At 66.3% G+C, this 56,555-nt stretch carries 54 protein-coding genes; 45 read left to right on the top strand and 9 right to left on the bottom strand.

Features of this window, described 5'->3' with window-relative positions; all coding sequences use genetic code 11:
• Positions 1-25 precede the first annotated feature (25 nt).
• The 7 genes from E4J89_RS00260 to E4J89_RS00230 all read left to right on the top strand — a co-directional run bounded on the left by E4J89_RS00260 (position 26) and on the right by E4J89_RS00230 (position 8,417).
• On the top strand, positions 26-829 hold the full coding sequence (locus E4J89_RS00260; protein ID WP_136784108.1) for an alpha/beta hydrolase: 804 nt from the start codon (positions 26-28) through the stop codon (positions 827-829).
• 260 nt (positions 830-1,089) lie between these two features.
• Positions 1,090-2,013, top strand: coding sequence for a 4-hydroxy-tetrahydrodipicolinate synthase (gene dapA / locus E4J89_RS00255; protein ID WP_136784107.1), 924 nt, complete (start codon positions 1,090-1,092; stop codon positions 2,011-2,013).
• Positions 2,010-3,701 (top strand): ribonuclease J, encoded by a 1,692-nt coding sequence (locus E4J89_RS00250; protein ID WP_136784106.1) that lies wholly within the window; start codon positions 2,010-2,012, stop codon positions 3,699-3,701. The genes dapA and E4J89_RS00250 overlap by 4 nt, the downstream gene beginning before the upstream one ends.
• 73 nt (positions 3,702-3,774) lie before the next feature.
• On the top strand, positions 3,775-6,630 hold the full coding sequence (locus E4J89_RS00245; RefSeq protein ID WP_136784105.1) for a DNA translocase FtsK: 2,856 nt from the start codon (positions 3,775-3,777) through the stop codon (positions 6,628-6,630).
• 120 nt (positions 6,631-6,750) lie between these two features.
• The gene (gene pgsA / locus E4J89_RS00240) at positions 6,751-7,356 is read left to right on the top strand and encodes a CDP-diacylglycerol--glycerol-3-phosphate 3-phosphatidyltransferase (RefSeq protein ID WP_136784104.1); all 606 of its coding nucleotides are present in this window, start codon (positions 6,751-6,753) and stop codon (positions 7,354-7,356) included.
• On the top strand, positions 7,353-7,850 hold the full coding sequence (locus E4J89_RS00235; protein WP_136784103.1) for a CinA family protein: 498 nt from the start codon (positions 7,353-7,355) through the stop codon (positions 7,848-7,850). Before pgsA ends, E4J89_RS00235 begins: the two co-directional genes overlap by 4 nt.
• A 129-nt stretch (positions 7,851-7,979) precedes the next feature.
• Positions 7,980-8,417 carry a helix-turn-helix transcriptional regulator gene (locus tag E4J89_RS00230; protein WP_136784102.1) on the top strand — a complete coding sequence of 146 codons (438 nt, stop codon included), beginning with the start codon at positions 7,980-7,982 and terminating at the stop codon, positions 8,415-8,417.
• Positions 8,418-8,502: 85 nt separating this feature from the next.
• On the opposite strand, the gene E4J89_RS00225 is transcribed toward E4J89_RS00230, so the two are convergent.
• Positions 8,503-8,985 carry a MarR family transcriptional regulator gene (locus tag E4J89_RS00225; RefSeq protein ID WP_136784101.1) on the bottom strand — a complete coding sequence of 161 codons (483 nt, stop codon included), beginning with the start codon at positions 8,983-8,985 and terminating at the stop codon, positions 8,503-8,505.
• Positions 8,986-9,114: 129 nt separating this feature from the next.
• On the opposite strand from E4J89_RS00225, the gene E4J89_RS00220 reads away from it, so the two are divergent.
• From E4J89_RS00220 to dapF, 7 genes are all read left to right on the top strand, one after another.
• The gene (locus E4J89_RS00220) at positions 9,115-9,336 is read left to right on the top strand and encodes a DUF3046 domain-containing protein (protein WP_136784100.1); all 222 of its coding nucleotides are present in this window, start codon (positions 9,115-9,117) and stop codon (positions 9,334-9,336) included.
• Between the two features lie 193 nt (positions 9,337-9,529).
• Positions 9,530-10,582 carry a recombinase RecA gene (recA, locus tag E4J89_RS00215; protein WP_136784099.1) on the top strand — a complete coding sequence of 351 codons (1,053 nt, stop codon included), beginning with the start codon at positions 9,530-9,532 and terminating at the stop codon, positions 10,580-10,582.
• On the top strand, positions 10,583-11,140 hold the full coding sequence (locus tag E4J89_RS00210; RefSeq protein WP_136784098.1) for a regulatory protein RecX: 558 nt from the start codon (positions 10,583-10,585) through the stop codon (positions 11,138-11,140). It begins immediately after the preceding gene.
• A gap of 400 nt (positions 11,141-11,540) precedes the next feature.
• Positions 11,541-12,185 (top strand): hypothetical protein, encoded by a 645-nt coding sequence (locus E4J89_RS19320; RefSeq protein WP_169303873.1) that lies wholly within the window; start codon positions 11,541-11,543, stop codon positions 12,183-12,185.
• A gap of 54 nt (positions 12,186-12,239) precedes the next feature.
• Positions 12,240-13,760 (top strand): tRNA (N6-isopentenyl adenosine(37)-C2)-methylthiotransferase MiaB, encoded by a 1,521-nt coding sequence (gene miaB / locus E4J89_RS00200; RefSeq protein ID WP_136784096.1) that lies wholly within the window; start codon positions 12,240-12,242, stop codon positions 13,758-13,760.
• 5 nt (positions 13,761-13,765) lie between these two features.
• Positions 13,766-14,698, top strand: a complete 933-nt coding sequence (gene miaA / locus E4J89_RS00195; RefSeq protein WP_136784095.1) for a tRNA (adenosine(37)-N6)-dimethylallyltransferase MiaA — start codon at positions 13,766-13,768, stop codon at positions 14,696-14,698.
• Positions 14,695-15,627 (top strand): diaminopimelate epimerase, encoded by a 933-nt coding sequence (gene dapF / locus E4J89_RS00190; RefSeq protein ID WP_240691596.1) that lies wholly within the window; start codon positions 14,695-14,697, stop codon positions 15,625-15,627. The genes miaA and dapF overlap by 4 nt, the downstream gene beginning before the upstream one ends.
• Positions 15,628-15,636: 9 nt before the next feature.
• On the opposite strand, the gene E4J89_RS00185 is transcribed toward dapF, so the two are convergent.
• A complete protein-coding gene (locus E4J89_RS00185) occupies positions 15,637-16,248 on the bottom strand; it encodes a methyltransferase (RefSeq protein ID WP_136784094.1) in 612 nt (203 codons plus the stop codon).
• 428 nt (positions 16,249-16,676) lie between these two features.
• On the opposite strand from E4J89_RS00185, the gene hflX reads away from it, so the two are divergent.
• Entirely contained in the window at positions 16,677-18,218 is a 1,542-nt protein-coding gene (hflX, locus tag E4J89_RS00180) for a GTPase HflX (RefSeq protein ID WP_136784093.1), read from the top strand.
• Positions 18,211-20,250, top strand: coding sequence for an ATP-dependent DNA helicase (locus E4J89_RS00175; protein ID WP_136784092.1), 2,040 nt, complete (start codon positions 18,211-18,213; stop codon positions 20,248-20,250). Before hflX ends, E4J89_RS00175 begins: the two co-directional genes overlap by 8 nt.
• Before the next feature lie 69 nt (positions 20,251-20,319).
• On the opposite strand, the gene lexA is transcribed toward E4J89_RS00175, so the two are convergent.
• Positions 20,320-21,090, bottom strand: a complete 771-nt coding sequence (lexA, locus tag E4J89_RS00170) for a transcriptional repressor LexA (RefSeq protein ID WP_346763362.1) — start codon at positions 21,088-21,090, stop codon at positions 20,320-20,322.
• A 219-nt stretch (positions 21,091-21,309) separates the two neighbouring features.
• Between lexA and E4J89_RS00165 the strand changes: the two genes are divergently transcribed.
• The 7 genes from E4J89_RS00165 to E4J89_RS00140 all read left to right on the top strand — a co-directional run bounded on the left by E4J89_RS00165 (position 21,310) and on the right by E4J89_RS00140 (position 26,023).
• Positions 21,310-21,723, top strand: coding sequence for a LysM peptidoglycan-binding domain-containing protein (locus E4J89_RS00165; protein WP_240691595.1), 414 nt, complete (start codon positions 21,310-21,312; stop codon positions 21,721-21,723).
• 72 nt (positions 21,724-21,795) lie between these two features.
• Positions 21,796-22,905 (top strand): histidinol-phosphate transaminase, encoded by a 1,110-nt coding sequence (locus E4J89_RS00160; RefSeq protein ID WP_136784090.1) that lies wholly within the window; start codon positions 21,796-21,798, stop codon positions 22,903-22,905.
• A 54-nt stretch (positions 22,906-22,959) separates the two neighbouring features.
• Positions 22,960-23,577, top strand: coding sequence for an imidazoleglycerol-phosphate dehydratase HisB (hisB, locus tag E4J89_RS00155; protein ID WP_136784089.1), 618 nt, complete (start codon positions 22,960-22,962; stop codon positions 23,575-23,577).
• Complete coding sequence (gene hisH, locus E4J89_RS00150) at positions 23,574-24,215, top strand: imidazole glycerol phosphate synthase subunit HisH (RefSeq protein WP_136784088.1); 642 nt, start codon at positions 23,574-23,576, stop codon at positions 24,213-24,215. The genes hisB and hisH overlap by 4 nt, the downstream gene beginning before the upstream one ends.
• Before the next feature lie 20 nt (positions 24,216-24,235).
• Positions 24,236-24,379 (top strand): hypothetical protein, encoded by a 144-nt coding sequence (locus tag E4J89_RS19315; RefSeq protein WP_205754383.1) that lies wholly within the window; start codon positions 24,236-24,238, stop codon positions 24,377-24,379.
• A 45-nt stretch (positions 24,380-24,424) separates the two neighbouring features.
• Positions 24,425-25,165, top strand: coding sequence for a bifunctional 1-(5-phosphoribosyl)-5-((5-phosphoribosylamino)methylideneamino)imidazole-4-carboxamide isomerase/phosphoribosylanthranilate isomerase PriA (gene priA, locus E4J89_RS00145; protein ID WP_136784087.1), 741 nt, complete (start codon positions 24,425-24,427; stop codon positions 25,163-25,165).
• 9 nt (positions 25,166-25,174) lie between these two features.
• The gene (locus E4J89_RS00140; RefSeq protein WP_136784086.1) at positions 25,175-26,023 is read left to right on the top strand and encodes an SseB family protein; all 849 of its coding nucleotides are present in this window, start codon (positions 25,175-25,177) and stop codon (positions 26,021-26,023) included.
• A 99-nt stretch (positions 26,024-26,122) separates the two neighbouring features.
• Here E4J89_RS00140 and E4J89_RS00135 read toward each other — a convergent pair whose 3' ends face one another.
• The gene (locus tag E4J89_RS00135) at positions 26,123-26,542 is read right to left on the bottom strand and encodes a DUF1844 domain-containing protein (protein ID WP_136784085.1); all 420 of its coding nucleotides are present in this window, start codon (positions 26,540-26,542) and stop codon (positions 26,123-26,125) included.
• Between the two features lie 299 nt (positions 26,543-26,841).
• Between E4J89_RS00135 and infC the strand changes: the two genes are divergently transcribed.
• The 5 genes from infC to E4J89_RS00110 all read left to right on the top strand — a co-directional run bounded on the left by infC (position 26,842) and on the right by E4J89_RS00110 (position 30,956).
• Positions 26,842-27,852, top strand: coding sequence for a translation initiation factor IF-3 (gene infC, locus E4J89_RS00130; RefSeq protein ID WP_136784084.1), 1,011 nt, complete (start codon positions 26,842-26,844; stop codon positions 27,850-27,852).
• A 145-nt stretch (positions 27,853-27,997) separates the two neighbouring features.
• Positions 27,998-28,192, top strand: coding sequence for a 50S ribosomal protein L35 (gene rpmI, locus E4J89_RS00125; protein WP_127511693.1), 195 nt, complete (start codon positions 27,998-28,000; stop codon positions 28,190-28,192).
• Between the two features lie 117 nt (positions 28,193-28,309).
• Positions 28,310-28,960, top strand: a complete 651-nt coding sequence (gene rplT / locus E4J89_RS00120; RefSeq protein WP_136784083.1) for a 50S ribosomal protein L20 — start codon at positions 28,310-28,312, stop codon at positions 28,958-28,960.
• Positions 28,961-29,005: 45 nt separating this feature from the next.
• Positions 29,006-29,926 carry an RNA methyltransferase gene (locus E4J89_RS00115; RefSeq protein WP_136784082.1) on the top strand — a complete coding sequence of 307 codons (921 nt, stop codon included), beginning with the start codon at positions 29,006-29,008 and terminating at the stop codon, positions 29,924-29,926.
• An 85-nt stretch (positions 29,927-30,011) separates the two neighbouring features.
• Positions 30,012-30,956 (top strand): cation diffusion facilitator family transporter, encoded by a 945-nt coding sequence (locus E4J89_RS00110; RefSeq protein WP_136784081.1) that lies wholly within the window; start codon positions 30,012-30,014, stop codon positions 30,954-30,956.
• Here the strand turns inward: E4J89_RS00110 and E4J89_RS00105 are convergent.
• Positions 30,953-32,227 (bottom strand): MFS transporter, encoded by a 1,275-nt coding sequence (locus tag E4J89_RS00105; protein WP_136784080.1) that lies wholly within the window; start codon positions 32,225-32,227, stop codon positions 30,953-30,955. The genes E4J89_RS00110 and E4J89_RS00105 overlap by 4 nt on opposite strands.
• Before the next feature lie 217 nt (positions 32,228-32,444).
• Here E4J89_RS00105 and E4J89_RS00100 point away from each other — a divergent pair, with 217 nt between their 5' ends.
• Complete coding sequence (locus E4J89_RS00100; protein ID WP_276606320.1) at positions 32,445-32,888, top strand: NUDIX domain-containing protein; 444 nt, start codon at positions 32,445-32,447, stop codon at positions 32,886-32,888.
• 42 nt (positions 32,889-32,930) lie between these two features.
• Here E4J89_RS00100 and E4J89_RS00095 read toward each other — a convergent pair whose 3' ends face one another.
• Positions 32,931-35,039, bottom strand: coding sequence for an intein-containing Rv2578c family radical SAM protein (locus tag E4J89_RS00095; protein ID WP_136784078.1), 2,109 nt, complete (start codon positions 35,037-35,039; stop codon positions 32,931-32,933).
• A 95-nt stretch (positions 35,040-35,134) separates the two neighbouring features.
• Here E4J89_RS00095 and E4J89_RS00090 point away from each other — a divergent pair, with 95 nt between their 5' ends.
• A complete protein-coding gene (locus E4J89_RS00090) occupies positions 35,135-36,244 on the top strand; it encodes a DNA polymerase IV (protein WP_136784077.1) in 1,110 nt (369 codons plus the stop codon).
• 148 nt (positions 36,245-36,392) lie between these two features.
• Here the strand turns inward: E4J89_RS00090 and E4J89_RS00085 are convergent, their stop codons facing one another.
• Positions 36,393-36,845 (bottom strand): DUF4157 domain-containing protein, encoded by a 453-nt coding sequence (locus tag E4J89_RS00085; protein WP_136784076.1) that lies wholly within the window; start codon positions 36,843-36,845, stop codon positions 36,393-36,395.
• 108 nt (positions 36,846-36,953) lie between these two features.
• Between E4J89_RS00085 and pheS the strand changes: the two genes are divergently transcribed.
• The 3 genes from pheS to E4J89_RS00070 all read left to right on the top strand — a co-directional run bounded on the left by pheS (position 36,954) and on the right by E4J89_RS00070 (position 41,367).
• Positions 36,954-38,024, top strand: a complete 1,071-nt coding sequence (gene pheS / locus E4J89_RS00080; protein WP_136784075.1) for a phenylalanine--tRNA ligase subunit alpha — start codon at positions 36,954-36,956, stop codon at positions 38,022-38,024.
• A gap of 4 nt (positions 38,025-38,028) precedes the next feature.
• A complete protein-coding gene (gene pheT, locus E4J89_RS00075) occupies positions 38,029-40,572 on the top strand; it encodes a phenylalanine--tRNA ligase subunit beta (protein WP_136784074.1) in 2,544 nt (847 codons plus the stop codon).
• Between the two features lie 84 nt (positions 40,573-40,656).
• Complete coding sequence (locus tag E4J89_RS00070) at positions 40,657-41,367, top strand: 4'-phosphopantetheinyl transferase superfamily protein (RefSeq protein ID WP_136784073.1); 711 nt, start codon at positions 40,657-40,659, stop codon at positions 41,365-41,367.
• Positions 41,368-41,473: 106 nt separating this feature from the next.
• Here the strand turns inward: E4J89_RS00070 and E4J89_RS00065 are convergent, their stop codons facing one another.
• Entirely contained in the window at positions 41,474-42,439 is a 966-nt protein-coding gene (locus E4J89_RS00065) for a quinone oxidoreductase (RefSeq protein ID WP_136784072.1), read from the bottom strand.
• Between the two features lie 186 nt (positions 42,440-42,625).
• Between E4J89_RS00065 and argC the strand changes: the two genes are divergently transcribed.
• The 12 genes from argC (at position 42,626) to tyrS (ending at position 56,038) form a co-directional block, all read left to right on the top strand.
• Positions 42,626-43,657, top strand: a complete 1,032-nt coding sequence (argC, locus tag E4J89_RS00060) for an N-acetyl-gamma-glutamyl-phosphate reductase (protein WP_136784071.1) — start codon at positions 42,626-42,628, stop codon at positions 43,655-43,657.
• A complete protein-coding gene (gene argJ, locus E4J89_RS00055; RefSeq protein WP_136784070.1) occupies positions 43,654-44,805 on the top strand; it encodes a bifunctional glutamate N-acetyltransferase/amino-acid acetyltransferase ArgJ in 1,152 nt (383 codons plus the stop codon). The genes argC and argJ overlap by 4 nt, the downstream gene beginning before the upstream one ends.
• Positions 44,806-44,811: 6 nt before the next feature.
• The gene (gene argB / locus E4J89_RS00050; protein WP_136784069.1) at positions 44,812-45,723 is read left to right on the top strand and encodes an acetylglutamate kinase; all 912 of its coding nucleotides are present in this window, start codon (positions 44,812-44,814) and stop codon (positions 45,721-45,723) included.
• Positions 45,720-47,006 carry an acetylornithine transaminase gene (locus E4J89_RS00045; RefSeq protein WP_136784068.1) on the top strand — a complete coding sequence of 429 codons (1,287 nt, stop codon included), beginning with the start codon at positions 45,720-45,722 and terminating at the stop codon, positions 47,004-47,006. The genes argB and E4J89_RS00045 overlap by 4 nt, the downstream gene beginning before the upstream one ends.
• The gene (gene argF / locus E4J89_RS00040; protein WP_136784067.1) at positions 47,003-47,962 is read left to right on the top strand and encodes an ornithine carbamoyltransferase; all 960 of its coding nucleotides are present in this window, start codon (positions 47,003-47,005) and stop codon (positions 47,960-47,962) included. The genes E4J89_RS00045 and argF overlap by 4 nt, the downstream gene beginning before the upstream one ends.
• The gene (locus tag E4J89_RS00035) at positions 47,962-48,492 is read left to right on the top strand and encodes an arginine repressor (protein WP_136784066.1); all 531 of its coding nucleotides are present in this window, start codon (positions 47,962-47,964) and stop codon (positions 48,490-48,492) included. The genes argF and E4J89_RS00035 overlap by 1 nt, the downstream gene beginning before the upstream one ends.
• A gap of 119 nt (positions 48,493-48,611) precedes the next feature.
• Positions 48,612-50,063, top strand: a complete 1,452-nt coding sequence (argH, locus tag E4J89_RS00030) for an argininosuccinate lyase (RefSeq protein ID WP_205754353.1) — start codon at positions 48,612-48,614, stop codon at positions 50,061-50,063.
• Positions 50,064-50,166: 103 nt separating this feature from the next.
• Positions 50,167-51,156, top strand: coding sequence for an SRPBCC domain-containing protein (locus tag E4J89_RS00025; protein WP_136784064.1), 990 nt, complete (start codon positions 50,167-50,169; stop codon positions 51,154-51,156).
• Entirely contained in the window at positions 51,156-51,785 is a 630-nt protein-coding gene (locus E4J89_RS00020) for a DNA-3-methyladenine glycosylase (RefSeq protein ID WP_240691594.1), read from the top strand. Before E4J89_RS00025 ends, E4J89_RS00020 begins: the two co-directional genes overlap by 1 nt.
• Positions 51,786-51,794: 9 nt before the next feature.
• On the top strand, positions 51,795-52,334 hold the full coding sequence (locus E4J89_RS00015; RefSeq protein WP_136784063.1) for an adenine phosphoribosyltransferase: 540 nt from the start codon (positions 51,795-51,797) through the stop codon (positions 52,332-52,334).
• Between the two features lie 124 nt (positions 52,335-52,458).
• Positions 52,459-54,717, top strand: coding sequence for an AAA family ATPase (locus E4J89_RS00010; RefSeq protein WP_136784062.1), 2,259 nt, complete (start codon positions 52,459-52,461; stop codon positions 54,715-54,717).
• A gap of 4 nt (positions 54,718-54,721) precedes the next feature.
• A complete protein-coding gene (tyrS, locus tag E4J89_RS00005; RefSeq protein WP_136784061.1) occupies positions 54,722-56,038 on the top strand; it encodes a tyrosine--tRNA ligase in 1,317 nt (438 codons plus the stop codon).
• Positions 56,039-56,301: 263 nt separating this feature from the next.
• Here the strand turns inward: tyrS and E4J89_RS19510 are convergent.
• On the bottom strand, positions 56,302-56,555 hold a 254-nt coding region (locus tag E4J89_RS19510; protein ID WP_205754352.1), incomplete at its 5' end, for a hypothetical protein.

The raw sequence follows: 56,555 nt of genomic DNA, 5'->3' as shown, positions 1-56,555 counted from the left end.
GTTTTTCGGCGGCCGGGGAGCGGCCATGATGGGATTCGCTGTCAACGAGGACGACGGCGTCCGGCTGGCTTACGAGGACACCGGCACCGGCGAACCGCTGCTGTTGGTGCACGGAACAGCATTGTCCAAAGCAGCCTGGCGCGGGCTGGGCTACCAGCGCGCCCTCAAACCGCGGTACCGGGTGGTCTCGCTCGACATGCGCGGTCATGGCCGCAGTGACAAACCGCACAACGATGACGCTTATACGATGGAGCGCTTTATCGGCGACGTCGAAGCGGTGCTGGACGCCTGCGGGCTGCAGAGCGTGCACTACTTCGGCTACTCCTTCGGCGCACGGGTCGGGCTCGCGATGGCTGCAGCCCGGCGGCACCGCCTGCGCACACTCACCACGCTCGGCGGGACCCACCGGAGCCTGGCCGGCCAGGTCGGCAAGCTCTTCTTTCCCGACTATCTGGAAGCGCTGGAGACGGGCGGCATGGAGGAATTCATCCGCCGCTGGAACGATCGACGCACGGTGGCGGTAGACCCGGCCACCCGGCAGGCGTTCCTGGCCAACGACCCGGCAGCGCTGGCAGCCTACTTCCGCGCCGGCGAGGAGTTGCCCGGCCTGGATCCGCGCGACGTCCAGCAGATCCAGCTGCCGGTCCTGCTGATCGCCGGCAGCAAGGACCATCCGCGGGCGGAGGAATCGCGCCAGGCCGCCGCTTTGCTGCCGGACGGACACTTTGCCGAACTGCCCGGTTTGGACCACGCCGGGTGCCTCTCCGCTCAGGAAGACGTGACCGCCTTGTTGACCGGTTTCCTGGACCGGGTCCACTCACCCCGCTGAGCCGCCCGGCCCTGGCCGGGTCTAAGGCGCCCGCGCGGACCGGGTCCATGGCGCCCCGCGCGGCCCGGGTCCATGGCGCCCCGCGCGGCCCGGGCCTAGGCACCCGCCCGCCCTTGGCCGGGCCCAGGCGCCCCGCCCTTGGCCGCGCCTAAGGCGCCCGCGCCACGCGGCCTGGCGCCTCCGCCCGTGACGGACCACTCTGTGGCGCCGCCGTTACGCCGTGGCCTCAGACCGCCGCAGGACACGGTAACGTTTTCCTTATGGCTGAGTCTGACGTTCGTGAGTATCCCTTCGGCACCCTGGTCACCGCGATGGTTACCCCCTTCACCGAGGAGGGTGAAGTGGACTACCTCAAGGCCGCCGAATTAGCCGACAAGCTGGTCCAGGATGGCTGCGACGGACTCGTCGTCACCGGCACCACCGGTGAAACATCCACGCTGACCGACGACGAGAACGAAGCGATGTTCCGCACGGTCGTTGAGGCAGTCGGAGGCCGTGCCAAGGTCATTGCCGGGTCCACCACCAACGACACGCGCCACTCCATCAACTTGTCCCGGCGCGCTGCCGCCGTCGGCGTGGACGGGCTGTTGATCACCGCCCCGTATTACAACAAGCCGAGCCAGGCCGGCGTCCAGGCCCACATTGAAACCATTGCGTCCGCCATCGGGCTGCCGGTCATGGTCTACGACATCCCCGGCCGCGCCGGCATCTCGATCGCGACGGACACCCTGATCCGGTTGGCAGAGCACCCGCTGATCATCGCCCTTAAGGATGCGAAGGCGGACTACGGCGAGACCACCCGCGTCCTGGCCAACACCGACCTGGATGTCTACTCCGGCGACGACGGACTGACCCTGCCGCTGATGGCGGCGGGCGCGGTCGGCGTCGTGAGCGTGACCGCCCACGTGGCCACCCGGCAATTCCGCGAACTGGTCGATGCGGCGCTGGCGGGGGACTTCGCCACGGCACGCCGGCTCCACTTCGAACTGGACCCCGTTATCCGCGCCGTGATGACCCATGTGCAGGGCGCAGTCGCCGCCAAGCAGGTCCTGAAGTGGCAGGGTGTGCTGCCCAACTCGGTGGTCCGGCTGCCGCTCGTGGAACCGTCGGAGGCCGAACTCGCGCCCGTCCGCGCCGACCTGGCCGAGGCCGGCTGGTCGCTGGACGCCCTGAACGCCCGATGAGCGAGTCGACGCTGACCCAACTGCGCACCCCGCCCAGCCTTGAACCGGGCACGCTCCGGATTGTTCCGCTCGGCGGGCTCGGGGAGATCGGCCGCAATATGGCGGTCTTCGAAATCGACTCGAAACTGCTGGTGGTCGACTGCGGCGTGCTGTTCCCGGAAGAGTACCAGCCGGGGGTGGATCTGATCCTGCCGGACTTTTCCTACATTGAGGACCGGCTCGACGACGTCGTGGGCGTTGTGCTCACCCACGGGCACGAGGACCACATCGGCGCCGTCCCGTATCTGTTGCGGATGCGGCAGGACATTCCGCTGATCGGGTCGCAGCTGACCCTGGCCCTGGTCGAGGCCAAGCTGGCCGAACACCGGATCACGCCCTACACCCTCACCGTCGCCGAAGGCCAAATCGAGCAGTTCGGGCCGTTCGAGTGCGAATTCGTGGCGGTCAACCACTCGATCCCGGACGCGCTTGCGGTCTTCCTCCGAACGTCCGCCGGCACGGTACTGCACACCGGCGACTTCAAAATGGACCAGCTGCCGCTGGACGGCCGGATCACCGACCTGCGGGCCTTCGCCCGCCTCGGCGAGGAGGGCGTGGACCTGTTCATGTCCGACTCCACCAACGCCGACGTTCCTGGCTTCACCACCGCGGAGAAGGAAATCGGGCCGGTGCTGGAGCGCCTCTTCGGCCAAGTGCAGAAGCGCATCATCGTCGCCTCGTTTTCCTCCCACATTCACCGCGTCCAGCAGGTGCTCGACGCCGCTGCCGCCCACGGCCGGCATGTGGCGTTCGTCGGGCGGTCCATGGTGCGGAACATGGGCATTGCCGCCAAGCTCGGCTTCCTGAAGGTTCCCGAGGGCATCCTGGTGGACCTGAAGAACGTGGAGGACTTCCCGGACGACCGGATAGTGCTGATGTCCACCGGATCACAGGGCGAGCCGATGGCGGCACTGTCCCGGATGGCCAATGGAGACCACCGGATCCAGGTCGGCAAGGGAGACACGGTGATCCTGGCGTCCTCGCTGATTCCGGGCAACGAAAACGCCGTCTTCCGGGTGATCAACGGCCTGTTGAAGCTCGGCGCCGAGGTCATCCACAAGGGCAATGCCAAAGTCCACGTGTCCGGGCACGCGGCCGCCGGCGAGCTGCTGTACTGCTACAACATCCTGCGGCCCAAAAATGCCCTGCCGGTGCACGGCGAGACCCGCCACTTGATTGCCAATGGCAGGCTGGCCGAACAGACCGGCGTACCGGCGGACAACGTGTTGCTGGCGGACGACGGGTCGGTTATCGACCTGAAGGACGGCACCGCGCGGATTGTCGGCCAGATCGAATGCGGCTACGTGTATGTGGACGGATCCAGCATCGGCGAGATCACCGACGCCGACCTCAAGGACCGCCGGATCCTGGGCGAGGAGGGGTTCATCTCCGTGATCACGGTAGTCAACCGCAGCACCGGCCAGATTGTCTCCGGGCCGGAAATCCATGCCCGCGGGTTCGCCGAGGATGATTCGGTCTTCGACGACATCAAACCGAAGATCATCAGCGCGCTCGAAGAGGCAGTGGTCAACAACAAGGACCACACGACCTACCAGTTGCAGCAAGTGGTGCGCCGGGTCATCGGCACGTGGGTGAACAAGCGGCACCGCCGCCGGCCCATGATCGTCCCGGTGGTCCTGGAGGCCTGACCCCGGTCCGGCGCAGTCGGCCCCGCGGGCGAAATCCCGCGGATGGTCAGCTTCAGCCGGTAACCTTGCGACTATGGCGACTCGTACTTCCCCTGCCCGAAAAGGCACCCAGCAGTCGCGCGGTAAGGGTACAGGCACTGCTGCGCGCTCCTCATCGGGGCGTTCCAGCAAGACCAAAGTGCTCGATGTGCAGCCGGCGGAGGAGCAGCTGCCGCTGCTGGCGCGGATGGTCCACGGACTGTGGATGAGCCTGGCCCGTCCGGTGGCAGCCGGCGTTCGGAAACTGGGACCCGACGTGCGGCCGGACCACGAATTGCGCCGCGACGGCACCGGTTTCTTCCTGCTGCTCCTGGCCGCCTGCGTGGCCACCGTGGAGTGGTGGGCACTGGGCGGTTGGTTCGGAGACGTGGTGCATGCCGTGGCCGGCGGAACGTTCGGCTGGATGGCACTGGTGCTGCCGGTGCTGCTGCTGATCATGGCCGTGCGCCTGATGCGCCATCCGGAGGACTCTCCGGCCAACAGCCGTATCTCCATTGGCCTGGTCCTGGCCCTTGCGTCCGGCTCCGGACTCGCCCATGTGATAGGCGGCCAGCCGGCCCTGGCCGATGGCTTCGATGCGTTGTGGGCGGCTGGCGGGATGGCCGGCTTCCTGCTCGCGGCCCCGCTGGCCGCAGTCAGCCTGTGGCTGCCGGTGGCCGTCTACGGCCTGCTGGCCTTCACCAGCATCCTGATCATCACGGCGACTCCGTTCCGCCATATCCCCATGCGCCTCCGGATGCTGTACGAGCGGCTGATGGGCCAGGACCCGTCCGCCGCGGCAGCGCCGTACCAGCCGGACGATGCGCACGACCAGAGCTACCTCTACGCGGACGAGGCTCCGGTCAAGGAGCGCAAACCGCGGCGCAAGCTCTTCGGCAAGCGCAAGGCCGAAGAAGCAGCAGCCGAGGACGAGGGATTTTACTTCGACGAAGCGTTCGAAACCGCGGTCATCGAGGACAAGGAGCCGGAGGACCCGGCCCCGGCCGAGGAAGCGGCACCGGCCGTACCTCCGGGAGTTCGCCGGCCGACGCAGGCAGAACTGGCCGTCGAGAAGATCAAGCGTGACCAGGGACTGGTCCCCGAGGGGGCCACCGAAGCGCTGCCGGTCCTGCCCTCCGCCCCGCCGGCATCCGCCGCACCGACAGTGCCGTCCAACCCGGTGCAGCCGCAGCCGCCGGCCACCCCGATCCCGCAGCGCACCGAGCAGTTGCAGCTGGCCGGCGACGTGGCGTACACGCTGCCGCCGTCCGATTTCCTGCCGCCCGGACCGCCGTCGAAGGAGCGCTCGGAGGCGAACGACGCCGTCGTCAATGCCCTGACCGAGACGCTGGACCAGTTCAAGGTCGATGCAAAGGTGACCGGGTTCTCCCGCGGCCCGACCGTGACACGGTACGAAATCGAGCTCTCGCCGGGGACCAAGGTGGAGCGCGTCACGGCACTGTCCAAGAACATTTCCTACGCTGTGGCCAGCTCCGACGTCCGCATCCTCTCGCCGATCCCTGGCAAGTCGGCCATCGGCATCGAGATCCCCAATACCGACCGCGAGACGGTGTCCCTGGGCGACGTGCTGCGCTCGAACAACGCCCGCAAGACCGACCACCCGATGGTGATGGGCGTGGGCAAGGACGTGGAGGGCGGCTTCGTGCTGGCCAACCTGGCCAAGATGCCGCACCTGCTCGTCGCTGGCGCCACCGGTGCGGGCAAATCCTCGTTCGTGAACTCGATGATCACCTCCATCCTGATGCGATCGACGCCGGACGAGGTGCGGATGGTCATGGTGGACCCCAAACGGGTGGAATTGACCGCCTATGAGGGCGTGCCGCACCTGATCACACCGATCATCACCAACCCGAAGAAGGCCGCCGAGGCGCTGCAGTGGGTGGTCCGCGAGATGGACACGCGCTACGACGACCTGGCCAACTTCGGTTTCAAGCACATCGACGATTTCAACAAGGCCGTGCGCAATGGCAAGGTGGTCCCGCCGGCGGGCTCCAAACGAGTGGTCAAACCATACCCGTATCTGCTGGTGATCGTCGACGAGCTCGCGGACCTGATGATGGTCGCCCCGCGGGACGTCGAAGACTCGATTGTCCGCATCACCCAGTTGGCCCGCGCCGCCGGTATCCACCTGGTGCTGGCCACCCAGCGGCCCTCGGTGGATGTGGTCACCGGCCTGATCAAGGCCAACGTCCCGTCGCGGATGGCCTTCGCCACCTCATCGGTGACCGACTCACGCGTGGTGCTGGACCAGCCCGGCGCGGAGAAGCTGATCGGTCAGGGCGACGCGTTGTTCCTGCCGATGGGGGCCAGCAAGCCGATGCGTGTGCAGGGCGCCTGGGTATCCGAGTCGGAAATCCACAAGGTCGTTGAACACGTCAAGGGCCAGCTGCAGGCGGTCTACCGCGACGACGTCGCCGTTGAGGCGCCGAAGAAGCAGATCGACGACGACATCGGCGATGATCTGGACGTGCTGCTGCAGGCGACCGAACTGGTGGTCACCACCCAGTTCGGTTCCACCTCGATGCTGCAGCGCAAACTGCGCGTCGGGTTTGCCAAGGCCGGCCGGCTGATGGACCTGCTGGAATCCAGGGGAGTAGTGGGTCCGTCCGAAGGCTCCAAGGCACGCGACGTGCTGGTCAAGCCGGACGACCTCGCCGCCACCCTGGCCGCGATCCGGGGCGACGAGCCGGCGGCCGCTGCCCCCGGGGAGACCGGGACTGCGGACGCGTTGACCGAGGCGCTGGCGGACAATGCCAACGTCAACCACGGGTTCGACGGTCCACGCGACCTGGTCGCCGAGGACCTCGACGCCCGGCCGCAGGCGGTGGACTATTACGACGACGAGGACGATTCCGGATCCGAGGACGCTTGGAACCTGACCGGGAGGTGACGTCCGCCCTCCGGCGGTCGACCAAGGGCCGTCAGGCCCGGGAGGTGGCGTCCGCCCTCCGGTGGTCGACCAAGGGCCGCCAGGCCCGCGTGGAGACCCGCTACGGGTAGCCTTGAACGCGTGACTGATTCAGTGTCCCGGCCTGTGCCCCTCCTCAACATCGCCAACGTCCTCACCACGGTGCGGATCCTGCTGGTTCCGTTTTTCATCTGGTTCCTGCTGGCTGACAACGGCGCTGGGGGAGTGTTCCGTTGGCTGGCGGTGTTGGTTTTCGCCGTCGCGATTTACACGGACAAGCTGGATGGCGATCTGGCCCGCAGCCGTGGCCTGATCACCAACTTCGGCAAGATCGCCGATCCGATCGCCGACAAGCTGCTGATCGGTTCGGCCTTGATCCTGCTGTCGGTATTGGGAGACCTGCCGTGGTGGATCACCATCGTCATCCTGGTGCGCGAGCTGGGCATCACCCTGCTGCGTTTCGTGGTGATCCGTTATGGGGTCATGCCGGCCTCGCGCGGCGGCAAGCTGAAGACCGTGCTCCAGACGCTGGCCATCTTCCTCTACCTGCTGCCGCTGGAATCCTGGCTCGGCCCGTGGGCCGTCTGGGTGGCCTTCGCCGTCATGATGCTTGCCGTCGTCGTCACGGTGGTCACCGGCGTCGACTACGTGGTGAAAGCCATGAAGCTGCGCCGCGCTTCGCTCGCGGGGACCGAGGGCCAGCGATGAATACCACCCAGGCTGCGGCCGTCGTCGCCGCAGCCATCGCCCGGAGCCTCACGGTGGCCACGGCCGAGTCCTTGACTGCCGGAATGGTGGCGGCCGAACTGGCCACGATTCCCGGGGCGTCGGGCACGCTCCAAGGCGGAATCGTGTCCTACCAGAGCCAGGTCAAGGCAGCGGTGCTCGGCGTCGACGCGGATCTGTTGGCGCGCGAGGGCGCGGTCACCGAGGGCGTGGCGTGCCAAATGGCAGAAGGCGCCAGGCGCGTGCTCCAGGCGGACATCGCGGTGTCCACCACCGGGGTTGCCGGACCGGAACCGCACGGCGGCCGGGACGTGGGAACCGTGTGGATCGGTGTCGCAGCCCCGCACGGAACGTGGGCCAGTGAGTACCACTTCGACGGCGACCGGGCCAGTATCCGGCAGCAGGCCTGCGAAGCCGCCATCATAGAACTGGGCCGGGCAGTCGGCGATGAGGCGGCAGTTTTGTCCGGATCGTAGATTTAAGTCCGGGGAACAAAAATATTGATCCAGTAGTTATCAAGGGTGTCAGCAGATGTTAGGTTGTTGGCCTAGGCTTGAAAACAGCGGCGGATGCCGCCCAGCTTAAGAGGGAGCAAGGCGATACAGATGGTAAAGCAGCCCGTGTCCGTAAACGGTGTTGTCCGTTGGCGTGATGTGGGATTGGCCGAAGAACCCCGCAGGGAGCAGAAGGAGCGCAAAATGGTAGTGTTGCGACACGAAATTGGCGATGTCCTCCGTGATGTCCGGCAGCGGCAGGGACGAACCCTGCGTGAAGTGTCGCACAGCGCCCGCGTTTCCCTTGGCTACCTGAGCGAAGTCGAGCGCGGCCAGAAGGAAGCATCGTCTGAGCTATTGTCCTCGATTTGCTCGGCCTTGGACGTCCCCCTGTCGCACATGCTGCGGGAAGTGAGCGACCGGGTCGCAGAGGCCGAGGGCGTGGTCATTCCCGATACCGTCCCGCAGGAACTCTCGCGTGAGTTTGTCGGCGACATTCCGGACGAGCTGCCCGAGGATCTCCGCGGTTTGGCTTCTGCCCGATACTGACCACCAGACCCCAACGGGCCGGTTCCGCCACAGCGGCGGAACCGGCCCGTTTCTTTGTGTCCGGCGCCCGGCTGGATCCTGCGGTTCAGTGGATGGGCGGCTCATTGGCATAGGAAGCGTTCAGCCGGTCCAGCAGATGTCCCAGTGTCGACAAGTCTTCGACGGACCAATCGCCCAGGCGCTCGTGAAAGGCGATTTTGCGGGCCGCCTGTGCCTCGGCCAGTTTTTCCAGCCCAGCGGGAGTCAGGGTGATTGACTGCGCCCGCCCGTCCAGTGGATCCGCCTGCTTGCCTACCAACCCCAGTTGCTCGAGCATGGCAATTTGGCGGCTGACCGACGGTTTGCCGACCCCGATGGCGGCGGCCAGTTCCGTAAGCCGCAGGGAACGCTCCCGCTGAAGGATCAGCAGGAGTCCGTACGCGGCCGGCTCCATGTCCGGGTGCACGCTCCGTGCCACCCGGTGGGAGTTCGCCCTGGCCCGGCGCCAGAGCAAGCTCAACTGCCGCTCTAGAGCTTCGATCGCCGAATCGAACCCTGCATCTGCGCTGCCCGTGGCATGGTCTGTCATGGCCTTATTCTAATGAGCGCTGGTGCCGGCGCAGAGAATCTTGCGCGACGCGTCGCAGGCCGCCGGCAGCTACGAGGGAATCTTGCTGCCGGCCGCTCGGGCCAGACAGACACGTGAGAAGATGTACCCGTGCGACTCAGTGACTTCTGGCGGTTGATGGACGACGAGTTCGGTTCTGCCTATTCACACGTCCTGGCCGCGGATTTGGTACTGGGACAACTCGGCGGCAGGACCGCCACAGAAGCGTTGGCTGCGGGAATTCCCCCGAAATCGGTGTGGCTCGCGGTTTGCGATATCCAAGATGTTCCGCAGGAGCGGCGCTGGGGCAAGGACCGCGAGCCGCGTCGCTGAGCGGACACGCCCGGCAAAAACTACCGATATGTTCGAAAGTGTGTTCGGATCCCGCTAAGCTTCTACACAGACCGCCGAGAGGCCGGATTATCCACATGCTCCGCTGCCGATCCGATTTTGTCCGAGCCGGACGTTACGGTCGGAAGAGTCAAGACAGACAAGGCCCGAGGGCCGCAAGAGACTGAGGTGAACAATGGCCGCACCAGCTGACCGCGAGAAGGCACTGGAAGCTGCGCTGGCGCAGATCGACAAGCAGTTCGGTAAGGGCTCGGTGATGCGGCTCGGCGACGACACCCGCGCCCCCATCGAAACGATCTCCACCAGTTCGATCTCCTTGGATGCTGCCTTGGGCATCGGCGGCCTGCCGCGTGGCCGCGTGGTCGAGATTTACGGTCCGGAATCTTCGGGTAAGACCACTGTGGCGCTGCATGCCGTTGCCAGCGCCCAGCGCAACGGCGGAATCGCCGCCTTCATCGACGCCGAACACGCGCTGGACCCGGAATATGCCAAGAAGCTGGGCGTTGACACTGACGCCCTGCTGGTGTCGCAGCCGGATACTGGCGAGCAGGCACTGGAAATCATGGACATGTTGATCGGCTCCGGCTCCCTCGACATCATCGTGATCGACTCCGTCGCAGCCCTCGTGCCGCGTGCCGAAATCGAAGGCGAAATGGGCGACAGCCACGTTGGCCTCCAGGCGCGCTTGATGAGCCAGGCCCTGCGAAAGATCACCGGTCGACTCAACCAGTCGAAGACCACGGCCATTTTCATCAACCAGCTGCGCGAAAAGATCGGTGTGTTCTTCGGCAGCCCGGAGACCACCACCGGCGGTAAGGCGCTGAAGTTCTACGCCTCGGTGCGCATCGATGTGCGCCGCATTGAGACGTTGAAGGACGGAGCCAACCCGGTGGGCAACCGGACGCGCGCCAAGATCGTCAAGAACAAGATGGCGCCGCCGTTCAAGCAGGCAGAATTCGACATTCTGTATGGCCACGGTATTTCCCGCGAGGGCGGCCTGATCGACATGGGAGTGGAGCATTCACTCGTCAAGAAGTCGGGGGCCTGGTTCACGTATGACGGAGACCAGCTCGGCCAAGGCAAGGAAAATGCCCGCAAGTTCCTGATCGACAACCCGGACCTGGCGGATGAGCTGGAGCGCAAGATCCGCCAGAAGCTCGGCATCGACGCAGTCCCGGACAACGGGGAAGAGGGCGAGCCGAAGCTCAAGGCCGTCGACGGGTTCTAAATGTCGCCCAGGAACGGACAGGGCGCCGGCCCGACGCCGGGCAGCCCGGCGGACCTGGGGCCGGACGCGGATCCTTACGCAGTGGCGCGCGCTATTGTGCTGCGCGCGCTGACCCAGTCCCCGAAGAGCCGCGCACAGCTGGCTGCGAAGCTGGCTGAGCGCGGCGTCCCGGACGACGTCGCCGAGGCAGTGCTCGAGCGGTTTGAAGAGGTCAACCTCATTGACGACGCCGAGTTCGCCAGAATGTGGGTGCGGAGCCGGTCCCAGACCCGTTCCTTGGCCCGGGCAGCACTCAAACGGGAGCTTGCTGACAAGGGGATCGTCGGTGATCTGGCCGAGCAGGCGCTGGACCAACTGTCGGCGGACGACGAGGTTGAAGCGGCCCGCAGCCTGGTTCGCCGCAAGATCCGTCCTGATTGGCAACTGCATGAGCGGTCGGAAAGGGACAAGCACTTGCGCCGGCTGGTCTCCATGCTGGCCCGGAAGGGCTATTCCGCCTCAATCGCGTTCCGGGTCGCCGATGAGGAACTCGACGCGGCCGGCACCCCGGAAGTCTGACTCGGCAACGCTGCTCGCCGGCGGCTTGACTCGTTCACGCCGTCGCGTCGGAGGTCTGACTCAGCAAGGCTGTTCTCCGGCGGCTTGGCTCGGTCCCGCCGTCACATCGGAAGTTTGACTCGGCAAGGCTGCATTCTTCGAACCGGCCCGTCATCACCGCTGTTATCGTTTTGAGACTTTTCCCAGATTCGGTCGTTACCGTAGTGCGACTGTGAGTGCACCGCAGAATGAACGTCGACAGAAAACCCAGCAACGCAGGCGCAGCCGCAGGCAGCGCCGCCTCAGGATCGCCGCAGGCCTAACACTTTGTTCCGTTGCCGCCGTGGGCGCAACGGGAGCCGCCAGCGCGGTTCGGAACGGCCATAGCGCCTCAGAGGCCGTGGGATCGATCACATCTCCGGTGCTCGAATTAGTGGGCCTGGTTGAGCCCGCCGAGGGCCGGACAGTGGATGCCCAGCAGCAAGCAGCTGAAGCAGCAGCAGCGGAGGCGGCCGCGAAGAAGGCCGCGCAGGCGGATGAGGCGCGCCAAGAAGCTGCCGATCAGAAGGCAGCCGCGAAGAAGGCGGCCGCCAAGAAGGCAGCTGAGCGGAAGGCCGCTGCGGCGAAGGCTGCAGCGGAGAAAAAGACGAGCGAAAAACGTGCCGCTGCGGAGGCGGCTAAGAAACGTGCTGCCCAAAAGGCTGCTGAGGCGAAGGCTGCCGAAGAGAAGGCTGCTGCGCAGGCGCAGGCGTCGCGAAACGATCCGGCCGCTGCCAAGGCCTACGCTGAAGGCGCGCTGGCATCCTTCGGCTGGGGCGCCGGAGAAATCGGCTGCCTGGAAACGCTCTGGCACAAGGAGTCGGAATGGAGCCTGGACGCCACGAATCCATCCAGCGGGGCGTATGGCATTCCGCAGGCCCTGCCCGGTGACAAGATGGCTGCCGCCGGCGCTGACTGGCAGACGAACTTCCAGACCCAGGTCGACTGGGGGCTGGGCTACATCGAGTCCCGCTACGGTTCCCCGTGCTCGGCCTTGAATTTCCATCTGGCCAACAACTGGTACTGATCCCGGGCGGTTGCAGATTGTGGCCCGCCCGGCCGCAGGCCGTACCCTTGTAAGGTGAGTTTGACTGTCCCCGCCCCCGCCATCGAGAAGCAGCCGGAAGCGCGCACCTACCAGGTGCGGACGTTCGGCTGCCAGATGAACGTGCACGATTCCGAGCGCCTTGCCGGGCTCCTCGAAGCCGCCGGGATGGTCGAAGCCCAAGCCGGCCAGGCCGACGTCGTGGTGTTCAATACGTGTGCGGTGCGGGAGAACGCGGACAACAAGTTGTACGGCAACCTGGGCCAACTGGCCCCGGTCAAGGAACGCCACCCCGGGATGCAGATCGCCGTCGGCGGCTGCCTGGCCCAGAAGGACCGCGAGACGATCCTCAAGAAGGCGCCCTGGGTGGACGTGGTGTTCGGCACCCACAACGTCGGGTCGCTTCCCGCATTGCTGGAGCGCGCGCGGCACAACAACGAAGCACAGCTGGAAATCCTGGAATCGCTCGATGTGTTTCCCTCGACGTTGCCCACCAAACGGGACGCGGTGTACTCCGGCTGGGTCTCCATCTCCGTAGGCTGCAACAACACCTGCACGTTCTGCATTGTGCCCTCGCTGCGCGGTAAGGAACGCGACCGCCGGCCAGGCGAGATTCTGGCCGAGGTCCAGGCACTGGTCGACGACGGGGCCATCGAAGTCACGCTGCTGGGGCAGAACGTGAACTCCTACGGGGTGGAGTTCGGCGACCGCGGGGCCTTCGCGAAGTTGCTGCGCGCCTGCGGCAGCATTGAGGGCCTGGAACGGGTACGGTTCACCAGCCCTCACCCGGCAGCCTTCACCGATGACGTTATTGACGCCATGGCCGAGACGCCCAATGCCATGCCGCAGCTGCACATGCCCCTGCAGTCCGGATCGGACAAGGTCCTGAAGGACATGCGCCGGTCCTACCGGTCCAAGAAGTTCCTGGGCATCTTGGACAAGGTCCGCGAACGGATTCCGCATGCGGCCATTTCGACGGACATCATCGTCGGTTTTCCCGGGGAGACCGAAGAGGACTTCCAGGCAACGCTGGCGGTGGTGGAACAGGCCCGCTTCGCCAGCGCCTTCACGTTCCAGTACTCCAAGCGGCCCGGAACCCCGGCCGCAGACTTGCCGGACCAGCTGCCCAAGTCCGTCGTGCAAGAACGCTACGAGCGCCTGATCGCCTTGCAGGACAGGATTGCCGCGGAAGAAAACGCCAAGCAGCTGGGCAGCCGGGTGGAGGTCATGGTGACCGCGCAGCAAGGGCGCAAAGCAGGGGAGACGCACCGGCTCTCGGGCCGGGCCCGCGACCAGCGGCTGGTGCACTTCTCCGTGCCCGACGGCACGCAGGCACCTCGTCCCGGTGACCTGGTGACGGTGACGGTCACCGAAGCTGCGCCCTTCCACCTGATCGCCGATCCGGCGTCCGCATCGGACTACCAACTGCGCCGCTCACGCGCCGGGGACGCCTGGGACCGTTCTCAGGCTGACTCCTGCGGAGTACCCGCGACCCCGGGCAGCAAACCTGCCCAGGTGTCGCTGGGCATGCCCGCGCTGCCGGTCCGGCCCGCCTGAGCGCGATGCCGGCCGACCCACAGCGCCAGCAGGACAGCCCGGCGGTCATCGCCGTCGTCGGGCCCACCGGATCCGGAAAATCCGATCTCGCCGTTCAGCTGGCCCAGCGGCTGGACGGAGAAGTGATCAACGCCGATTCCATGCAGTTCTACCGCGGCATGGACATCGGTACGGCCAAAATGACGCTGGCCGAACGGCAAGGAGTGGCCCACCACCTGCTGGACATCCTCGATGTCACCGAGGAAGCGAGCGTCTCGGCATACCAGCAGCAGGCCCGCGACGCGATCGATGCCATTCACGGCAGGGGCCGCCGTGCCATCCTTGCCGGCGGTTCCGGACTCTATCTCCGGGCGGCCCTCGACGCGATCGAGTTTCCGGGTACCGATCCTGCGCTGCGCCGCTCTCTGGAGGAAGAACTGGCCGGCCGCGGCCTGGAAGCGATGAGGGACCGGCTCCGGGAGGTCGATCCGGTCTCGGCCAGCCGGCTGGGCGACGCCCGGCGGGTGGTGCGTGCGCTGGAAGTGCAGCAGCTGACCGGGCGCCCCTTCAGCTCCTACATGCCGGAGCGGCAATACGTCCGCCCCACGGTCCAGATTGGCCTCCGCGTGGACCGCGAACAGCTCAAGCAGCGCCTGGCCGGCCGCGTTCATGTGATGGTCGAGCGCGGTCTGTTGGACGAAGTCGCCACACTGGACCGAGAAGGACTCCGCCGGGGCCGGACTGCCCCTCGCGCGCTCGGTTACGCCCAGTTCCTGAGGGTGCTCGACGGCGGGTGGAGCCAGGACCACGCCGTCGAGGACACCATCACCGCCACCCGCAAATTTGCGCGGCGCCAGCTGACCTGGTTCCGGGCCGACCCCCGGATCCACTGGCTCGACTGGCAGGATCCGCTGGTGGCGGACAAGGCCGCTGGCCACCTCGCTAAGCTTGATGCGTGAACAAACCCCTTCCTGACCATTTGTCCGCCTTGTCCGGGCTGTCCTTCGCCAAAGGGCATGGAACCGGCAACGACTTTGTGCTGATCGCCGATCCGGATGGCGTCAAGGACATCGAACCCCAAGCGGTCGCTGCGCTGTGCCACCGCCATCTGGGGATCGGCGCGGATGGGCTGATCCGTGCGGTCCGTTCCGCGCATCTGCCTGAGGGCCGGGAGCTGCTGGCGGCGGCGCCGGAGGCCGAGTGGTTCATGGACTACCGCAATGGCGATGGCTCAGTGTCAGAGATGTGCGGCAATGGCGTCCGGGTCTTCGTGCATTTCCTGCTGGACGAAGGACTGGTAGAGCTGGCGCCGGGGGAGTCCCTGACCATCGGGACCAGGGCCGGGATCAAAGTCATCCGCCGGTCCGCCAATGGCTACGCGGTGGACATGGGGCCGTGGGAATTCATCTTCCCGGCGGAGGCTGCCGCCAGGGCCATGGATTCCACCGTCAGTGCCGGAGGCTTGGAGGTGCCGCGGCCGGCGTTGTCCGTGAGCATGGGCAACCCGCACACTGTCGTGGCCCTTGCCGGACTCGAAGAACTTGCCGCCACCGAACTGTTCGCAGCCCCGGCGGTGGATCCGGTTCCGGCACGCGGAACCAACGTTGAATTTGTGGTGCCGGCCGAACCTCTGGTTGCCGACGGAGCCGGACACATCAGCATGCGCGTGCACGAGCGGGGAGTGGGGGAGACACAGTCCTGCGGGACAGGTGCCTGCGCCGCCGCCGTCGCCATCCGCTACTGGGCCGGGAAGGGAGCTCCCGACGACTGGCAGGTCGGCGTCCCCGGTGGAACAGTTCGTGTTCGGTTTCTTCCGGCAGCGGACGGGCGCGAACATGTGGAGCTGAGCGGTCCCGCGGTGCTGGTGTCCCGCGGCACGGTGGCCTGAGCCGGGCGGTCAGTCCGCGCGCCGGACGCAGAGCACGCGGAAGGCCTTGGCCGTGCTTTCACGCGTGACGGAGTAATCCGGCGGCAACTCGCCCGAGAGCCAGCGCTGCAGCGAGTCCGAGCCCAGGTTCTTCTGGACTACCAGCCAGGCTGTGCCTCCCGGGGCGAGCCTGGGCAGCCAGAGCAGCAACAGTTCGTGAAGTTCACTCTTGCCGATCCGGATCGGCGGATTGGACCAGATGGTGTTGAACTGCAGCGACGGGTCGACATCTTCCGGCCGACAGGCACGGACGTTCTTCAGGCCCAGCGATGCGGCGTTGTCGTTGGTCAAGGCGATGCTGCGCTCGTTGACGTCCACGGCCCACACTGCGGCCGCTGGAGACTTCAGGCCCAGGGTCAGGGCGATCGGGCCCCACCCGCAGCCTATGTCCAGCAGGTTGCCGGCCGCAGCCGGCGGCGGCACTTCGGCCAACAGCACCGCTGTGCCCTTGTCGACGCCGTCCGGGCTGAAGATTCCGCCCGCCGTCTGCAGTTGGCGGGTGCGGCCGTCCAGCTCGACCTCCAAGGTGCGGCGGACCTCGGGTTTTCCTGGTTGCGGGCTGAAGTAGTGCTCTGTTCCCATAATCGGCCAGATTAGTGCGCGCTCAGCGGAATCGGTATCTAGGCGCACCTAAGCTGCGCCCGCTCTGGTAGCGTGAACCCCATGAAGAAGTAATGATTGCGCCGCCACCATGCTGTCCCGTTCGCTACGGCACAGCGCGTGCCGTTGGTTGAGAATCCATTCTCCCCGGCCGCCGGGCAATCAACGTTCCCCGAATACTTCTGGAACACTCCACCTCCGCAGCCGCTTGATGCCGGCTGTTTATGGTCCCCGGTGCCGGTTGTTCCGGCCGCACCAGCAGGCGCCAGCAGCCACACATTTCCTGCCCCGCACCGACGGGGCCCATGCCAGGAGGACTTTTGGCCAATCATCCACAAACCACATCTTCGGACTCCGCCGGACGCAGCCCGGAGGACTACGATAAGACCACGGACATTTCGAAGGAGAGCATGACCACCAACAGCCCCCAGCCGTCGCCGGAACCGGAAATGACGCCGGATGAGATCCAAGCCGTCATTGACCGTATCTTGGCCCGAGATACTGCGCCACGCAGCAAGCCGGGCGTCGGCGGACGAGCGCAGGCCCTGTCCGACCTTAATTCCGAACATTCCGAATTCGACGGTGACCAGCAGGACTTGGCCGAACGTCGTGCCCTCCGCCGCGTCGCAGGCCTCTCCACCGAACTGGAGGACGTCACCGAGGTCGAGTACCGGCAGTTGCGCCTGGAACGCGTGGTCCTGGCAGGCCTCTGGACCGAAGGCACCGCCGACGACGCCGACAACTCCTTGCGGGAACTGGCCGCGCTGGCGGAGACTGCCGGCTCCGAAGTGTTGGACGGTATCGTGCAGCGCCGGATGAAGCCGGACCCGGGTACCTTCCTCGGTTCCGGCAAGGCCCAGGAACTGCGGGACATCGTGATGTCCACCGGTGCGGACACGGTCATTGTCGACGGCGAACTCTCGCCTTCGCAGCGCCGCGGGCTGGAGGACATCGTCAAGGTCAAGGTCATCGACCGCACCGCGCTGATCCTGGACATCTTCGCGCAGCACGCCAAGAGCCGCGAAGGCAAGGCACAAGTCGAACTGGCCCAGTTGGAATACTTGCTGCCGAGGCTGCGTGGCTGGGGCGAGTCGATGTCACGCCAGGCCGGCGGCCGGGTAGGCGCTGCCGGTGGCGGCATCGGTTCGCGCGGACCCGGTGAGACGAAGATCGAACTGGACCGCCGTCGTATTAGGACGCGGATGGCGAAACTGCGCCGCGAGATCGCGGCCATGAAGCCGGCACGGGAAACCAAGCGTGCCAACCGCCGACGCAATGCCGTGCCCTCAGTGGCCATCGCCGGGTACACCAACGCCGGCAAATCGTCGCTGCTCAACCGGCTGACCGATGCCGGCGTGCTGGTGGAGAATGCGCTTTTTGCCACCTTGGACCCCACCGTCCGCCGCGCGGAGACGCCCGACGGTATAGGCTACACGCTCGCCGACACTGTCGGATTTGTCCGTTCGCTGCCCACCCAACTGGTGGAAGCCTTCCGCTCCACGCTGGAAGAAGTTGCCGACGCCGATGTGATCCTGCATGTGGTCGACGTCTCCCACCCCGACCCGGAGGGGCAGATCGCGGCGGTGCGCGAAGTGCTTTCCGAGGTGGACGCGCGGCACATTCCCGAAATCGTGGTGCTGAACAAAGCCGATGTCGCCGATCCCTTTGTGGTCGAGCGCCTGCGCCAGCGCGAACCGAACCACGTCGTGGTGTCGGCGCGCACCGGCCAGGGCATGGACACGCTGCTTCGACGGATCAGCGAGACCATTCCCCGGCCCAGTGTGAAGCTGCGGCTGCTGGTGCCCTACGACCGCGGCGAAGTCATCAGCCGGTTGCACAGCGAGGACGCCGAAATTCTCGCCATGGAGCACGGAGAAGACGGCACTCGGCTCGATGTGCTCGTTCGTGAGGGGCTGGCAGCGGAGCTGGAACGATTCCTGCGGCATGACTGATACCCGGGTTCCGGCCGGCGAGGCGTTGCGGCTGCTGGATGTCGCAGTCCAGGGAATGGGCGGCCAGCATCGCGCCGGCCAGCATGAAATGGCTGCCAAGGTGGCCGAGGCCTTCGACCGCCGACGGCATCTGCTGGTGCAGGCGGGCACCGGCACTGGAAAGTCGTTGGCCTATCTGGTCCCGCTCATGGTGCAAGCGTTGGAAGGTGAGAAGCCCGCTATCGTTTCCACGGCGACGCTGGCCCTGCAATCGCAGATCGTCAAACGGGATCTGCCGCGGCTGATGGAAGCCGTCGCCGATGAGCTTCCGCGGCCGCTGGACGTCGCGTTGCTCAAAGGGCGGAACAATTACGTCTGCCTGCATAAGCTGGCCGGCGGCTTTCCGGACGAAGACGCGCCAGCCGCGCTGTTCAGCCTGGGCGAGGACGCCGTCCCGCATCCGGCGCCCGCCGGCGGAGGGGCATCCGGCGGGGCGTCGAGTGCGTTGGGCAAGGAGGTGGTGCGCCTGCGCGAATGGGCGCAGGAGACCGAGACCGGCGACCGCGATGAACTGGTGCCGGGTGTCAGTGACCGGGCATGGCGCCAGGTTTCCGTGGGATCGATGGAATGCCTCGGCGCGCAAAAGTGCCCCCTCGCGGCGGAATGCTTCAGCGAACTGGCACGCGGACATGCGGCCGAAGCGGACATCGTGATCACCAACCATGCCATGCTCGCCATCAACGCCTTCGAGGGCGTCGCAGTCCTTCCGGACTACGACGTGGTGGTCATTGACGAGGCCCACGAACTGCAGGACCGAGTGACCAGCGCGGTGGCCGGGCAGCTGTCCGCGGCCATGGTACGCACCGCGGCCTCTACCGCGCGCAAGCACACCGGAATCAGCGTGGAACCCCTCAATTCGGCGGCCGGCGCGCTGGAGGATGTCTTGGAAGCCGTGCCGAGCGGATTGCAGGCCTCCGGTCTGCGCCAGGAGCAAGAACTGGTGCTCATGCAGGTGCGGGAGGCCGCCCGCGTGGCGCTATCCGATTCCAAGCCCGACGGATCCGGAGCGGCGGACGGCGGCCGGCAGATGGCCCGTTCGCGTCTCGCCGCGGTGTTGGAGATGGCAGAACGGCTGCTGTCCGCGGCGGATTCCCGCGAGGTCATTTGGGCAACCCGTCCCAGCACCTACGGCGAGGCCGGGGACTACGTCGCCAACGACGACCAACCGGCTACCCTCAACATTGCTCCGTTGTCTGTCGCGTCCAGACTGCGTGAAGGGCTCTTCGACGAACATACGGTGGTGCTGACGTCTGCCACGCTGTCGGTGGGCGGAACCTTCGACGCCGTCGCCGGTTCGCTCGGGTTGCTGGGGGCCGGCGCTCCGGCTTACTCGAGTGCCGATGTGGGCAGCCCCTTCGACTACCCGCGCCAGGGCGTGCTGTATGTGGCATCGCATCTGCCCAAGCCGGGCCGCGGCACCAGTCCGGAGCAGCTCGACGAACTCGAGGAACTGCTGCAGGCCTCTCGCGGCGGTGCCCTCGGACTGTTCTCCTCGCGGCGTGCGGCAGAAGAGGCTGCGGCTGAAATGCGCAAGCGCACCGACCTGACCATCCTGTGCCAGGGCGAATCCTCAATGGCGGCGTTGGTCCGCCAATTCGCGGATGAACCGGACACCTGCCTGTTCGGCACCATGACGCTGTGGCAGGGCGTCGATGTGCCCGGCGAGGCATGCCGGCTGGTAGTGATCGACCGCATTCCGTTCCCGCGGCCGGACGACCCCCTTACCACCGCCCGGACCCGGTCGGTGGCCCAAGCGGGAGGCAACGGTTTCATGACCGTCTCAGCCACCCACGCCGCCGTGCGGCTGGCGCAGGGAGCCGGCCGCTTGATCCGAGCAGCCAATGACAAGGGAGTGGTAGCCGTCTTGGATTCCAGGCTGGCCACGGCGCGCTATGGAAACTTCCTGCGCAGCGCCCTGCCGCCGTTCTGGAGCACGAAGGATGGTGCGACCGCCCGCCAGATTCTGGAGCGGCTGGCGGCCGCCGCAGCCTGAAACGGCGGCGGCAGGAGCGCCGCCGCCGTGGGCAGGTCCAACCGGCCCGGGTGATGGGTGACCGAGCGGTCAGAGCGCGCGCATCACGGAGACAACCTTGCCCATGATGGTGGCGTGGTCGCCCAAGATCGGTTCATAGCGCGTGTTCTGCGGCAGCAGCCAGGTGTGCCCGTCGCGCTGCCGGAAGGTTTTAACCGTTGCCTCGTCGTCGAGCAGCGCAGCAACGATATCTCCGTTCTCGGCGGTGTGCTGCTGCCGGACCACCACCCAATCGCCGTCGCAAATGGCAGCGTCGATCATCGAATCGCCGGAAACCTTGAGCATGAACAACTCGCCGTGTCCCACCAACTGACGGGGCAGCGGCATGACGTCCTCGACCGCCTGATCTGCAAGGATCGGCCCGCCGGCGGCGATCCGCCCCACCAGCGGCACCATGGCGGTATCGGATGAGGTGGTGAGTTCGGAGACCGCGACGCCGCTGGAGCTGCGCAACTGCTGCGGCTCGTCGACGCCCACGATTTCCACGCCGCCGTTGTCGAGCGTCAGCGGGGTGAGGATCTCCATCGCCCGGGGGCGCTTGGGATCCCGCCGGATGTAGCCCATCTTCTCCAGTTGAGCCAACTGGTGGGTGACGCTGGACAAGCTCGCCAGACCGACGATATCGCCGATCTCGCGCATCGACGGGGGATACCCGTGGGCAATCACGGAGCGCTGGATGGTTTCCAGGATCTTTTTCTGCCGCGGGGTCAGGCTGCGTCCGACCTTGACAGGGCGGCCGCGCCGCCGTGCTCCGGCAGTGGTGGTGGTCTCTTCGGACATATCCGGCCCCGGTCTTCCCATGATGGTCCATGCGCCGGCCTGGCTAATGCGCAACCGGCACGCGGATTGCTGTCTCGACTGTTTTGTCAGTGGCGGCTGATGCACTTCATGTCATAGCCGCCTCTGCCATCAACGCTAGGCGAGGCGGTGAGGAATTTCAAACATTTGTTCGACTGAGTCTCGACAATAGTCGATCACCAGTGCTAGAACTGTAGAAGACGCATTCGAAGATACGTTCGAATGCGGTGGTTCGATGATCGAAACCAGTCGAAACAGATCGAAAATCGGAAAGGTGGCACCATGTCCGCCCAGCTCGCACCGCAGCCCGCAGACTTTCACGCCAATGCCCGCCTCCGGCTCACTCGCCGGGGCCGCTTGCTGCTGATTGGCCTGCCGCTCATGCTTGCCGCGGCCGCTGCGCTCACCTTGATCGGCTTCTTCACTGCACCGGCAATGGCTGCAGCCGGCGGCTTGGGTCCTGGGCCCGCCGTGACCGTCACGGTCGGCAGCGGCCAGACGCTCTGGGATGTGGCGGTGCATTCCGCGCCTGATCGCAACCCGCACGATGTCATCTTCGAGATTGCCCAGCTGAACGGCCTGGACGGGGACATCGTCCATTCCGGTCAGCAGCTTCTCGTGCCTTCAGCGAAGTGAGCCAACCGTAATATGAGCTGCTTCGGTCCGCCCGATTCCTGCCCCGGGCGGACCGAAGCTTAAGCTGGATCGGTGAGTGAGCAGCTAGAACGCCTGAACCGCCTGCCGTTACGGGAAAATCTCCGGGGCCTGGAGCCGTATGGCGCCCCCCAGTTGGAGGTGCCCATCCTGCTGAACGTCAATGAAAACACCCACGGCCTGCCCGAGTCGGTGCATCAAGCCATCGTTTCGTCCGTCAGCGCCGCCGCGGTTGGGCTGAACCGGTATCCGGACCGCGAGTTTACCGAGCTTCGGCAGGCGTTGTCCGGCTACCTGGGCCATGGCCTCACTGCCGAGAACATCTGGGCAGCCAACGGATCGAACGAAGTGCTGCAGCAAATCCTTCAGGCCTTCGGCGGGCCGGGCCGGACGTTGCTGAGCTTCCCGCCGACGTACTCCATGTACCCGCTGCTGGCCAGCGGGACCGACACCGAGTATGTGGCGGTGCCGCGGGGGGCAGACTTTACGCTCACTCCGGAGGCGGCTGCCGCTGCGGTCGCAAAAACCGCCGCAAACGTCGTCGTCTTATGCTCCCCGAACAACCCGACGGGCACCGCGCTTGGGCTTGATGTTGTCGAGGCAGCCTACGAAGCGGGGGAGGCATCCAATGCCATCGTGATCGTGGACGAGGCCTATGCCGAATTCGCCCACGCCGGAACGCCGAGCGCGCTGACGCTGCTGCCCGGGCGGGAACGGCTCATCGTTTCCCGCACCATGAGCAAGGCCTTCGCCCTGGCCGGAGCCCGGGTGGGATACCTCGCCGCCGCACCACAGATTGCCGATGCCTTGCGCTTGGTCCGGCTGCCGTACCATTTGTCCGCCATCACGCAGGCAACGGCGTTGGCCGCGCTGGAACATGCAGACGCGTTGCTGGCCAATGTTGAGGACATCAAGACCCAGCGGGACCGCATTGTCGAGGGACTGGCCGAACTGGGGTTGAAGCCGGCGCCGTCGGATTCTAACTTCGTGTTCTTCGGCGGCCTGGAGGATCCGCATGCTGTGTGGCAGGGGCTCCTGGATGACGGCGTGCTGATCCGCGACGTCGGGATTCCCGGACACTTGCGGGTGACCGCGGGCACTGAGGCCGAGACCACAGCCTTCCTCGAAGGCATCAGGGCTCTGATGTCGAGCCCAGTCTCCTAAACTGTTAAGAGCGAACCGGCTTGGGCCGGTCAACCATTTCGTCAAAGGATTCCCATGACCGTGGATATCACCACCGGACGTACCGCACGCCTCGAACGCACCACCAGTGAGTCGTCCGTGCTGGTTGAACTGGATCTCGACGGCACCGGCCGTTCCGAGATCAGCACCACCGTGCCGTTCTACGACCACATGCTCACGGCACTCGCGAAGCACTCGCTGATCGATCTGACCGTGAAGGCCACCGGCGACACGCATATTGACGCCCACCACACCGTCGAAGATGTGGCGATCACGATCGGCGAGAGCTTGAAGCAGGCGTTGGGCAACAAAGCCGGGATCCGCCGGTTCGGCGAAGCAACGGTACCGCTGGATGAAGCGCTGGCCCACGCCGTCGTCGACATCTCCGGGCGCCCCTACCTGGTGCACTCGGGAGAACCTGCTGGGCAGGAATACCACCTGATCGGCGGACACTTCACCGGGTCGCTGACCCGCCACGTATTTGAAGCCATCACGCTGCATGGCCAGATCTGCCTGCACATGCGGGTGCTTGGCGGCCGCGACCCGCACCACATCGTCGAGGCCCAGTTCAAGGCTTTCGCCCGGGCGCTGCGCGCGGCCGTAGAGCCCGATCCCCGGGTCGAGGGCATTCCCTCAACGAAGGGCGCCCTGTGACGGCTGGGCCCAAAGTCACTGTCCTGGACTACGGGTCCGGGAACGTGCGCTCGGCGGTCCGGGCGCTGGAACACGTCGGTGCCAATGTCACGCTCAGCCATGCTTCCGAGGATGTGCTCAACGCGGACGGGCTGTTGGTCCCCGGTGTCGGCGCCTTCGCCACGGTCATGGAAGGGCTGAAGTCCGTGGATGCGCTGCGTTGGATCGGACGACGGGTAGCCGGCGGCCGCCCGGTGCTGGGCATTTGCGTGGGCCTGCAGGTCATGTTCGAAGAAGGTGTTGAACACGGCGTACGCACCCAGGGGATCGGGGAGTGGCCCGGAGTCGTGGAAGCGCTGCCGGCGGAGGTGGTGCCGCACATGGGGTGGAACACCGTTGACGCCGCGGAAGGCAGCCGGTTGTTCGCCGGCATTGAAGACGAACGGTTCTACTTTGTCCACTCCTATGGTGTGCAGCACTGGAACTTTGATGTCACCCAGCCGGCGATGACGCCGCCGCGGGTCACCTGGTCCACGCACGGGGAGCCCTTCATCGCGGCCGTTGAGAACGGTCCACTGAGTGCTACCCAATTCCACCCGGAGAAGTCCGGGGACGCCGGCGCGGAGTTGCTCCGCAACTGGCTGAAGACGCTGAGGTAGCCGTGGGCAGCCTACTCCTCATGGCCCTGGCCGGCCTGCTGGCCGGCGGAGCCATCTCGTTCCGGCAACAGCGGCTGCCCAAATGGTCGGCCATCGTTTTCTGGATTTTGGCCGGTATGTCCCTGCTCGCGGCCTACCTGCTCACCCTCGGTCCAACCGAGTAACCACCTACAGCCCGCGCAGCTGACGGCGCAGAAAGCGGAACCACAATGACGAACCCAACGCCCATCCTTGAGCTCCTGCCCGCAGTCGATGTAGCGGACGGCCAGGCAGTCCGGCTGGTCCAAGGTGAAGCCGGCAGCGAAACCAGTTACGGAGATCCGCTGGACGCTGCACTGGCATGGCAGAACGACGGAGCGGAGTGGGTGCACCTGGTGGATCTCGATGCCGCATTCGGCCGTGGCAACAACACGGAAGTGCTGCGCCGCGTCGCCGACGAGCTGAAGATCAAGGTGGAGCTGTCTGGCGGCATTCGGGACGACGAATCCCTGGAGCGGGCCCTCGAATTCGGTGCAACCCGCGTCAACCTGGGCACCGCCGCCCTGGAAAACCCGGAGTGGACCGCGCGCGCCATCGCCCGGCACGGCGACGCCATCGCGGTGGGTCTTGATGTCCGCGGCACCACGCTGGCAGCCCGGGGCTGGACCGAGGAAGGTGGCGACCTCTGGGAGGTCCTGTCCCGCCTTGAAGACGCCGGTTGCGCCAGGTACGTGGTGACCGACGTGACCAAAGACGGAACACTGCGCGGGCCGAACATCGACCTTCTGCGGCAGATGTGCGAGCGGACCGAGAAGCCCGTGGTGGCCTCCGGCGGCATTTCGAGCCTGGATGACTTGCGGGCCCTGCGGGAACTGGTTCCGACCGGAGTCGAAGGGGCGATTGTCGGCAAGGCCCTCTACGCGGGCAAGTTCACCCTGCCCGAAGCCCTCGACGTAGCCGGACGGCGCTGAGGGTCCAGCGTGGGAAAGAAGGAGCTGCCGGCCCACATTGCTGCGGCCTTGGCGGGCGCCGGCGGCGCAGGGGACTCGGCGGGCCAAAGCTGGACCGGGCGCGACCTGAGTGGCGCAGGAAATCCGCTGCACCAGTTCGATCACGACGACGGCAGCACCGATCCGGCCTATGAAGCAGCTCTTCAGTGGCTGGCCGCCGGCACCGGCGGGGAAGCGGAAGTAGTGGCCGCACTGGCCAACGCCCGCGTCTTCGTCCCCATCGTCGCCACCCTCGGTGAAGAAGCCGAGGGTAGCGGCGGCTTGACGGCCGATAAGCAGGCGGACATGGCCTTGGTGACGCTGCAAGCCCCGGACGGGCGCCGTGCGCTCCCCGCGTTCAGCAATACCGCCGCCCTCGAAGCCTGGCATCCCGAGGCCCGTCCGGTTGCCGTTTACGCGCCGCGGGCGGCGTTGGCGGCAGTGTCCGAAGACGCGGAACTGTTGGTCATCGACCCGGGTGCCGCGCTGACCTTCGTGGTCCGGCGGCCGGCCGTGTGGGCGTTGGCCAAGCAACAGGAATGGCTGCCCTCCTACCGTGATCCGGCGCTGCTGGACTGGGTGGCCGACGCCACCAGTACGGAGGAAGCCGTCTTGGCAGCATCCGTCGAGCCGGGGGCCGGGATCGCGGTCCGGACGGCCGATGGTTCGGTGGTGGCAGGAGGCGGCCACGGACCGGAGCTTCGCCTGGTGCTGCAGGTACGTGACGGTCTGGGCCGCGAGCAGTTGGCTGCTTTGGCCGGGCGAATCCAGGAGAGGCTGCAGGCACGGCAGGAGTTTGCCGAGCGCGTGGATTCGCTGGAGCTGAAGTTCACCCGCTGAGCGGTCGGGGGATCCGCACGCCCTGCCTGCTGTAAAGACAAGAACGACGCCGGTGCGTGCACCGGCGTCGTTCTTTTTTGTTGTGGAGTTCTTGCCAGATTAGTTGACCGGGCCGGTGAACTTCTCACCCGGTCCCTTGCCCGGCTCGTCCTGGATCACGGACGCCTCGCGGAAGGCCAGTTGCAGGGAGCGGAGGCCATCGCGTAACGGGCCGGCATGCTGGCTGCCGATTTCCGGCGCGGCAGCTGTCACAAAGCCAGCCAGCGCCGTGATCAGCTTGCGGGCTTCGTCCAGATCTTTGAGCTCTTCAGCATCGTCGCCGGCGGCCAATCCGCATTTAACGGCGGCGGCACTCATCAGGTGGACGGCCGCGGTGGTGATGACTTCCACAGCGGGCACTTCGGCGATGTCGCGCATCTGGCCCAGGACTTCCTGTTCCTGGGTAGAAGCAGAACCGGCATCCGGCGCGAAGCTGTGTCGGTGGCCGTCGTTCTGCGGATTGTTATCTGAGCTGCTCATACTGGTAAGCTTGTCACAGACCAATTGGATCCGGTTACTTATGTGCCTGAAAGCACTTAGTGAAAACGGGGTCCAATCTGCAAGCGGAGACCTCTCCCACCCGTCGGTATGGCTAGCCAGAGCTGCCGGGTTTTGGTCGGCAGGATGTGTTCGGTTCCTTTCACGGAAGGAGTCCGTGCCCAGTCCGCGGAACCTGTGCGGTTCCGGCTGCCGCTACCTTCGAGGCCTTCGATTGCGCTTGCAATGGGAGGCCTTCTTTCATTGCATGGGCAGCCAAATATCAGTGACAGGAGCCACACATTAGCGAGCCAAGAATCAACGATCGTATCCGCGTTCCGGAGGTCCGGTTAGTCGGACCGAACGGTGAGCAGGTCGGCATCGTCCGCATTGAGGACGCCCTCCGCCTGGCCACGGAATCGGATCTTGACCTGGTTGAGGTCGCACCGCAGGCAAAGCCTCCGGTGTGCAAGCTTATGGACTATGGCAAGTACAAGTATGAGGCTGCGGTCAAGGCCCGCGAGGCGCGCAAGAACCAGACGAACACTGTGCTCAAGGAAATCCGGTTCCGGCTGAAGATCGATAAGCACGACTACGAGACGAAGCGCGGCCATGCGCTTCGGTTCCTCGCGGCCGGCGACAAGGTCAAGGCCATGATCCAGTTCCGCGGCCGTGAGCAACAGCGCCCGGAAATGGGCATTCGCCTGCTGCACAAGTTTGCCGAGGACGTCGCCGAAGTCGGCGTCATCGAGTCGACTCCGCGGATTGACGGCAGGAACATGGTCATGGTGATCGGCCCGACCAAGAACAAGGCCGAAGCCAAGGCAGAAGCCCGGCGCGCCGCGCAGAAGGCGGATGCCAAGGCTGCGAACGAGGCCAAGAAGCAGCGGGTGGAGACCTCCGCCGACCAGGAACCGTTCACCCAGAGCCTGGGCGACCTGATCCCGGAAGGCCTTGCCGCCATGGCAAGCCAGCCGGAGGAAACCACCGAAGCGCCCGCCGAGCCGGCCGCACCGGCTGTTTCCGAACCGGACGTTCAGGCCACGGAGCAGGCCACGGAGCAGCCCGAAGAGGCCAAGCCGGCGGAACAGCCCAAGGCGAAGCCCGCGGCTGATGCCGAGGCGAAGCCTGCAGCGGAGGCCAAGCCTGCGGCCAAGGCGAAGCCTGCAGCGGAGGCCAAGCCTGCCGCTCCGGCGAAGCCCGCAGCACCTGCCGAGGCCAAGCCCGCGGCACCCAAGCCCGCAGCCCGGCCCAAGCCGACAGCGCGGCCTGCGGCTCCCAAACCTGCTGGCCGGTCCGGCTCCAAGAGCTAAGACCGTCCAGAGAGCATCCGGCATCTCGCCGGGCACATCCTCGTGCCCGGTGCCGGTACACAAGTAAACCGCCGGTGCCCGCAGCGGCACCGCACGAGCCGAAGGTCAGCAACGGCCTGAGGAAGACGTAAGGAGAACGGCAGCCATGCCGAAGCAGAAGACCCACAGCGGCGCCAAGAAGCGCTTCAAGCTCACCGGCAGCGGCAAGCTCAAGCGCCAGCAGGCCAACCGCCGCCACTACCTGGAGCACAAGCCTTCCACGCTGACCCGCCGCCTCGCAGGTGACAAGATCGTTGCTCCGGCAGACGTGCGCAACATCAAGAAGATGCTCGGCATCTAACTTCTCCCCTCCGGTCCGCACGGCGTCAGCCGTCAGTACCATCCCAGCAAGTTTTGCCCCGACCGCTGATCGTGGCGGTCGAACCACCGGGCACCAATCATCAAAAGGAGTACGCACGTGGCACGTGTGAAGCGGGCGGTCAACGCCCACAAGAAGCGCCGGGTTATCCTGGACCGGGCTGCCGGATACCGCGGACAGCGGTCCCGCCTGTACCGCAAGGCCAAGGAACAGCTGCTGCACTCGTTCGTGTACAGCTACGGCGACCGCCGCAAGCGTAAGGGCGACTTCCGCCGCCTGTGGATCCAGCGCATCAACGCTGCTTCCCGCGCCAACGGCCTGACCTACAACCGCCTCATCCAGGGCCTGAAGGCCGCCGAGGTTCAGGTTGACCGCCGCATGCTGGCCGAACTGGCCGTCTCCGACGCCGGCGCCTTCGCTGCTCTGGTGAAGATTGCCAAGGATGCGCTGCCCGCCGACACCTCGGCTCCCGCCGAGCGCCCGGCCGCCGCTGCCAAGCCGGCTGCCAAGGCCAAGGCCGCTCCGGCCGCTGAAGCCGGCGAAGTTGCCGGCGCCGTGAAGGCTGTTGACGGCGAGGATGCACCTGCCGGCTACACCATCAAGGGCAACCAGTCCAAGAAGTACCACGTTCCGGGTTCCACCTGGTACGAGAACACCACTCCGGTGTACTGGTTCGAGTCCGTCGAGGCCGCCAAGGCTGCCGGTTTCGAGCCCGCCGGCGGCGAAGCCCGCCAGAAGGTTGCCGAGTAAGCACCGGATGCAGGAACCGCCATACGGCGACGTTATAGTCGCTGTATGAGCATTACCGGGCGCCCGCAAGCTACGATCATGTCCAACCCCCGAGCCGATCGGGTGAAGGATGTGGCCAAGCTTGCCGGGCGCTCGGTGCGCTTAAAGCGCCGGCAGTTCCTCGCCGAAGGCCCGCAGGCTGTCCGCGAGGCCTTGTCCGCCCACCGCGCGAACATCGACTCCGGGGGCGACGGGATCGTGGCCGAGGTCTTTGCCACCGACGCCTGCCTGGACCGGTTGCCTGAACTGGCGGACCTGGCCGACGGTGTGCCGCTGCGGCTGGCCACCGACGCCGTGCTCGCGGCCATGGCCGACACTGTCAACCCGCAGGGAATCGTGGCAGTCTGCCACTACCTGGACCGGCCGCTGAATGAAGTGCTGCAGGCCAAACCGCTGCTGCTGGCCATCATGGTCCGGGTGCAGGATCCCGGCAATGCCGGCACCATTTTGCGGGCAGCCGACTCGGCCGGCGCGGACGCCGTCATACTGACCAGCTCCAGCGTGGATATCTACAACCCCAAGGCCGTGCGTTCCACCGCTGGATCGCTTTTCCACCTGCCGGTGGTCACGGGACATGATTTTGATGAGTTGGCTGCCGCCCTGCGGGCGGCCGGGCTGACCATGCTCGCTGCCGACGGCTACGGCACGATCGATTTGGACGATTTGCAGGACCGCAGTGCGCTTCGGCGGCTGGGGAGCGGTTCCGCTTCCGACGACGGCGGAGGACTTCCCGATCTGGCGGCGCCGACCGCCTGGCTCTTTGGGAACGAGGCCCAGGGGCTCTCATCGGAGGAGCTCGCCTCGGCGGCCCACCGGGTGGCGGTGCCGGTCTACGGCCAAGCCGAGAGCCTCAACGTCGGTACGGCCGCCACGGTCTGCTTGTATGCCTCGGCCAGATCCCAGCGGCGGGGTGGCCAGCCGGTCTAGCCCCTGCCGATCGGCCCGGGCCGAAGGTACGGTAAGAACCGAAGCCGCATCATTGCGGAGGTCGGGTTGAACCGGGAGGCGCAGGATGGCTGGAAGCGGAGGGACCAAGGCTGTCGTCGCGGCGTTAGCCGCCAACCTGACCATTGCCGCGCTGAAGTTCGTCGCATATCTCCTGACCCTATCGTCGTCGATGCTGGCAGAAGCCATCCACTCGGTGGCCGATTCCGGCAACCAGGTCCTGCTCTTGGTGGGCGGCAAACGAGCCGCACGGCAGGCGAGCCCCAGCCACCCGTTCGGTTACGGCCGGGACCGGTACATCTACGCGTTCATCGTCTCGATCGTGCTGTTCAGCGTCGGTGGACTGTTCGCGTTGTACGAGGCTTACCACAAGTGGCAAGACCCGCACCCCATCGAAGGCTTCTGGTGGTGGGTCCCCTTGGCTGTACTGGCCGGCGCGATCATCGCCGAATCCTTCTCGCTGCGGACCGCCGTCAGGGAGTCCAACCCAATGCGCGGCACCACCGGCTGGGTGGACTTTATCCGCCGCTCGAAGGCGCCGGAACTGCCCGTAATCCTGCTTGAGGACTTTGCTGCCCTCCTGGGCCTGGTGTTCGCGTTGTTTGGTGTCAGCCTCACCCTGCTGACCGGCAACGGGCTGTGGGACGCCGCCGGCACGGCCATGATCGGTCTGCTGCTGGTGGCCATCGCTGCCGTGCTTGCCATTGAGACCAAGTCGTTGCTGCTGGGCGAATCAGCCTCGCGGGAGCACCTGCTGCTGATCGAGCAAGCCATCGCCGCCGACGATGAGACCCGAGTTATTCACCTGAAGACCATGCACCTGGGGCCGGAGGAACTCCTGGTCGCAGCCAAGATCAGCGTGGGACGGAGTGACTCGGGCCAGGAGATCGCGCGGTTGATCGACGGTGCAGAACGGCGCATCCGCGACGCGGTGCCGATTGCCACCCTCATCTATTTGGAACCGGACATCTTCCGTTCGGAATCCGTTGGCCGCCCAGCGGGCCCGGCCTAATCCTGGCCGGTGCGCCCCGATGCGGACATGGCTGATCCCGGGGCCTGTGCTGGTGCCGCCTGCGGCGATGCCGGGTTGGGCCGCTTCTCGACGGCGCCGCTGATCCCGGCGATGCCCAGTCCCAGGGCGGCCAGGCCGGCACCAACCAGCGCCGGTGCAGCGAAGCCCCAGCCCCAGGAGATCACCACACCGCCCAGGAACGCGCCCAGCGCGTTGGCCATGTTCAGGGCCGAATGGTTGAGCGATGCCGCAAGGGTCTGGGCATCCGGCGACGCGTCCATCAGCCGGGTCTGCAGGGCGGGGATCAGGCTGGATCCGGCGACGCCGAGGAGGAAGACCAGCGGGATGGCCAGCATCGCCACCGAGGAAGCTGCCCAGAAAAGCACCAGGACGACGATGATGGCCGTCATGACCTGATAGATGGTGCCCATCACGGACCGGTCCGCCAGCCGTCCGCCGATGAAGGTGCCAACGACCATGCCCAGGCCGTAGAGGCCGACGATCAAGGGCAGGGCGGCGGGGGCCAGCCCGGTCACCTCCGTCATGGTGGGGCTGATGTAGGAATACACGGCAAAGAACCCGCCGAAACCAACCACGCCAACGAGGAGCGCCAGCCAGACCTGGATCCGTTTCAGCGCGCGGAGTTCGCGGCGGACGCCGGCTTCTTCATGCGCCGGGCTGAAGGGGACAAGGCGTTGGATCATCAGCACAGTGACCGCCCCGACCGCGCCGACGGCCACAAACATCAGCCGCCAGCCGTACTGCTGGCCCAGCCACGTGACGAGCGGGACGCCAACCACGTTGGCCACTGACAGCCCCAGCATCACCATGGCAACGGCCTGTGCCCGGCGGCCAGGCGATACCAGCGAGGCTGCCAGGACGGCGGCCACGCCAAAGTAGGCGCCGTGCGGCAGGCCGGAAATGAATCGGGTCACCAGCATGGTGGCATAGTCGGGAGCCAGCACCGACGAAAGATTCCCCAGCGTGAACAGGACCATCAGCCCCAGCACCATGTACTTGTGCGGCAGTTTGGCTCCGAGCGCCGCCAGCAGCGGGGCTCCGATCACCACGCCCAACGCATAAGCGGAGATCAGGTGCCCGCTCTCCGGGATACTGATGTTCAAGCCTTCCGCCACGTTCTGCAGCAGCCCCATAATGGCGAATTCCGTGGTTCCAATGGCGAACCCGCCCATAGCCAGTGCAACGATGGCCCACACCGTCCGGCGTTTGGCAGTGGGCGTCCGTGTGGTGGCGGGGACAGGGTGGCTCATCTGGTGGCTTTCGTTTGGCGGCAGGGGATGCAGAGGAAAGAAGTGGCCGCGCCAGTGCGGCGGAAGCGGTGGGCCCTGGGGAGCACGCTCCGGCAATTACAGTATGGCAACACCTCAGCGCAGCGTCGCATTCCGGGATCGCCGGGCCTGTGGTGAGCGACATAATCCTGCTCCTGAGCAAAAGTCAGGAGCCAAACCTCCCCGTAGACTGAGCGGCGTGCAACAGAGTCTGAAACAAATCGTTGGCGCGGCCATCCTCGATGCCCGTGAAGCGCCGCGCACCCTGCTTGCTGCGCGCCGCACAGCACCCGAGGCCTTGGCCGGCCTGTGGGAGTTTCCCGGCGGCAAGGTGGAGCCGGGGGAGAGCTGCGAGGACGCCCTCCGGCGCGAAATCCGCGAGGAGCTTGGGGTGGGGATTGAGCTTGGCGCGGAGGTAGCCGGTCCGCACGAGCAGGGCTGGCCGCTCAACGAAACGGCGGCCATGCGGGTGTGGTGTGCGTACATTACGGACGGGCGGCCGGAGCCGCTTGAAGACCATGACGAACTGCGCTGGGTCCGGCTGGACGAGGGCGAAGCCACGTCATTGCCCTGGATTCCGGCCGACTTCCCGATCGTTGCCGCTGTCCTCAAGGCGGCCGCGGCGATTGGCCACCCCTCCTGACACCCAGGCACGTCCAACCGGTTCGAGCCCGACGCCGCGCGGTCAGAACAGCGTCGCCTGCCCAACCTCAGGCAGTGCGGCGGCCTTCGGTCCTCCCATCGGCCGTCCGCGAGCAGTGTCTGGCTGCTGCGTGTTGATGTCGCGCAGCCGGGCTCCGCTCTGCAAACCGTGCCGGCGTTTGGCCGCGCCCACCCGTGCGGCCAGCCAGCGCCGGTAATCCTTGGAGGCGTAGGTTCCGCCGTTGTAGAGGCGGCGGTAGCTGTCGACCAGCTGCGGATATTCCTTGGCCAGCCACTGCATGTACCACTCTCGCGCACCGGGACGAAGGTGCAGCGCGCCAGCCGTCATGCTGGTGGCACCGGCGGCAGCTACCGAGGCACACAGGTCGTCGAGCGCCTCTTCGGAATCCGTCAGCCAGGGCAGGATCGGCATCGCCATCACCGAACACTCCAGGCCGGCGTCGCTGAGCTTGGCGATCAGGTCCAGCCGCGCCCGCGGCGTCGGTGTTCCCGGCTCCACCCGGTGCGCCAAGCCGGCGTCGGTCATGGCCAGCGAGATGCCCATGCCGACCTCGACGTCCTTGGCCACATCATGCAACAGGGGCAGATCGCGGGCCAGCAAGGTCCCCTTGGTCAGGATCGAAAACGGCGTTCCGGAATCGGCCAGGGCCCTGATGATCTCGGGCATGAGCTTGTACCGGCCTTCTGCCCGCTGGTAAGGATCCGTGTTCGTGCCCATGGCCACCTGTTCGTGCTTCCATGATGGTTTGGCGAGCTCCCGGCGCAGCACCTCGCCGGCATTGATTTTCACTACCAGCTGGCTGTCGAAGTCCAAGCCGGTGTCCAGGCCAAGATAGCTGTGGGTCTTGCGAGCGAAGCAGTTGTGGCTGACGACTCCATTGGCAATGAAGTCGCCCGTTCCCGTTGTGATGTCGAACATTTCTTGTTCTTGGCGGAGATCTTCGATCAAGACGATTCGGAGGTCGGCTTTCGATTTCACCGCCAGCCCCTCGATCTTCAACTTGCGGGAGATAGCTGGAGCTGTGGCGCCAAAAAGGCGTGAACGCATCGGAAGTCCTCCGACTACGCGGATATTGGCGACGCCGTTTGCGCGGGCTCGTTCCCTAACATAGGTGATTCCGAGAGCCGACATAGCGGTTTCGATGTGCCTGAGTATCTCCTGATTGGAGTTGCTGATCCGCAGCACTCCTCGGGAGCAACTGCCCTCGGCATCGAAGACTCCAGCCAGAAAGCCGGCGCTCCATGTGTCGCTGGGGTTAACGGGCCATTCAATGAGGCCTTGGATGGCATCATAGTGGGCCGCACGGGAGGTATGAATCGCCGTCATTTGTTTCCGGGTATCGGTTTTCGTTCCGAAGGGGCGCTGGGTGGTCGATATCCCCGCCTTCGCCAGATATCCTCGCGTCCGCTCCAATGCCTGTGAATCCGTGAGCGCTAAACGGAACATGCTGACGTTGTTCGGCGTGCCGCTGGCCCGTGTATAGGTGCGCCGCAATAACATCGCATCGCCACGAATCATTCCGGTGAGATATCCACGGCGGTAGGCTTCGTCGTGCTCTGGCCCATAGGCCTCTTGCGCCAGTCCGTGGAGGCCGAAACCCATGAGCTTGTTATTTGGCGTCAGATAGGGCCGTTGTTCTGCTCCCCACATCGTGCCTTGTACAAATTTCCAGCCGCGATCGCTAAGGAAGCGGTGGTCGCCGCTGGCCACAATTTGAGTACCATCTCCCAGTGTGAGCCGATAGGCGTGCTTGCGAGTGGGCCATTTAGCCCTCACATGCGTCCTCGTATAGCGACGATAGCTGCCACGGACTTCTGTCCCCATGACCTCATCGCCAACCATTACCTTGCGGAGCGCCTTTTGCCTGCCGTCCGCCATCAGGATCAGCGTGTCTGGATGCAGGCAGTATGTGCAGGCATGCGAGCAGCCCCGGTACGGGTTGATGGTCCACTCGAAAGGCATCGCAGACTGGCTGGGCACCCGGCTGAGGGCGGATTTCGCCAGCACTTCGTGAAAGGTGATTCCCGCGAACTCCGGCGTCTGCACACTGCGTACAAGGTTGCTCGTTTTGGCCAGCCCGGGCAACGCAGCGGGAGACTCGGCGGTGACTAACTGTCCATCCCAGCGCATTCATTTATTAGAACACATCTTCGAATTGCTGCCCAGCTCTGGGGTGAGGTGTTGGCCGCTCTGCCGCGCGGGTTGAAAAGCTGGGTGGGGACCCAATGTCGGGCGCCGGAGGTATAGGGCAGACTAGTGGCGTGAGCGGAATCCCGTGGGTACTGCATGTCGATCTCGACCAGTTCATCGCGGCCGTTGAAGTGCTCCGGCGCCCGGAGCTCAAGGGCAAGCCGATCATTGTCGGCGGTCGGGGCGACCCTACGGAACGAGCAGTGGTATCGACCGCATCCTACGAGGCCCGGGCGTTCGGTGTGGGTTCCGGAATGCCCTTGCGCATAGCCGCACGGAAAGTGCCGGACGCGGTGATTCTGCCCGTCGATCAAGAGACTTACCTCGCAGTATCTGAAACCGTGATGGCTGCCCTGCGCGCCCAGCCCGGCGCCACCGTCCAGGTGCTGGGGTGGGATGAAGCTTTTGTGGGGACGGAGACCGAGAATCCGGAAGCCTATGCCCGGCAGGTGCAGGCCGCTGTGTTGGAACGGACCCAGCTGCATTGCAGTGTGGGCATCGGTGACACCCTGGTCCGAGCCAAGGTCGCCACCGGTTTCGGTAAGCCGGCCGGCGTTTTCCGTCTCACGGCCGGGAATTGGCTCGATGTCATGGGCGCTCGGCCTACCAAGGACCTGTGGGGCGTCGGGACCAAGGTGTCAGGCCGGCTAGCCAAGCTCGGCATCAATACGGTAGCAGAGCTCGCCGCGACCGACCCTCAAGACTTGGTGCCCGAGTTCGGCCCCAGGATGGGCCCTTGGTACGCGGAGCTCGGGCGTGGGGATGGCACCAGCGTGGTGGACGACACTCCGTGGGTTGCCCGCGGGCACAGCCGGGAGACCACCTTTCAACGCGACCTGACCGAGCCCGCCCAAGTTGAAGGCGCCGTGCGGGAGCTGACGGCGCGGGTCCTTGAGGACGTCGTGGCCGAGGGGCGGCCCGTGATCGGGCTCACCCTTAAGGTCCGGTATGCGCCCTTCATCACCAAGACCCACGCGCGGAAGATTCCCGAGACCTTCGACCGAAACGACATCCTCGCGCGGGCCTTGGACCTCGCGGCTGCACTGGAAGCGGGCCGGCCGATCCGCCTCTTGGGCCTGCGGGCCGAGATGGCCATGCCGGAGGATGCGCGAAAGGGGCACACCCCGACGCGTGGCGGTTGGTGACGGCATCGTGCCGCTGGATTGATAAAGGCTGGTCCGGCACGCCGGGTCGGCCCACGTCGGTCCGGCACACGCCGGGGCCGGTACACCCTGGCCGGCACGGGCCATTCCGGTACAGGCTGGACCGCCCGCAGGCCGGGTGGGCCGTGGGTCAGGCCACCGGAGCGGACGGAGCCCTGCGCCGGCCCGGTCCCCGCCGGACTGCCCGCTCGGTGTAGCCGCCGGCGCGAAGCCCGGCGTTCCGTTCGAAAACGTTCCGCGATGCCGGATCGCCGGTCCGCCATACGGACCACAGCGCGGCACCAGCGTAGAGCGGCAGGAACGGTAGGCCGAGGCACAGGGCATATTGCGTGCTGTGGCGCGACTCATGGCTTAGCAATTGGGGGTTGTCGGCCAAGCCGGCCGCACTCCGGTGGAAGAGCACCACATTGCCCACCGTGAACGCGGCTGCCTTCGGCAGCCCAAGCCCATAACCGTGCGCCAGGATCAGGCCCTGGGGGCCGGGGGCCAGGCTGCAGCGCACCGCCGCGGCCAGGCCCAGCCCGACCAGCGTGGAGCCATTCACCAGGTTCCACCCGGCACGCAGCTTTTCAAACGGCGTCATGGGCCCATCGTAGATGTTTCGAGCCGGAGCCTGCCCGTGAACTAGACTGGTGTGGTTGCCCGTGCGCGGGCAGAAACCCTTTAACCTATTCCGAGGTCCCAACAGCACATGTCTGACGTGACACCCCCAGCCCAGGAGCAGCTCGTGCCGAGCCCGCTCGATGAAGCGGCGGTTGCCGCCGCCGTCGAGCAGGCGATGATGGCCTTCAAGGCCGCTTCAGACCTGGACGAGCTCAAAACGGCCAGGCTCGCCCATTCCGGCGAGAAGTCCCCGCTGAGCCTTGCCAACCGTGAAATCGGCAAGCTGGCCAAAGAAGACAAAGCCGCCGCCGGCAAGATCATTGGCCCGGCCCGCGGACGGATCAACCAGGCGCTCGCTGCCCGCACCGCGGAGCTGGAAGCCGAGCGGGAGGCGCAGATCCTCGTCGAGGAAGCGGTGGATGTCACCGCGGCTCCGCGGCGCCGTCGTGCCGGAGCCCGGCATCCGCTCTCCACGCTGCAGGAGCGGGTCAGCGACATCTTCGTGGGCATGGGCTGGGAGATCGCCGAAGGACCGGAAGTTGAATCCGAGTGGTTCAACTTCGACGCCCTGAACTTCAAGCCGGACCACCCGGCACGCGAGATGCAGGACACGTTCTTCGTGGAGCCGCCGGAGGCCCACCTGGTCCTGCGCACCCACACCTCTCCGGTGCAGGTCCGCTCCATGCTGGAACGCGACCTTCCCGTGTACGTGCTGTGCCCGGGCCGGACCTTCCGCACCGATGAACTGGACGCCACCCACACACCGGTGTTCCACCAGTTCGAGGGCCTGGCCGTGGACAAGGGCCTGACCATGGCCGACCTGCGCGGCACGTTGGAGCACTTCTCCCGGCAGATGTTCGGCGCCGAGGCGAAGATCCGGCTGCGTCCGGCCTACTTCCCGTTCACCGAGCCCTCCGCCGAGATGGACATCTGGCACCCCGGAGCCAAGGGCGGGCCGCGCTGGATCGAGTGGGGCGGCTGCGGCATGGTCAACCCGAACGTGCTGCGCGCCGCCGGCATCGACCCGGAGGTCTACTCCGGCTTCGCCTTCGGGATGGGCATTGAACGCACCCTCATGTTCCGCAACGACGTCCCGGACATGCACGACATGATCGAAGGCGACGTCCGCTTCAGCCAGCACTTCGGGATGGAGATCTAGAACTATGCGTATTCCCCTTTCCTGGCTGCGCGAATACGCGCAGGTTCCGGTTGACGCCACCGCCGAGGACGTCATGGCCGACCTCGTCAAGGTCGGCCTTGAAGAAGAGGACGTGCACCGTCCGTCCGACTCGATTTCCGGACCGATCGTGGTGGGTCAGGTCCTCGATGTGGTCAAGGAACCGCAGACCAACGGCAAGACCATCAACTGGTGCCACGTCCGCGTGGTGCCGGAGGGCGCCGCACAGCCGCTCACCGGCGACGGAATCGACCCGTCCGGCGTGCAGGGCATTGTCTGCGGCGCCCACAACTTCGAGGCCGGTGACAAAGTCGTGGTGACACTGCCCGGCGCCGTCCTGCCCGGAGACTTCCGGATCACCCCGCGCAAGACCTACGGGCACACCTCCGCCGGGATGATCGCTTCAGCCCGTGAGCTCGGCATCGGCGACGACCACGACGGCATCATCGTGCTCTCGCGGCTTGGACTCAACCCGGAAATCGGCACCGACGCGATGGAACTGCTTGGCCTGACCGACGAGGCCGCCGAGATCAACGTGACCCCCGACCGCGGCTACTGCTTCTCCATCCGGGGCGTGGCCCGCGAATACGCGCTCGCCACCGGTACCTCCTTCACCGATCCGGCTGCCCAGATCGAGGTTGCGGACGCGAGCGGCGAGGGCTACCCCGTCCGGCTCGAAGACCAGGCCCCGGTCTACGGCAAGCCCGGCTGCGACCGGTTCGTGGCCCGCGCGGTGCGGGGCGTCGATCCCTCGCGCCCGACCCCGCAGTGGATGGCCTCGCGGCTGCGCCTGGCGGGCATGCGCTCCATCTCGCTGGTGGTGGACATCTCCAACTACGTAATGCTGGAGCTGGGCCAGCCCCTGCACTTCTACGACGTGGACAAGCTTCAGGGGCCCATTGTGGTCCGCCGGGCGAACCCGGGGGAGACCCTGGTGACGCTGGACGGCAAGGAGCGCAAGCTCTCCACCGAGGACCTGCTGATCACCGATGACCGCGGGGCCATCGGTCTGGCCGGCGTGATGGGCGGCGCCGAAACAGAGGTCGGGGACGGCACCACCAACGTGCTCATCGAATCCGCGCACTTCGACGACGTCTCCATGGGACGCACCCGCCGCCGGCACAAGCTGCCGTCGGAAGCATCCAAGCGCAATGAGCGCGGCGTGGACTGGGAAGTGGCCGATGAAGCGGCGCAGCGCGCCGTGGACCTGCTGGTGCAACTCGCCGGCGGCACCGCCGACACCACCGCTACGGATACCGGGTCCCGTCCGTCGCCGGTCGTGATCGACCTGCCCGAGGGCTTCGCCTCTCGGCTGATCGGCGTGGAATACAGCACCGAGCAGATCGAAACGACCCTGACCGGAATCGGAGCGTCGTTCGAACAGTACGACGGCGGCCTGCGCGTCACGGCGCCGAGCTGGCGCCCCGACCTGGCCATCAAGGAAGACCTGGTCGAAGAGATCGCCCGGCTGGTGGGCTACGACAGGATTCCGGCCACCCTGCCGGTGGCCCCGCCCGGCCGCGGACTGACCCGCGGCCAGCAGCAGCGCCGCCGCGTGCTGCAGTCGCTGGCCGACGCGGGCCTGACCGAGGTTCTCAGCTACCCGTTCGTCTCCACGGAGCAGAACAGCACCTTCGGCGCACCCCGGGGCGGGTCCGAGGTCGCGGCGCTGAAGCTGGCGAACCCGATCTCTGCCGAATTCGGCTACCTGCGCACCAGCCTGCTCCCCGGGCTGCTGGAGACCGCCCGCCGCAACCACTCCCGCGGTTTCCGCGATCTGGCGTTGTACGAAGGCGGGCTGGTCTTCCTGCCCGGCGACCAGCTCGGATCTGAAGTGCTGCCGCCGCTGGGCGTCAAGCCCGCGGAGGAAGTGCTGGAGGAGCTGTACGCCGGCATCCCTGACCAGCCGTGGCACGTGGGCGCGGTCCTGACCGGACATGAGGCTGCACCCGGCGCCGGGTTCACCCCGCGCGCCTGGGAGTGGTCGGATGCGGTGGATGCGGCGCTGACCGTCGGCGACATCCTCGGCATTGAACTCGTCGTCGCGCAGGGCGAACACCAGGCCTTCCACCCTGGCCGCACCGCCCAGCTCTCGCTGCGCACCGGTGAGGTGGTCGGCTACGCCGGCGAGCTGCATCCGAAGCTGCTGGCAGACCTGGACCTGCCGGCGCGTACCGCCGCCATGGAACTGAACGGCGAGGCTCTCTTCGAGGCTGCCGCGGACGTGATCGTGGCCAAGCCGCTGTCCACCTTCCCGCTCTCCACCCAGGACGTGGCGCTGGTGGTGGACTCGTCCGTTCCGGCCGAAGCGGTCCGCGAGGCGCTGCGCGAAGGCGCCGGTGAACTGCTGGAGGACATCGCGCTGTTCGACGTGTACTCCGGCAGCGGTATCGAACCCGGCAAAAAATCGCTGGCCTTCGGGCTGCGGTTCCGCGCCGACGACCGCACGCTGACCGCTGACGAGGCGTCCGCAGCGCGGGCACAGGCCGTGGAACTGGCCGCCGCCCGCTGCGGCGCCGTCCAGCGGTGACCGGCTGACTGAAGTGAATAACGACGGCGGGGCCCACCGACCCAGGTGGGCCCCGCCGTCGTGGGGGAAAGGGAAAAGGAACGCATGAAGGCCCAGGTGATACTGCAGTTGGTGCAGCTGCAGAACGGGTTAGCGGCTGCCGGCGAGCCGGACCGGCGTCCCAGCATCCGCACGCGCACCCGCGAAGCCGTCCGCCTGCTGGCGGCACAGGAACTGAACGTCGACGCCGACCGGATGAGGCTGACGTTTGACTGCCGCAACTGCCAGCGGGGCAATGATGGCCGGCATGGCCAGCCGCAACTGCTGCTGGACGGCGCTCCGGCGGCGGCCCGCCTGAGCTACGCACGGTCGGGGCAGTGGCTGCTGGCCGCGCTGTCCTTCCGCCCGGTGCTGCTCGGGGTGGACATCGAGGATGCAGGGGATGACGCGTTCCGGCCCGAGGACAATATCGACGCCGTCATGCTCACCGCCTCCGAGCGGCCGCTGGTAGAACAGGCTGCCGATCCGCGCCGGCTGAGGGCCCAACTGTGGACCAGGAAAGAAGCCGTGCTGAAGTCCACCGGACACGGGCTGCGGCTGGCACCGGACACGATCGGCGTCGCCGGCGCGGACGGCGAACCACAGCTGTCCAGCTGGCCCGGCGAAGCAGGGGACCGCCCCGGCCTGCAACTGCTGGACCTATCCCTGACTGACGCTGGCGCAGCAGTCCCGCCGGGACTTGCCGCGGCACTGGCCGTCGGCGGTTCCGCCGACCCGAAGATCACCTACCGGGACATCGCCGTAGTCCAAGGCTGAACAGCCACGGCAGCCAATTGATCAGCCCCCGGCGGCACGGATCCGAAGGGGCCGGACGCGCAGGACCATGCCGGGAGAGGCCGGCACGACCTGCGCGTCGAGCGGCCTACGGAATGAGCAGCAGCTTGCCGGTGGTGCGGCGGGCCTGCAGGTCTTCGTGGGCCTGCGCAGCTTCGGCCAAGGGGTATTTCCGGCCCACACGGAGCGTCAACTGGCCGGACAAGACGGCGTCGAACAATTCGCTGGAGCGCCAGCGACGTTCCTGCGGCGTGAGCAAATGGTCCTTGAGCTTGGGCCGGGTGACGAAGAGCGAGCCGCCCTGGTTGAGCCGCTGCAGGTCGAACGGCGGGACCTGGCCGGACGCGCCGCCGAAGAGCACCAGCATGCCGCGGGTCCGCAGGCTGGAGAGCGATCCGTCGAAGGTGTCCTTGCCTACGCCGTCGTAGACCACGTCGACGCCGGTGCCGCCGGTCAGGTCCCGGACCCGCCGGTCAAAGCCGTCGTAGCGCAAGACTTCATCCGCGCCGGCGCTGCGGGCCAGTTCTTCCTTTTCGTGGGTGGAGACCGTGGTGATTACCCGGGCTCCCTTAACCTTGAGCAACTGCGTCAGGATCAAGCCCACGCCACCGGCGCCGGCATGGGTGAGCACCGTCTGGCCCGGCTGGACCTTGAAACTGGAGTTGACCAGGTAGTGCGCCGTCATGCCCTGCAACGGGATGGCAGCCGCAACGTCGTCGTCCACCCCGTGGGGCACCGGAAGCGCGGCCTCTGCGGACACCACCGTGTACTGGGCATACGTGCGCGTGCCTTCGGCGAAGGCCACACGGTCTCCAGCCGTGAACTCCTCGACGCCGTCACCGACAGCTTCCACTGTGCCCGCAGCCTCGCCGCCGGGGGTGTACGGGAAGCGGACGTTGTACACGCCGCTGCGCTCGTAGGTGTCAATGAAGTTCACACCGGCTGCGGCCACCTTCACCAGCAGTTCGCCCGGGCCAGGCTGCGGAATGTCGACATCCTGCAGTTGTAGAACTTCCGGCCCGCCGGGAGCGGCAGCCACGATTGCCTTGGCCATCTGGGGTCTCCTTAACACTCTGGGGGAGTCGTTGCCGGCAGCTAAACTGGTCACAGACCGGCCGCCTCTCATCCATCGTAGGCGCTAGCCCGTGCGCCACTGCCCTGCTTCAAGGGTCGCGACCTCCCCGCCTTCCACTGCATAATTATCCTCTATCGTGAATACTTTTGCTGTATGCTGGACCTCATGACGATTAAGGTTGCGGTGTCCGGTGCCAGCGGTTACGCGGGCGGCGAGGTTCTCCGCCTGCTGGCTGGCCATCCCGACGTCTCGATTGGGGCGATTACCGCGCACAGCAACGCTGGCTCACGATTGGGCGTACTGCAGCCGCACCTGCATTCGCTGGCGGACAGAGTCCTGGTGGACACCACCGTAGAGAATCTGGCCGGGCATGACGTGGTGTTCCTGGCGCTTCCGCATGGTGCCAGTGCGGAGATCGCCGCCGCGCTGCCGGAAGACACGCTGGTGGTGGACGCCGGTGCGGACCACCGGCTGGTCGACCCGCTTGCCTGGGAGAAGTTCTACGGTTCGGCCCATGCCGGCAGTTGGCCCTACGGCCTTCCGGAACTTCCCGGCCACCGGGAAAAGCTGCGGGGCGCCCGCCGGATCGCTGTCCCGGGCTGCTATCCCACCAGTTCGCTGCTGGCACTGACCCCGGGCTTTGCCGCCGGTCTGCTGGCGCCGGAAGATGTGGTGATTGTTGCCGCCTCCGGCACCTCCGGTGCGGGCAAATCCGCCAAGGTGAACCTGATCGGCTCGGAGGTCATGGGCGGCATGAGCCCCTACGGCGTGGGCGGCGGCCACCGCCACACCCCGGAAATTGAACAGGGACTGTCGGCGGCTGCCGGCGAATCGGTGAGCATCTCCTTCACCCCGACCCTGGCGCCGATGAGTCGCGGCATCCTGACCACGGCCACCGCGCGGGTCAAGCCGGGCACAGACATCGGACAATTGCGGGCTGCCTGGGAGTCCGCCTACGCCGATGAGCCTTTCGTGCATGTGCTGCCCGAGGGCCAGTGGCCGCACACCAAGTCCGTCCAGGGCAGCAACCACGCCGTCCTGCAGTTGGCCTTCGACGAGCACGCCGGCCGCGTTGTGGCCACCTGCGCCATCGACAATCTCACCAAGGGAACAGCCGGCGGCGCCATCCAGTCCATGAACATTGCCCTCGGTCTGGACGAGACCGCGGGCCTGACCCAGCAGGGGATTGCACCGTGAGCGTTACCGCAGCCAAAGGATTCCGCGCCGCCGCCGCCACCGCCGGCCTGAAAGCCTCCGGGAAGCCGGACGTCGCCCTGGTGGTCAACGACGGACCACAGCGGGCGGCCGCAGCGGTCTTCACCTCCAACCGGGTGGCTGCCGCGCCGGTGCACTGGTCGCGGCAAGTGGTCAGCGACGGCCGGGTCGACGCCGTCGTGCTCAATTCCGGCGGTGCGAATGCCTGCACCGGTGCCGAGGGCTTCCAAAACACCCACGCCACCGCGGAGAAAACCGCCGCCCTGCTCGGCATCTCCGCCGGCGACGTCGTGGTCTGCTCCACCGGACTGATCGGCGAGCAGCTGCCAATGGACAAACTCCTGCCCGGCGTTGAAGCGGCCGCAGCCGCATTGTCCGACGACGGCGGCGCCGACGCGGCCGGGGCGATCATGACTACCGACACTGTGTCGAAGCAGGCACTATTCGACGGCGACGGCTACAGCATCGGCGGGATGGCCAAGGGCGCCGGCATGCTGGCCCCGGGTCTGGCCACCATGCTGGTGGTCATCACCACCGATGCCGAGCTGGCGCCGGCGCAGCTTGAGTCCGCGCTGCGCGAGGCCACCCGGGTGACCTTCGACCGGACCGACTCCGACGGTTGCATGTCCACCAACGACACCGTGGTGCTGCTGTCTTCCGGGGCCTCCGGGGTGGTTCCGGGATTGGAAGACTTCACCGCTGCCCTGACCGGGGTCTGCGCTGACCTGGCCCGGCAGCTGATCACCGACGCCGAGGGCGCCAGCCACGACATTGCCATCACCACGATCAACGCAGCCTCCGAACGCGACGCGGAAACCGTCAGCCGGACGGTGGCCCGCTCCAACTTGTTCAAGACCGCCATTTTCGGCAACGACCCGAACTGGGGCCGGGTGCTCTCCGCGATGGGCACGACCGATGCCGTCTTCGAACCGGACCAGCTGAACGTCAGCATGAACGGTGTGCAGGTGTGCCGCGACGGCGGTGTTGGCGACTCCCGGGATCTGGTGGACCTGAGCGGCCGCGACGTGACCGTGGTGATCGACCTGCAGGCCGGCGGCGAGACCGCGACCATCTGGACCAACGACCTCACGCACGAGTACGTGCATGAGAACTCTGCCTACTCCAGCTGAGGACCGATGAAGAACACAATGCTGATGGCACAGGACAAAGCCGCCACGCTGATCGAGGCGCTGCCGTGGATCCAGCGGTTCGCCGGTACCACCATGGTGATCAAGTACGGCGGCAACGCCATGGTCAACGACGAGCTGCGGCAGGCCTTCGCGGAGGACATCGTCTTCCTCCACCACGCAGGCATCAAGCCGGTGGTGGTCCACGGCGGCGGACCGCAAATCAATGCCATGCTCTCCCGGCTCGGCATCGAATCCGAGTTCAAAGGCGGATTGCGGGTTACCACGCCTGAAGCCATGGACGTGGTGCGCATGGTGCTCACCGGACAGGTAGGCCGTGAACTGGTCGGGCTAATCAATTCGCACGGGCCGTACGCGGTGGGGCTGTCCGGTGAAGACGGCGGGCTGCTGCAGGCGGTCCGCACCGGCACCGTAGTGGACGGCGAGGAGGTCGATCTCGGCCTGGTCGGCGAAGTGGTCGGCGTCAATCCCTCCGCGATCCTGGATTTGCTCGACGCCGGTCGCATCCCGGTGATTTCCACCGTGGCGCCGGAGATCGGCGGCGACGGCGAGGGCACCAACCAGGTGCTCAACGTCAATGCGGATACCGCCGCCGCCGCGGTCGCTGACGCGCTGCACGCCTCGCGGCTGGTCATCCTCACCGACGTCGAGGGGCTGTACGCGAACTGGCCGGACAAGTCCTCGCTGATATCGTCGCTGACGGCCGCGGAACTGCGCGGGCTGCTCCCCGGATTGCAATCCGGCATGATCCCCAAGATGGAAGCGTGCCTGAAGGCAGTCGATGGGGGAGTGGAGCGGGCCGCCGTCGTGGATGGCAGGATGCCGCACTCCATCCTGCTGGAAATCTTTACCGCAGCCGGGATCGGCACCCAGATTGTTCCGGACGGAGACGCATCATGACCACGACCCATACAACCTCCACCGCCGCCGGCTTGGCCGGACTGGAGGGCCTGGACAGCAAACAGTTGCTGGAGAAGTACCGCGAATCGCTGATGGGCGTCTTCGGCAGCCCGCAGCGTGTGCTGGTGCGGGGCAAGGGCTGCACCGTCTGGGACGCCGACGGCCGGGAGTACCTGGACCTGCTCGGTGGAATCGCGGTGAACGCGCTGGGCCACGCGGACGAGTTCCTGACCGGAATCGTGGCCGACCAGTTGTCCACCCTCGGCCATGTCTCCAACTTCTTCACCAGCCCCGCCCAGATTGCGTTGGCCGAGCGGTTGCTGGAACTGGCCGACGCTCCCGCCGGCTCCAAAGTGTTCTTCGCCAACTCCGGCACCGAAGCCAACGAAGCGGCATTCAAGCTGGCCCGGCGCAACTCCAGTCCAACGCGGACCAAAATTATTGCCCTGGAGGGCGCCTTCCACGGCCGCACCATGGGCGCACTGGCGCTGACAGCCAAGCAAGCCTACCGCGAACCCTTCGAACCGATGCCGGGCGGCGTGGTCCACCTTCCCTTTGGTGATGAAGACGCACTGCGCGCCGCCGTCGACGAGACGGTCGCCGCCGTCGTGCTGGAACCGATCCAGGGCGAGGTGGGCGTCCGGCCGTTGCCGGAGGGATACCTGAAAGCGGCCCGGGAAGCCACCACGGCGGCCGGTGCACTGCTGATCCTGGACGAGGTACAGTCCGGCGTGGGCCGCACCGGCAACTGGTTCGCGTTCCAAGGCAAGGTGGCCGGCGGCGAACGTATTGTCCCCGACGCCATCACCCTGGCCAAGGGCCTGGGCAGCGGACTTCCTGTCGGTGCGCTGCTGACATTCGGCGCGGAGACCTCGAGCCTGTTGACCGCAGGCCAGCACGGCACCACGTTCGGCGGCAACCCGGTGGCCACGGCGGCCGGTCTGGCCACGCTCCACGCCATCGAGTCGCGCGGGCTGCTGGCCCACGTCTCCGCCCTCGGAGACAAGCTGCGCGAGCAGTTGGCCGGCATCGAGCACGTCGTGGAGGTCCGCGGCGAGGGCCTGCTGATCGGCTTCGACCTGGACGCGGACATTGCCGCCGCCGCCGTTGAGGCGGCACTGGACGCCGGCTTCATCATCAACAGCCCAGGCCCGCGCACGCTGCGGCTGGCCCCGCCGCTGATCCTGGCCGCCGAGCAGGCCGACCGGTTCACCGCCGCACTGCCACACATCCTGACCACCGCGGCCGCCCGTACCGCCGCCACCAGCAAGGACGCCTCATGACCCGCCATTTCCTCAAGGACACCGACCTCAGCCCGGCCGAGCAGGCCGAAGTGCTGCAGCTGGCTGCTGAGATGAAGCAGTTCCCGTACCGGTACCAGCCGTTCGCCGGCGACGGGGCCGGCCGGAAGACCGTGGCCGTCATCTTCGACAAGACCTCGACGCGCACCCGGGTGTCCTTCGCCAGCGGAATTTCGGACTTGGGCGGTGTCCCGCTGATTATCAACCCCGGCGAATCGCAGTTGGGGCACAAGGAGACCGTCTCCGACACCATCAAGGTGATGGAGCGGATGGTCTCCACGGTGGTCTGGCGGACGTACGCCCACTCCGGCTTGGAGGAGATGGCGGCCATTTCGAAAGTGCCGGTGATCAACTCGCTGTCCGACGATTACCACCCCTGCCAGCTGCTGGCGGACCTACTGACGGTCCAGGAGCACAAGGGCAAACTGGCCGGGCTCACCATGGCCTACCTGGGCGACGCCGCCAACAACATGGCCAATTCCTACCTGCTCGCCGGTGTGACCGCAGGCATGCACGTGCGGATCGGCGGGCCGGAAGGCTACCTGCCGGCGGACTCCGTGGTGGCCGAGGCCGAAGCCAGGGCCGCAGAAACCGGCGGCTCCGTCCAGATCACCACGGAACCGGCGCAGGCGCTGGCCGGGGCCGATGTGATCGCCACCGATACCTGGGTCTCGATGGGTCAGGAAGACGAGAAGGCGCAACGACTGGAGCTGTTCAAGGACTACGCCGTGGACCAGGGCGCCCTGAAACTGGCTGCCGGCGATGCCATCGTGCTGCACTGCCTGCCGGCCTACCGCGGTTACGAGATCTCTGCCGACGTCATCGACGGTCCGCAGTCGGTGGTGTGGGACGAAGCAGAGAACCGCTTGCACGCGCAGAAGGCCTTGATGGCCTGGCTGATGGACAAGTCGGCGCTGGCACCGCTGGCCACGGCCTGATGGCAGAGCAAGCCATGAACACGATGCCCGCCACCAAGACTGCCCGCCAGGCCAAGATCACCGCGATCCTCACCGGAGAATCGGTGCGCTCGCAGGCCGAACTGGCGGCCCGGCTGGGCGACGAAGGGGTGCAGGTCACCCAGGCCACGCTGTCGCGCGACCTGGTGGAACTGGGGGCCGTGCGGGTGCGCGGCCAGGACGGCGGCCTGATCTACGCGGTGCCCAGCGAGGGCGGTGAACGGGCGCCGCAGAGCGGTGTCACCCAGGAGATCCTGGACGCCCGGCTGGCACGGCTGTGCGCCGATCTGCTGGTGACGGCCGAAGCCTCCGCCAACCTGGTGGTGCTGCGCACGCCGCCGGGGGCAGCCAACTTCCTCGCGCTGGCCATCGATCATTCGGTCATGCCCTCGGTCCTGGGCACTATCGCGGGAGACGACACGGTCCTGCTGGTCACACGCGATCCGTCCGGTGGCGCCGCTCTCGCGGCACGGTTCCTGCAGTTCGCCGACGACTCGTCGCGCAACGCCTGAACGCCATAACCTAAAACGCAAGCAAGGGCCGCCGCCTCAGGCGGCTGGCCATCTCCGCCAACCGATACGGCAGCGCGGGGAACCGTCACCAGGGCGACCTGGCGGAAAGGGAAGACAACGTGACGCAGGAACCGAACACCAGCGCAGCCGGGCACACCAATGAAGGTGCCCTCTGGGGCGGCCGTTTCGCCGGGGGCCCGGCCGATGCACTGGCCGCGTTGAGCAAGTCGACGCACTTTGACTGGCGTCTGGCGCACTACGACATCGCTGGGTCGCGTGCCCACGCCAAGGTGCTGCACAAGGCGGGATTGCTGGACGACGCCGAACTGGAGGGCATGCTCGCTGCCTTGGGCCAACTCGACGACGATGTTCGTTCCGGCGTGTACGTGGCAGCTGAGTCGGACGAAGACGTCCACGGCTCGCTGGAGCGCGGACTGATCGAACGGGCCGGCACCCAGTTGGGCGGCAAGCTCCGCGCCGGTCGTTCGCGCAACGACCAGATCGCCACCCTGGGCCGGATGTACCTGCGCGACCATGCACGGATCATTGCCGGGGGAGTGCTGGCCACTGTCGACGCGCTCCTCGCGCAGGCCCGCCGGCACCCGGACGTCGCGATGCCCGGGCGTACCCACCTTCAGCACGCCCAGCCGGTGCTGCTGTCACATCATCTGCTGGCCCACGCCTGGGCCCTGCTGCGCGATGTGCAGCGGCTGGCCGACTGGGACAAGCGGGCGGCCGTCTCGCCCTACGGATCCGGCGCCCTGGCCGGTTCCTCGCTGGGGCTGGACCCCAATGCCGTCGCCGCAGACCTCGGCTTCGACTCCGCCGTCTGGAACTCGATTGACGGGACGGCCTCGCGTGACGTCTTCGCCGAATTCAGCTGGGTAGCGGCCATGATCGGCGTGGACCTGTCGCGGATCTCCGAGGAAGTCATTCTCTGGGCCACCAAGGAATTCTCCTTTGTGACCCTGGACGATGCCTACTCCACGGGCTCCTCGATCATGCCGCAGAAAAAGAATCCGGACGTGGCGGAGCTGGCCCGCGGCAAAGCAGGCCGCCTGATCGGCGACCTGACCGGATTGCTGGCCACGCTCAAGGGCCTGCCGCTGGCCTACAACCGCGATCTGCAGGAAGACAAGGAACCGGTCTTCGATGCCGCAGACACCCTGGAGCTGCTGCTGCCCGCCGTCGCCGGCATGATCGAGACCCTGGTCTTCAACACCCCGAGGCTCGAAGCGCTCGCCCCGCAGGGCTTTGCGCTGGCCACCGACATTGCCGAATGGCTGGTCCGGCAAGGCGTGCCCTTCCGCGAGGCGCACGAACTCTCCGGTACCGCCGTCAAGCAGGCCGAAAGCCGCGGCGTCGAACTCTGGGATCTGACGGACGAAGAGTTTGCCGCAATTTCGCCGCAGCTGACCGCGCAGGTACGTGAGGTGCTGACCGTCGAAGGTTCGCTGGCCAGCCGCAGTTCGCAGGGCGGCACCGCCCCGAGCGCCGTGGCAGCCCAAATCGAGGCGCTGCAGGCCGGACTGGACCGCGCGCGGGAGTACGCCGGCGGCAGCCGCGGGTAGCCCGCACAGACCACCGGAAAGATAAGTTACCAACCGGTAGCAAATGTCTCTGCGGTAGTTTGTGAAGCGATGGAGGCATAGCCACTGAGCCGAGGGAGCGAGCATGTCGACGCTGAGCCAGGACGAGGAAAAACTGGTTCCGGAGGGCCGGATTGAGCGGGTAGACGGGGACTACGTCTTGGCCTTCGACCGCCAACTCGACTACCCGCACAGCTACATCTGGAGCCTGCTGGCAGAAAAGGACAACGTCGCCAAATGGCTGGGCACGCTCAACGCCGACTGGGAACTGGGCCGTACCTATGAGCTGATGCTGGGCGGAGGCATCTCCAGCGGCACGGTGCTGCAGCTGAACCCGCCGCTCAGTCTGCAAATCAGCTGGGAGGACGAGCTCGGACAGGAGTCGGTGATTGAATGGCGGGTCCTGGAAAGCGACGGGGGGACTCTGCTGCAGTTCCGCTCCCGCGCCGAGGGACCCGAATTCCTGACCGAAGGCAGCGCCGGCTGGCAGACCATTCTGGATGCGCTGGCCGAAGTGGCCGCCGGGCGCCGGCCGAATTGGGAAACCGACCGGTGGACCCCGCTGCGGGAAGCCTATTCCCGCCAGTACCAGCTCTCGCATTCGATGGGCACCGTGGAGAACGATTCCGGGCACACCTGCCTGCGCTTCGAACGGCTGCTCGACGCCGGCCCGGACCGGGTGTGGGCGGCCCTGACCGAGCCGGAGCTGCTCGCGGCCTGGCTCGGACCCGGCCGGGTGGAGCTGCAGGCCGGCGGCGCCGTCGAATTCAACCTGCCGGGACGGACCGTCAGCGGAGACGTGCAGTACGTGCTGGCCGGCAGCCGGCTCGACTACACCTGGTCCGCACCGGAAGGCACCGGCACGGTGCACTGGATGCTGGAACCGGAGGAGGGCAAGACCCGCCTGACCCTGGTTCACAACGTCGACCGGGAAACCATGGCAGGGGGCCTGATGGCCGGCTGGCACATGCGGCTGGACGCACTGGCCACCGTGCTGGGCGGCGGGCACGTACATGACTCGGCGCACCGGCGCGAAGCCCTGGCCCGTTTCTATCAGCGCCTGCAACCCGCCTAGTGGATGCAGCCCTGCTGCACTGGCTCGCCCGGCCTGCCGTGGAGGTGGCTCCGGGGCTGCTCGGTGCCCGATTAGCGCATACGACGGCGGACGGCACCGTTGCGGTGCGCCTCACCGAGGTCGAGGCCTACATGGGGGAGCACGATCCGGGGTCGCATGCCTTCCGCGGCCAGACCAATCGCAACAAGGTGATGTTCGGCCCGCCGGGACATATCTATGTCTACTTCACCTATGGGATGCACCATTGCGTGAACGTCGTATGCGGCCACGAAGGCCAGGCCACCGGCGCCTTGCTCCGCGCGGGCGAAGTCATCGAAGGCGTGGACCTGGCCCGCAACCGGCGTACCTCGGCCAAAGATGATGCGGAGCTGGCACGGGGGCCGGCCCGGCTTGCCGTGGCCCTCGGGCTGGAGCTCGGCGACAACGGCCGGGCCTTCGCCGCCGGGGAACTGACACTGACCCGACCGGCGGTCCAGGCGTCGCATCAGCATGTTCGGACCGGCCCGCGGGTGGGCGTCAGCGGAGAGGGCGGCACCGATGCGTACCCGTGGCGCTTCTGGCTGGAAGGCGACCCGACGGTCTCGCCGTACCGGGCAGCGAAACCGCGGCGCCGTGCCGGCAGCGGGTAGGGTAGTTGGGTGAATGAACGCCCTCGCGAATCAGTTGAAACCTTGGTCAACCGTCTTTCGGAAACGGTCCGGGACTATCCACAGCCCGGCATCGTCTTCCGCGACCTGACTCCTGTATTCGCCGACGGGGAAGCATTGCACGCAGTGGTGCACGCTTTGATCGACCCGTTCCAAGGCCAGTTCGACGCCGTGGCGGGGGTGGAGGCCCGCGGCTTCCTGCTGTCGGCCGCCGCGGCTTACGCTTCCGGCACGGGCGTCATCACGGTGCGCAAGAAGGGCAAGCTGCCGCGAAAGACGATCTCCGAGGACTACGCGCTGGAGTACGGGTCGGCCACGCTGGAAATCCACGCCGACGACCTGCTGCCCGGGTCGCGGGTGCTGATCCTGGACGACGTGCTGGCAACCGGCGGAACCCTCGGTGCCGCCTGCCGCCTGTTCGAACGGGCCGGAGTCCAGGTGGCCGGGTTCGGTGTGGTCCTCGAGCTTTCGGCCCTGCGTGGCAGGGCTGCTTTGGCGGGACACCGGATCCGTTCGTTGGTACGCGAATAGCCCATGAATCCGGCCGGGCCAGACGGACCGGTGGCCGCCTGCCCCGCCGTCGTTCTGCTCTCAGGAAAATCCACCGTGCCGGTAGTAGAATGGACGGTCGGCCTTTTGGGGAGGGATAACACAGATGCCAGAATCGCTTTCGGCCCACGCCGAGCTTGAACACGAACGCGCCTATGTCGCCGGGCTGTACCGCCGGCTGGAAGAACTGCGCGCCGAGAAGCAGGAGCAACTGGCCCGGGTCCGCGGCAGCGGCGCGGTGGGCAGCATGCAGAATATTTCCGAACGCGATGCGTTCGCGACCATGTACGAGGACCGTCTGGCCCAGCTCAATGCTGTTGACGACCGGCTGGTGTTCGGCCGCCTCGATCTGGACGACGGCGACCGGCGCTACATCGGCCGGATCGGGCTCAGCACCGCCGACCTGCAGCAGCTGATGGTGGACTGGCGTGCCCCCGAAGCCGGAGCGTTTTACCAGGCCACGGCCTTCGAACGGCTGGGCGTAAGGCGCCGCCGGCATTTGATCCTGCAAGGACACCAGGTCAAGGGCATCGAAGACGACGTGCTTGATTCGACCATGCTGACCGACGGCGAGTCGCTGCAAGGCGAAGGCGCCCTGCTGGCAGCGCTTAACTCCAAGCGCACCGGTGCCATGTCCGACATCGTCGGCACGATCCAAGCCGAACAGGACCGCATCATCAGGGCCCCAATGCCGGGGATCCTGGTGGTCCAGGGCGGCCCCGGCACGGGCAAGACCGCCGTGGCCCTGCACCGTGCCGCATACCTGCTGTATTCGCACCGCGAACGGCTGAAGTCCGCCGGCGTGCTGCTGGTGGGCCCGTCCAATTCCTTCATGAAGTACATCGAGCGTGTGCTGCCCTCGCTGGGTGAGACCGGCGTCGTCATGTCCACGCTCGGCGGGCTGATGCCCGGCGTCCGGGCGGTGCCGGAAACCAACCCGGCGGTGGCTGAGATCAAGGGCCGTTTGTCCATGGTCGACGTCGTGGCCAACGCGGTGGCGAACCGCCAGCGGCTGCCAGCGGAGCCACGCAAGCTCAACGTCGAGGGCACCATCTTGACCTTGACGCCGCGCCAGGTGGCACGGGCACGCGACCGCGCCCGGGCCACCGGCAAACCCCACAACGCCGCCCGGGTGACCTTCGTGAAGATCCTGCTCCGCGAGCTGACCGACCAACTACGTGAAGCTTTGGAAGCGTCCTCAGGGGCGGGCAACAACGCAGACCGGGCTTATCTGGCAGAAGACGTGCGGACGTCGCGCGATGTCCGGGTGGCACTGAACCTGGCCTGGATGCCGTTGACCCCGGAGAAGCTGATCGGCGAATTGCTCAGCAAGCCGGCCCATCTGGAGGCGGCCGCCCCGGACCTGACCGAAGCGGAACGCAACCTGCTCCTGCGCGCCGCTGATGCGGCCTGGACCGAAGCGGATGTGCCGCTGCTCGACGAAGCCGCCGAACTGCTCGGCGAGATGGACGCCTCGGCCGGGCGTGACAGGGCCCAGCAGGACGCTGACAGGGCCCGCGACATCGCCAATGCCGAGCAGTCGCTGCGCAACGTCGACCAGTCGCTGCGCGACATCGGCATCAACGGGTTGGTCAGCGCCGAGGACCTGGCGGGCTACAACCAAACGCAGCAAAACCGTCTCACCGCCGCCGAACGTGCCGCCGGCGACCGCACGTGGGCCTTCGGTCACATCGTTGTCGACGAGGCCCAGGAGCTGTCTGCCATGCAGTGGCGCCTGCTGATGCGCCGCTGCCCTCTCAAGTCGTTCACTGTGGTCGGCGATATTGCGCAAACCAGTTCCCCGGCCGGCGCCGAGTCCTGGCAGCAGGCCCTTGAACCGTTCGCAGGCAAACGCTGGCAGCTTGAAGAACTGACCGTGAACTACCGCACGCCATCGCAGATTGCACAGGCAGCGGTCCGGATGGCGAACGCCGCCGGCCAGGTTGTATCGGCTCCCAAAGCCGTCCGTGATGGACGCTGGCAGCCGATTGTGGACCGCGTGCCGGCCGGTCGCATGATCGAACATCTGCTGGAGGTCATGCCCGAGGAAATCGAGGCTGCCAATGGGGGACTGCTGGCGGTCATCGCCGCAGACCATCAGCTGCCTGAGGTCCGAAGTGCACTGGCCGCGGTCTACGCCCAGCGGGTAGGCGGCGGAGCCGGTGGCCTGGAGCAGGACATCAGCGTGCTTGGCCCGCAGGAGGCCAAGGGACTCGAGTTCGACGCCGTGGTGGTGCTCGAACCCGGCGAACTGTTGCACCGTACCGGAGGACGCGTCGGCGACCTCTACGTGGCCATGACCCGTCCCACCCAGCGGCTGCGGCTGCTGGCCGAGGGCGAGGTCCCCGAGGGAATTGAAGGCTGATATTTTGGAATCCGTGAATAATACGTTTCTGGCTTCCCAACGCAACGACCCTGGTTTCGCCAACGTCTGGCAGGAACTGAAGTGGCGCGGACTTGTCCACGTTTCAACCGACGAGGCTGAACTGGAGAAACTGCTGGCGGGGGACCCGGTGACGTATTACTGCGGTTTCGACCCGACAGCGCCGAGCTTGCACCTGGGCAACCTGGTCCAGCTGCTCACCATGCGCCGGCTGCAGTTGGCCGGGCACAAGCCGCTGGGACTCGTGGGAGGCTCCACCGGGCTGGTGGGAGACCCCCGGCCCACCGCCGAGCGGACCATGAACACCAAGGAAACGGTCGCCGAATGGGTGGACCGGCTGAAGGGACAGGTCCAGCGCTTCCTTGATTTCGACGGCGATAACGCCGCGCGGATGGTCAACAACCTGGACTGGACCGAGCCGATGAGCGTGCTGGACTTCCTGCGCGACATCGGAAAGCACTACCGCGTCGGCACCATGGTCAAAAAGGACATCGTTGCTTCCCGGCTCAACTCCGACGAGGGCATCAGCTACGCCGAATTCAGTTACCAGATCCTGCAGGGCATGGACTACCTTGAACTGTTTCGGCAGTACGGCTGCATCCTGCAGACCGGCGGATCGGACCAGTGGGGAAACCTGACCAGCGGCATCGAACTGATCCGCAAGGTCGAGGGCAGCGCTGTGCACGCCATCGGCACGCCATTGATCACCAACTCCGATGGAACCAAGTTTGGTAAGAGCGAAGGCAACGCCATCTGGCTGGATGCAGACATGTGCAGCCCCTATGCCATGTACCAGTTCTGGCTCAACACCGCCGATGCCGACGTCGTCCAGCGGCTGAAGGTCTTCACCTTCCGTTCGCGGGAGGAAATCGAAGGGCTCGAGCGAGCCGTGGCAGAGCGGCCGCATGCCCGTGAAGCCCAGCGGACGTTGGCCTACGAAGTCACGTCTCTGGTGCACGGAACAGCTGCGACGGACAAAGTGATCGCCGCATCGTCGGCATTGTTTGGCCAAGGAGAGTTGGCCGAGCTGGACGAGTCGACCCTGGTTGCCGCCACGGCCGAGTTGCCCAGCGCCGTTGCCGGCCCGGAAACGACCGGGATCATCGAGTTGTTGGTCCAGTCCGGGTTGGCCGCCAGCAATTCGGCGGCCCGCCGCACCGTGGCCGAGGGCGGTGCCTACGTGAACAATCAAAAAATCACGGACCCGGACACCGTTGTTGGAACGGATCAGTTGCTGCACGGCAAGTACCTGTTGCTGCGCCGCGGAAAGCGGACACTCGCGATAGTGGAAGTGTCCGGCTGACCTCACCGCTCGGCTAATAGCTCATTCGAAGGGCCCGCCGTTTTCCTCCACACAGGAGGGCAACGGCGGGCCCTTCCGCATCGGTGGCGGGCATCACCCTCCAGCGATTTGCGGGGACTGCCGGTGCCGTGTAATGTTTTCTGAGTCGCCGCCGCGGGTTGTGAAACAGCCGGCCGGAACGCGACAAAACCCCTTCGATAAAACGACAGCGGTTGGTCATGCGCCCAGTGCGCAGGCAGATTAGCTGAAGTTTTTCGCTGGGATCATGCTTTTTCTAAGTAAATGACGCGGAAACGCCGATTTGACAGAAAGAAAAAGAATGAAATAAAGTAGAAACATCGCAGCGAAGAAAAGCAAAGCGGATTCAAAGAAATTCTTTTGTGAAGTAATCGTTTGCTCCTGTTGTTTGAGAACTCAATAGTGTGCCAAGTTTGTTGATACCAATTATTTATTGGTTGAAGTGCCGTGGCGTGCCGCCCCTGTGGTGTGTCGCGGTTTTTATCAGCCTGGTTTGAAT

The organism is Arthrobacter sp. CAU 1506, assembly GCF_005047635.1.
Classification (GTDB): Bacteria; Actinomycetota; Actinomycetes; order Actinomycetales; family Micrococcaceae; genus Crystallibacter.
This window is presented reverse-complemented; position numbering and strand designations above follow the sequence as displayed.

What these genes read in the sequence shown, in the direction of transcription:
- E4J89_RS00260 (WP_136784108.1), top strand. Translation starts at nt 26, where the DNA reads ATGATGGGATTCGCTGTCAACGAGGACGACGGCGTCCGGCTGGCTTAC.
- dapA (WP_136784107.1), top strand. Translation starts at nt 1,090, where the DNA reads ATGGCTGAGTCTGACGTTCGTGAGTATCCCTTCGGCACCCTGGTCACC.
- E4J89_RS00250 (WP_136784106.1), top strand. Translation starts at nt 2,010, where the DNA reads ATGAGCGAGTCGACGCTGACCCAACTGCGCACCCCGCCCAGCCTTGAA.
- E4J89_RS00245 (WP_136784105.1), top strand. Translation starts at nt 3,775, where the DNA reads ATGGCGACTCGTACTTCCCCTGCCCGAAAAGGCACCCAGCAGTCGCGC.
- E4J89_RS00235 (WP_136784103.1), top strand. Translation starts at nt 7,353, where the DNA reads ATGAATACCACCCAGGCTGCGGCCGTCGTCGCCGCAGCCATCGCCCGG.
- E4J89_RS00230 (WP_136784102.1), top strand. Translation starts at nt 7,980, where the DNA reads ATGGTAAAGCAGCCCGTGTCCGTAAACGGTGTTGTCCGTTGGCGTGAT.
- E4J89_RS00225 (WP_136784101.1), bottom strand. Translation starts at nt 8,985, where the DNA reads ATGACAGACCATGCCACGGGCAGCGCAGATGCAGGGTTCGATTCGGCG.
- recA (WP_136784099.1), top strand. Translation starts at nt 9,530, where the DNA reads ATGGCCGCACCAGCTGACCGCGAGAAGGCACTGGAAGCTGCGCTGGCG.
- E4J89_RS00210 (WP_136784098.1), top strand. Translation starts at nt 10,583, where the DNA reads ATGTCGCCCAGGAACGGACAGGGCGCCGGCCCGACGCCGGGCAGCCCG.
- miaA (WP_136784095.1), top strand. Translation starts at nt 13,766, where the DNA reads ATGCCGGCCGACCCACAGCGCCAGCAGGACAGCCCGGCGGTCATCGCC.
- E4J89_RS00185 (WP_136784094.1), bottom strand. Translation starts at nt 16,248, where the DNA reads ATGGGAACAGAGCACTACTTCAGCCCGCAACCAGGAAAACCCGAGGTC.
- hflX (WP_136784093.1), top strand. Translation starts at nt 16,677, where the DNA reads ATGACCACCAACAGCCCCCAGCCGTCGCCGGAACCGGAAATGACGCCG.
- E4J89_RS00175 (WP_136784092.1), top strand. Translation starts at nt 18,211, where the DNA reads ATGACTGATACCCGGGTTCCGGCCGGCGAGGCGTTGCGGCTGCTGGAT.
- lexA (WP_346763362.1), bottom strand. Translation starts at nt 21,090, where the DNA reads ATGGGAAGACCGGGGCCGGATATGTCCGAAGAGACCACCACCACTGCC.
- E4J89_RS00165 (WP_240691595.1), top strand. Translation starts at nt 21,310, where the DNA reads ATGCGGTGGTTCGATGATCGAAACCAGTCGAAACAGATCGAAAATCGG.
- hisB (WP_136784089.1), top strand. Translation starts at nt 22,960, where the DNA reads ATGACCGTGGATATCACCACCGGACGTACCGCACGCCTCGAACGCACC.
- E4J89_RS19315 (WP_205754383.1), top strand. Translation starts at nt 24,236, where the DNA reads ATGGCCCTGGCCGGCCTGCTGGCCGGCGGAGCCATCTCGTTCCGGCAA.
- priA (WP_136784087.1), top strand. Translation starts at nt 24,425, where the DNA reads ATGACGAACCCAACGCCCATCCTTGAGCTCCTGCCCGCAGTCGATGTA.
- E4J89_RS00135 (WP_136784085.1), bottom strand. Translation starts at nt 26,542, where the DNA reads ATGAGCAGCTCAGATAACAATCCGCAGAACGACGGCCACCGACACAGC.
- rpmI (WP_127511693.1), top strand. Translation starts at nt 27,998, where the DNA reads ATGCCGAAGCAGAAGACCCACAGCGGCGCCAAGAAGCGCTTCAAGCTC.
- E4J89_RS00115 (WP_136784082.1), top strand. Translation starts at nt 29,006, where the DNA reads ATGAGCATTACCGGGCGCCCGCAAGCTACGATCATGTCCAACCCCCGA.
- E4J89_RS00110 (WP_136784081.1), top strand. Translation starts at nt 30,012, where the DNA reads ATGGCTGGAAGCGGAGGGACCAAGGCTGTCGTCGCGGCGTTAGCCGCC.
- E4J89_RS00105 (WP_136784080.1), bottom strand. Translation starts at nt 32,227, where the DNA reads ATGAGCCACCCTGTCCCCGCCACCACACGGACGCCCACTGCCAAACGC.
- E4J89_RS00095 (WP_136784078.1), bottom strand. Translation starts at nt 35,039, where the DNA reads ATGCGCTGGGATGGACAGTTAGTCACCGCCGAGTCTCCCGCTGCGTTG.
- E4J89_RS00090 (WP_136784077.1), top strand. Translation starts at nt 35,135, where the DNA reads ATGTCGGGCGCCGGAGGTATAGGGCAGACTAGTGGCGTGAGCGGAATC.
- E4J89_RS00085 (WP_136784076.1), bottom strand. Translation starts at nt 36,845, where the DNA reads ATGACGCCGTTTGAAAAGCTGCGTGCCGGGTGGAACCTGGTGAATGGC.
- pheS (WP_136784075.1), top strand. Translation starts at nt 36,954, where the DNA reads ATGTCTGACGTGACACCCCCAGCCCAGGAGCAGCTCGTGCCGAGCCCG.
- pheT (WP_136784074.1), top strand. Translation starts at nt 38,029, where the DNA reads ATGCGTATTCCCCTTTCCTGGCTGCGCGAATACGCGCAGGTTCCGGTT.
- E4J89_RS00070 (WP_136784073.1), top strand. Translation starts at nt 40,657, where the DNA reads ATGAAGGCCCAGGTGATACTGCAGTTGGTGCAGCTGCAGAACGGGTTA.
- E4J89_RS00065 (WP_136784072.1), bottom strand. Translation starts at nt 42,439, where the DNA reads ATGGCCAAGGCAATCGTGGCTGCCGCTCCCGGCGGGCCGGAAGTTCTA.
- argC (WP_136784071.1), top strand. Translation starts at nt 42,626, where the DNA reads ATGACGATTAAGGTTGCGGTGTCCGGTGCCAGCGGTTACGCGGGCGGC.
- argB (WP_136784069.1), top strand. Translation starts at nt 44,812, where the DNA reads ATGAAGAACACAATGCTGATGGCACAGGACAAAGCCGCCACGCTGATC.
- E4J89_RS00045 (WP_136784068.1), top strand. Translation starts at nt 45,720, where the DNA reads ATGACCACGACCCATACAACCTCCACCGCCGCCGGCTTGGCCGGACTG.
- argF (WP_136784067.1), top strand. Translation starts at nt 47,003, where the DNA reads ATGACCCGCCATTTCCTCAAGGACACCGACCTCAGCCCGGCCGAGCAG.
- E4J89_RS00035 (WP_136784066.1), top strand. Translation starts at nt 47,962, where the DNA reads ATGGCAGAGCAAGCCATGAACACGATGCCCGCCACCAAGACTGCCCGC.
- E4J89_RS00025 (WP_136784064.1), top strand. Translation starts at nt 50,167, where the DNA reads ATGTCGACGCTGAGCCAGGACGAGGAAAAACTGGTTCCGGAGGGCCGG.
- E4J89_RS00010 (WP_136784062.1), top strand. Translation starts at nt 52,459, where the DNA reads ATGCCAGAATCGCTTTCGGCCCACGCCGAGCTTGAACACGAACGCGCC.